This window comes from Flavobacterium sp. GT3P67, from assembly GCF_004349155.1.
In the GTDB taxonomy this organism is placed as follows: Bacteria; Bacteroidota; Bacteroidia; order Flavobacteriales; family Flavobacteriaceae; genus Flavobacterium; species Flavobacterium ranwuense.
This window is the reverse complement of sequence record NZ_SMLF01000001.1, coordinates 634,384-692,054: the sequence shown is the minus strand read 5'-3', so window position 1 is coordinate 692,054 and position 57,671 is coordinate 634,384. Positions and strand designations below refer to the sequence as shown.

56 protein-coding genes (1 of these 56 running past the window's edge) are annotated in these 57,671 nt (G+C 35.1%); 33 read left to right on the top strand and 23 right to left on the bottom strand.

Annotated features, from left to right (window positions below; all coding sequences use genetic code 11):
* Positions 1–21: 21 nt before the first annotated feature.
* The 12 genes from panC to E0H99_RS02985 all read left to right on the top strand — a co-directional run bounded on the left by panC (position 22) and on the right by E0H99_RS02985 (position 11,543).
* Positions 22–870 carry a pantoate--beta-alanine ligase gene (gene panC, locus E0H99_RS03040; RefSeq protein ID WP_131991045.1) on the top strand — a complete coding sequence of 283 codons (849 nt, stop codon included), beginning with the start codon at positions 22–24 and terminating at the stop codon, positions 868–870.
* Between the two features lie 14 nt (positions 871–884).
* Complete coding sequence (panD, locus tag E0H99_RS03035; RefSeq protein ID WP_131991043.1) at positions 885–1,235, top strand: aspartate 1-decarboxylase; 351 nt, start codon at positions 885–887, stop codon at positions 1,233–1,235.
* Between the two features lie 301 nt (positions 1,236–1,536).
* Positions 1,537–2,685, top strand: a complete 1,149-nt coding sequence (locus E0H99_RS03030; RefSeq protein WP_131991041.1) for an alpha/beta hydrolase — start codon at positions 1,537–1,539, stop codon at positions 2,683–2,685.
* Complete coding sequence (radA, locus tag E0H99_RS03025) at positions 2,685–4,046, top strand: DNA repair protein RadA (protein WP_131991039.1); 1,362 nt, start codon at positions 2,685–2,687, stop codon at positions 4,044–4,046. Before E0H99_RS03030 ends, radA begins: the two co-directional genes overlap by 1 nt.
* 503 nt (positions 4,047–4,549) lie before the next feature.
* Positions 4,550–5,407, top strand: coding sequence for an AraC family transcriptional regulator (locus E0H99_RS03020; protein WP_240723431.1), 858 nt, complete (start codon positions 4,550–4,552; stop codon positions 5,405–5,407).
* Positions 5,408–5,497: 90 nt separating this feature from the next.
* Positions 5,498–6,058 (top strand): DapH/DapD/GlmU-related protein, encoded by a 561-nt coding sequence (locus E0H99_RS03015; RefSeq protein ID WP_131991037.1) that lies wholly within the window; start codon positions 5,498–5,500, stop codon positions 6,056–6,058.
* Between the two features lie 10 nt (positions 6,059–6,068).
* On the top strand, positions 6,069–7,157 hold the full coding sequence (locus E0H99_RS03010; protein WP_131991035.1) for an alpha/beta hydrolase: 1,089 nt from the start codon (positions 6,069–6,071) through the stop codon (positions 7,155–7,157).
* A 10-nt stretch (positions 7,158–7,167) separates the two neighbouring features.
* Positions 7,168–7,632, top strand: a complete 465-nt coding sequence (locus E0H99_RS03005; protein WP_131991033.1) for a cyclophilin-like fold protein — start codon at positions 7,168–7,170, stop codon at positions 7,630–7,632.
* 212 nt (positions 7,633–7,844) lie between these two features.
* Entirely contained in the window at positions 7,845–8,369 is a 525-nt protein-coding gene (locus E0H99_RS03000) for a hypothetical protein (RefSeq protein ID WP_131991031.1), read from the top strand.
* Between the two features lie 144 nt (positions 8,370–8,513).
* Positions 8,514–8,897, top strand: a complete 384-nt coding sequence (locus tag E0H99_RS02995) for a hypothetical protein (protein ID WP_131991029.1) — start codon at positions 8,514–8,516, stop codon at positions 8,895–8,897.
* A gap of 44 nt (positions 8,898–8,941) precedes the next feature.
* Positions 8,942–9,352 carry a hypothetical protein gene (locus tag E0H99_RS02990; protein WP_131991027.1) on the top strand — a complete coding sequence of 137 codons (411 nt, stop codon included), beginning with the start codon at positions 8,942–8,944 and terminating at the stop codon, positions 9,350–9,352.
* A 223-nt stretch (positions 9,353–9,575) separates the two neighbouring features.
* On the top strand, positions 9,576–11,543 hold the full coding sequence (locus E0H99_RS02985) for a transglycosylase domain-containing protein (RefSeq protein ID WP_131991025.1): 1,968 nt from the start codon (positions 9,576–9,578) through the stop codon (positions 11,541–11,543).
* A 51-nt stretch (positions 11,544–11,594) separates the two neighbouring features.
* Here the strand turns inward: E0H99_RS02985 and E0H99_RS02980 are convergent, their stop codons facing one another.
* The 3 genes from E0H99_RS02980 to E0H99_RS02970 form a co-directional block, all read right to left on the bottom strand.
* Positions 11,595–12,632 carry an aldo/keto reductase gene (locus E0H99_RS02980; RefSeq protein WP_131991023.1) on the bottom strand — a complete coding sequence of 346 codons (1,038 nt, stop codon included), beginning with the start codon at positions 12,630–12,632 and terminating at the stop codon, positions 11,595–11,597.
* 83 nt (positions 12,633–12,715) lie between these two features.
* On the bottom strand, positions 12,716–13,657 hold the full coding sequence (locus E0H99_RS02975; protein WP_131991021.1) for a flagellar motor protein MotB: 942 nt from the start codon (positions 13,655–13,657) through the stop codon (positions 12,716–12,718).
* A gap of 156 nt (positions 13,658–13,813) precedes the next feature.
* Positions 13,814–14,575 carry an exodeoxyribonuclease III gene (locus E0H99_RS02970; protein WP_131991019.1) on the bottom strand — a complete coding sequence of 254 codons (762 nt, stop codon included), beginning with the start codon at positions 14,573–14,575 and terminating at the stop codon, positions 13,814–13,816.
* Positions 14,576–14,777: 202 nt separating this feature from the next.
* On the opposite strand from E0H99_RS02970, the gene E0H99_RS02965 reads away from it, so the two are divergent.
* The gene (locus E0H99_RS02965; RefSeq protein ID WP_131991017.1) at positions 14,778–16,580 is read left to right on the top strand and encodes a GNAT family N-acyltransferase; all 1,803 of its coding nucleotides are present in this window, start codon (positions 14,778–14,780) and stop codon (positions 16,578–16,580) included.
* Positions 16,581–16,649: 69 nt separating this feature from the next.
* On the opposite strand, the gene E0H99_RS02960 is transcribed toward E0H99_RS02965, so the two are convergent.
* Genes E0H99_RS02960 through E0H99_RS02950 form a run of 3 tightly spaced genes read right to left on the bottom strand, consistent with a single transcriptional unit; the run spans position 16,650 to position 18,868 of the window.
* Positions 16,650–17,114, bottom strand: a complete 465-nt coding sequence (locus E0H99_RS02960) for a DUF2752 domain-containing protein (RefSeq protein WP_131991015.1) — start codon at positions 17,112–17,114, stop codon at positions 16,650–16,652.
* On the bottom strand, positions 17,089–17,472 hold the full coding sequence (locus tag E0H99_RS02955) for a DUF4234 domain-containing protein (protein WP_131991013.1): 384 nt from the start codon (positions 17,470–17,472) through the stop codon (positions 17,089–17,091). Before E0H99_RS02955 ends, E0H99_RS02960 begins: the two co-directional genes overlap by 26 nt.
* Before the next feature lie 46 nt (positions 17,473–17,518).
* Entirely contained in the window at positions 17,519–18,868 is a 1,350-nt protein-coding gene (locus E0H99_RS02950) for an NAD(P)-dependent oxidoreductase (protein WP_394346054.1), read from the bottom strand.
* A 143-nt stretch (positions 18,869–19,011) separates the two neighbouring features.
* Between E0H99_RS02950 and nhaA the strand changes: the two genes are divergently transcribed.
* The gene (gene nhaA, locus E0H99_RS02945; RefSeq protein WP_131991011.1) at positions 19,012–20,166 is read left to right on the top strand and encodes a Na+/H+ antiporter NhaA; all 1,155 of its coding nucleotides are present in this window, start codon (positions 19,012–19,014) and stop codon (positions 20,164–20,166) included.
* A gap of 89 nt (positions 20,167–20,255) precedes the next feature.
* Here nhaA and E0H99_RS02940 read toward each other — a convergent pair whose 3' ends face one another.
* From E0H99_RS02940 to E0H99_RS17355, 15 genes are all read right to left on the bottom strand, one after another.
* Positions 20,256–20,678: a hypothetical protein gene (locus tag E0H99_RS02940; RefSeq protein ID WP_131991009.1), complete on the bottom strand. Its 423-nt coding sequence runs from the start codon at positions 20,676–20,678 to the stop codon at positions 20,256–20,258.
* A 76-nt stretch (positions 20,679–20,754) separates the two neighbouring features.
* A complete protein-coding gene (locus tag E0H99_RS02935) occupies positions 20,755–21,351 on the bottom strand; it encodes a hypothetical protein (protein WP_131991007.1) in 597 nt (198 codons plus the stop codon).
* 42 nt (positions 21,352–21,393) lie between these two features.
* The gene (locus E0H99_RS02930; protein ID WP_131991005.1) at positions 21,394–21,774 is read right to left on the bottom strand and encodes a Dabb family protein; all 381 of its coding nucleotides are present in this window, start codon (positions 21,772–21,774) and stop codon (positions 21,394–21,396) included.
* Positions 21,775–21,921: 147 nt separating this feature from the next.
* Positions 21,922–22,779, bottom strand: coding sequence for an amidohydrolase family protein (locus tag E0H99_RS02925; RefSeq protein ID WP_131991003.1), 858 nt, complete (start codon positions 22,777–22,779; stop codon positions 21,922–21,924).
* Between the two features lie 397 nt (positions 22,780–23,176).
* Positions 23,177–23,953: a pyrroline-5-carboxylate reductase gene (proC, locus tag E0H99_RS02920; RefSeq protein WP_131991001.1), complete on the bottom strand. Its 777-nt coding sequence runs from the start codon at positions 23,951–23,953 to the stop codon at positions 23,177–23,179.
* A 185-nt stretch (positions 23,954–24,138) separates the two neighbouring features.
* The gene (mgtE, locus tag E0H99_RS02915) at positions 24,139–25,491 is read right to left on the bottom strand and encodes a magnesium transporter (protein ID WP_131990999.1); all 1,353 of its coding nucleotides are present in this window, start codon (positions 25,489–25,491) and stop codon (positions 24,139–24,141) included.
* Positions 25,481–26,260, bottom strand: coding sequence for a 16S rRNA (adenine(1518)-N(6)/adenine(1519)-N(6))-dimethyltransferase RsmA (gene rsmA / locus E0H99_RS02910; protein ID WP_131990997.1), 780 nt, complete (start codon positions 26,258–26,260; stop codon positions 25,481–25,483). The genes mgtE and rsmA overlap by 11 nt, the downstream gene beginning before the upstream one ends.
* A gap of 128 nt (positions 26,261–26,388) precedes the next feature.
* Entirely contained in the window at positions 26,389–26,700 is a 312-nt protein-coding gene (locus E0H99_RS02905; RefSeq protein ID WP_131990995.1) for a DUF4286 family protein, read from the bottom strand.
* Positions 26,701–26,764: 64 nt separating this feature from the next.
* Positions 26,765–28,540, bottom strand: coding sequence for a tetratricopeptide repeat protein (locus E0H99_RS02900; RefSeq protein ID WP_131990993.1), 1,776 nt, complete (start codon positions 28,538–28,540; stop codon positions 26,765–26,767).
* Between the two features lie 54 nt (positions 28,541–28,594).
* Positions 28,595–29,176: a TIGR00730 family Rossman fold protein gene (locus E0H99_RS02895; RefSeq protein WP_131990991.1), complete on the bottom strand. Its 582-nt coding sequence runs from the start codon at positions 29,174–29,176 to the stop codon at positions 28,595–28,597.
* Positions 29,177–29,205: 29 nt separating this feature from the next.
* Entirely contained in the window at positions 29,206–30,477 is a 1,272-nt protein-coding gene (gene serS / locus E0H99_RS02890) for a serine--tRNA ligase (RefSeq protein ID WP_131990989.1), read from the bottom strand.
* 229 nt (positions 30,478–30,706) lie between these two features.
* Positions 30,707–31,246, bottom strand: a complete 540-nt coding sequence (locus E0H99_RS02885; RefSeq protein WP_131990987.1) for a DUF4375 domain-containing protein — start codon at positions 31,244–31,246, stop codon at positions 30,707–30,709.
* Positions 31,247–31,314: 68 nt separating this feature from the next.
* Positions 31,315–31,485 carry a hypothetical protein gene (locus E0H99_RS17135; protein WP_165930246.1) on the bottom strand — a complete coding sequence of 57 codons (171 nt, stop codon included), beginning with the start codon at positions 31,483–31,485 and terminating at the stop codon, positions 31,315–31,317.
* A gap of 98 nt (positions 31,486–31,583) precedes the next feature.
* Complete coding sequence (locus E0H99_RS02880; protein WP_240723430.1) at positions 31,584–32,534, bottom strand: DinB family protein; 951 nt, start codon at positions 32,532–32,534, stop codon at positions 31,584–31,586.
* Complete coding sequence (locus E0H99_RS17355; protein ID WP_240723429.1) at positions 32,510–32,713, bottom strand: hypothetical protein; 204 nt, start codon at positions 32,711–32,713, stop codon at positions 32,510–32,512. The genes E0H99_RS02880 and E0H99_RS17355 overlap by 25 nt, the downstream gene beginning before the upstream one ends.
* 305 nt (positions 32,714–33,018) lie before the next feature.
* On the opposite strand from E0H99_RS17355, the gene metG reads away from it, so the two are divergent.
* The 6 genes from metG (at position 33,019) to E0H99_RS02850 (ending at position 40,297) form a co-directional block, all read left to right on the top strand.
* The gene (gene metG, locus E0H99_RS02875; RefSeq protein ID WP_131990985.1) at positions 33,019–35,079 is read left to right on the top strand and encodes a methionine--tRNA ligase; all 2,061 of its coding nucleotides are present in this window, start codon (positions 33,019–33,021) and stop codon (positions 35,077–35,079) included.
* A gap of 81 nt (positions 35,080–35,160) precedes the next feature.
* Positions 35,161–35,847 (top strand): HAD family hydrolase, encoded by a 687-nt coding sequence (locus E0H99_RS02870; protein ID WP_131990983.1) that lies wholly within the window; start codon positions 35,161–35,163, stop codon positions 35,845–35,847.
* A gap of 235 nt (positions 35,848–36,082) precedes the next feature.
* Positions 36,083–37,345, top strand: a complete 1,263-nt coding sequence (locus tag E0H99_RS02865) for an OmpA family protein (RefSeq protein WP_131990981.1) — start codon at positions 36,083–36,085, stop codon at positions 37,343–37,345.
* Between the two features lie 210 nt (positions 37,346–37,555).
* Positions 37,556–38,191 carry a chloramphenicol acetyltransferase gene (locus tag E0H99_RS02860; RefSeq protein ID WP_131990979.1) on the top strand — a complete coding sequence of 212 codons (636 nt, stop codon included), beginning with the start codon at positions 37,556–37,558 and terminating at the stop codon, positions 38,189–38,191.
* Positions 38,192–38,236: 45 nt separating this feature from the next.
* Positions 38,237–39,649, top strand: coding sequence for a hypothetical protein (locus E0H99_RS02855; RefSeq protein ID WP_131990977.1), 1,413 nt, complete (start codon positions 38,237–38,239; stop codon positions 39,647–39,649).
* A 129-nt stretch (positions 39,650–39,778) separates the two neighbouring features.
* Positions 39,779–40,297 carry a ferritin gene (locus tag E0H99_RS02850; RefSeq protein WP_131990975.1) on the top strand — a complete coding sequence of 173 codons (519 nt, stop codon included), beginning with the start codon at positions 39,779–39,781 and terminating at the stop codon, positions 40,295–40,297.
* A 370-nt stretch (positions 40,298–40,667) separates the two neighbouring features.
* On the opposite strand, the gene E0H99_RS02840 is transcribed toward E0H99_RS02850, so the two are convergent.
* On the bottom strand, positions 40,668–41,000 hold the full coding sequence (locus E0H99_RS02840) for a single-stranded DNA-binding protein (protein WP_099713873.1): 333 nt from the start codon (positions 40,998–41,000) through the stop codon (positions 40,668–40,670).
* A 204-nt stretch (positions 41,001–41,204) separates the two neighbouring features.
* Between E0H99_RS02840 and E0H99_RS02835 the strand changes: the two genes are divergently transcribed.
* The 7 genes from E0H99_RS02835 to E0H99_RS02805 all read left to right on the top strand — a co-directional run bounded on the left by E0H99_RS02835 (position 41,205) and on the right by E0H99_RS02805 (position 48,438).
* Positions 41,205–42,734, top strand: coding sequence for a bifunctional GNAT family N-acetyltransferase/carbon-nitrogen hydrolase family protein (locus E0H99_RS02835; RefSeq protein ID WP_131990971.1), 1,530 nt, complete (start codon positions 41,205–41,207; stop codon positions 42,732–42,734).
* On the top strand, positions 42,731–43,081 hold the full coding sequence (locus E0H99_RS02830; protein WP_131990969.1) for a hypothetical protein: 351 nt from the start codon (positions 42,731–42,733) through the stop codon (positions 43,079–43,081). The genes E0H99_RS02835 and E0H99_RS02830 overlap by 4 nt, the downstream gene beginning before the upstream one ends.
* A gap of 97 nt (positions 43,082–43,178) precedes the next feature.
* Complete coding sequence (locus E0H99_RS02825; protein WP_131991626.1) at positions 43,179–45,500, top strand: M28 family peptidase; 2,322 nt, start codon at positions 43,179–43,181, stop codon at positions 45,498–45,500.
* Positions 45,501–45,616: 116 nt separating this feature from the next.
* Positions 45,617–45,853, top strand: a complete 237-nt coding sequence (locus E0H99_RS02820; protein ID WP_205728666.1) for a hypothetical protein — start codon at positions 45,617–45,619, stop codon at positions 45,851–45,853.
* Complete coding sequence (locus E0H99_RS02815) at positions 45,807–46,688, top strand: metallophosphoesterase (RefSeq protein WP_240723428.1); 882 nt, start codon at positions 45,807–45,809, stop codon at positions 46,686–46,688. Before E0H99_RS02820 ends, E0H99_RS02815 begins: the two co-directional genes overlap by 47 nt.
* A 3-nt stretch (positions 46,689–46,691) precedes the next feature.
* Complete coding sequence (locus E0H99_RS02810) at positions 46,692–47,495, top strand: SDR family NAD(P)-dependent oxidoreductase (RefSeq protein ID WP_131990963.1); 804 nt, start codon at positions 46,692–46,694, stop codon at positions 47,493–47,495.
* A gap of 1 nt (position 47,496) precedes the next feature.
* Positions 47,497–48,438 carry a DMT family transporter gene (locus E0H99_RS02805; protein WP_131990961.1) on the top strand — a complete coding sequence of 314 codons (942 nt, stop codon included), beginning with the start codon at positions 47,497–47,499 and terminating at the stop codon, positions 48,436–48,438.
* A 57-nt stretch (positions 48,439–48,495) separates the two neighbouring features.
* Here E0H99_RS02805 and E0H99_RS02800 read toward each other — a convergent pair whose 3' ends face one another.
* On the bottom strand, positions 48,496–50,559 hold the full coding sequence (locus tag E0H99_RS02800; RefSeq protein ID WP_131990959.1) for a M13 family metallopeptidase: 2,064 nt from the start codon (positions 50,557–50,559) through the stop codon (positions 48,496–48,498).
* A gap of 358 nt (positions 50,560–50,917) precedes the next feature.
* On the opposite strand from E0H99_RS02800, the gene E0H99_RS02795 reads away from it, so the two are divergent.
* The 6 genes from E0H99_RS02795 to E0H99_RS02770 all read left to right on the top strand — a co-directional run.
* Complete coding sequence (locus tag E0H99_RS02795) at positions 50,918–51,583, top strand: SCO family protein (protein WP_131990957.1); 666 nt, start codon at positions 50,918–50,920, stop codon at positions 51,581–51,583.
* A gap of 169 nt (positions 51,584–51,752) precedes the next feature.
* Positions 51,753–51,992: a ferrous iron transport protein A gene (locus E0H99_RS02790; protein WP_121343194.1), complete on the top strand. Its 240-nt coding sequence runs from the start codon at positions 51,753–51,755 to the stop codon at positions 51,990–51,992.
* Positions 51,992–54,091 carry a ferrous iron transport protein B gene (gene feoB / locus E0H99_RS02785; protein WP_131990955.1) on the top strand — a complete coding sequence of 700 codons (2,100 nt, stop codon included), beginning with the start codon at positions 51,992–51,994 and terminating at the stop codon, positions 54,089–54,091. The genes E0H99_RS02790 and feoB overlap by 1 nt, the downstream gene beginning before the upstream one ends.
* Positions 54,092–54,097: 6 nt before the next feature.
* Complete coding sequence (locus E0H99_RS02780) at positions 54,098–54,229, top strand: FeoB-associated Cys-rich membrane protein (RefSeq protein ID WP_131990953.1); 132 nt, start codon at positions 54,098–54,100, stop codon at positions 54,227–54,229.
* Between the two features lie 585 nt (positions 54,230–54,814).
* Positions 54,815–57,499 (top strand): TonB-dependent receptor domain-containing protein, encoded by a 2,685-nt coding sequence (locus E0H99_RS02775; protein WP_131990951.1) that lies wholly within the window; start codon positions 54,815–54,817, stop codon positions 57,497–57,499.
* Positions 57,500–57,572: 73 nt separating this feature from the next.
* Positions 57,573–57,671: the 5' portion of a YfiR family protein gene (locus E0H99_RS02770; protein ID WP_131990949.1), read on the top strand. 423 nt of this gene lie beyond the right edge of the window; the window shows 99 of its 522 coding nt (coding positions 1–99); its start codon is at positions 57,573–57,575; the stop codon falls past the right edge of the window.

Below are 57,671 nucleotides of genomic sequence, written 5' to 3'. Positions count from 1 at the left end.
TTTAATTTTAATAATACTGCCATGCATATTTTCTACGGAAAAGCATCTTTAATCGACTATTTGAAATCCATAAAAACAGTCCAGTCCACTATTGGATTTGTTCCCACCATGGGCGCTTTACATCAAGGTCATTTGGCATTAATGCAAAAATCATTACTGGAAAATGAAAATACTGTTGTGAGTATTTTTGTAAACCCAACACAATTTAACAATCCTGAAGATTTAGCAAAATATCCAAGAACATTGGAAGAAGACGTGAAAAAACTTACTGCTTTAAATCCAAATATAATTCTATACGCCCCATCTGTTGAAGATATTTATGACGGAAAACCACTTTCTCAATCTTTCGATTTTGATGGATTAGAAAATCAAATGGAAGGCAAATTCAGACCCGGCCATTTTAATGGCGTTGGTACAATTGTAAAACGTCTTTTTGAAATAGTGGAACCAACAAACGCGTATTTTGGTGAAAAAGACTTTCAACAATTACAAATTGTCAAAAAAATGGTCGTCAAAAACCACTTACAAGTAAATGTAATTGGCTGTCCCATTTATAGAGAATCTAACAATCTTGCCATGAGCTCCAGAAACGAACGTTTATCAACAGAAGAAAGAGACGAAGCGGCTATTATTTATAAAACACTAACCGCGGCAAAAGAAAAATTTGCAGCCAATAGTACTGCAATTATTTCAGAATGGGTTCAAAAATTATTCAATAAGAACACTCGATTTACATTAGAATATTTCGTAATTGCTGATGAGGCAACACTTTTACCTAGTACCAGAAAAAATAAAAATAAAAAATACCGTGCTTTCATTGCGGTACTAGTCAACAATATTCGATTGATTGACACCATATCATTAAATTAATTTACTTTTGTAACATGCAAATTCAAGTCGTAAAATCAAAAATACACAGAGTAAAAGTAACTGGAGCCGATTTAAATTATATCGGAAGCATTACCATAGATGAAGCTTTACTGGAAGCCTCCAATATCATTGAAGGAGAAAGAGTATTCATTGTAAACATCAACAATGGCGAACGCTTTGACACCTACGCCATCAAAGGCGAAAAAAATTCAGGCATTATAACCCTAAATGGTCCAGCAGCCAGAAAAGTACAAAAAGACGATATTATTATCATTATTTCATATGCGATCCTGGAATTTGAAGAAGCCAAAACCTTCAAGCCTTGGATTATCTTCCCTAACGAAAATGACAATTCTTTGACCTAATTCTTTAGAGAAGAAATACGTACTGATATACCTTTTGAAAAAGGTAAATTCCTTATTTTATCACACAAAGTAAAAGTATTTAATTCCATAAAACACTGAATATATGATTTTTAAACTCAAAATCAAATATTCAGTTGTTTTTTTGTTTGCGGCAATTTCAACTCACTAAATCCTATTTATTTCCCTAAAAAGCAAGTGCATTTGTAGCGCTTTAACTTTTTTTGTTTTTTAAATAACAGTAAATAAAGTATTATATTGCTGTCTTATTTAGATGTATTTTAATTTCTAAACGCTTCAAATTATGAAACAACTACTACTATTCTTATTCTTCACTATTACAGCATCTTCACAAAAAACCACAATACCATTCGATTCAAATGCACTGGGCGAAACCCGGGAAATTACAATTGGCTTACCTCCTTCTTTCGAAAAAAATCCAAATAAAAAGTATCCAATACTTATTTTACTCGATGGCGATTACTTATTTGACCCATTTTACGGCGCCTTGAACTACGGTGCCTACTGGGATGATTTGCCGGAAATGATTGTCGTTGGCATAAGCCAAAACAAAAATAACGAACGCATTGACGACAGTACTTATGACGAAGCAAACGGGGTTCCTTCCGGAAAAGGGGCGAAATTCTTTGAGTTTATTGGTGCCGAATTAATTCCATACATCGAAAAAAAATACCCGGTTGCACCATTCCGGATTATTGCAGGACACGATACTACAGCGGGATTTCTAAACTTTTTTCTGTATAAAGACAATCCTATATTCAATGGATATATTTCATTAAGTCCAGAACTGGCTCCTGAAATGGAAAACCGCATTCCAGAAAAACTTTCAAATTTAAAACAACCTATTTTTTATTATCAATCCAATGGTGATGGAGACATAAAAAAAATTCAAGAGTCTATAAAAAAACTAGACGAAAATATAAAACTGGTTATTAATCCTGCATTAAATTACAAGTTCGATAATTTTAAGGACGCATCACATTATTCGCTAGTGCTTTATTCGATTCCAAATGCCTTATACCAATTTTTTGATGCCTACAAACCTATTTCATCTACTGAATACAGTGAAAAAATTGCCGTGCTTCAATCCGGTTATGTAGATTATTTGACCAATAAATATGCTGTTTTGTCTAAAAGTTTAGGTTTAAAAATACCTATTCGCGTAAATGATTTCAAAGCCATTGAAGCGGCAATTCTAAAAAATAAAGCCTATCCAGAATTGGATAAATTAGCAGAAATCGCTAATAAAAATTATCCAAAATCAATGTTGGCCGATTATGAATTGGGTTTAATGTATGAAAAAATGGGCGACCCGAAAAAAGCCGCGAAACGCTATCAAAGTGGGTCCCAATTAGAGGAAATTGGCGACCTTACAAAAAACATGATGATGGAAAAATACGATGACATGATAAGCCAAACACCAAAAAAATAATGTCAAAAGTAAAAACAACTTTTTTTTGCCAGAACTGTGGCGCACAGTATGCAAAATGGCAAGGACAATGCAATTCTTGTAAAGAATGGAATACCATTGCGGAGGAAATTATCCAAAAACAAGAAAAAACAGCTTGGAAAAGCGAAACTACTTCCAGCAGTAAAGCACCAAAACCGTTACGAATAAACGAAATTGATTCTGCTCAGGAAATCCGAATGGACACCACTGACGCCGAACTCAATCGCGTGTTGGGTGGTGGAATAGTTCCCGGTTCCCTGATTCTTTTAGGCGGTGAACCCGGCATCGGAAAAAGTACCCTTTTGCTTCAGATATCCTTAAAGTTACCTTATAAAACTTTATATGTTTCGGGCGAAGAAAGCCAGAAACAAATAAAAATGCGTGCGGAGAGAATCACGCCCAGTGGAGACAATTGTTATATTCTTACCGAAACCAAAACCCAAAATATCTTCAAGCAAATTGAAGCTATCGAACCGGAAATCGTGATTATCGATTCCATTCAAACGCTTCATACAGATTATATTGAATCCACTCCCGGCAGTATTTCTCAAATACGGGAAACCACAGCCGAACTAATCAAGTTTGCCAAAGAAACCAATATTCCCGTGATCCTGATTGGTCACATCACCAAAGACGGAAACATTGCAGGTCCAAAAATCCTGGAACACATGGTCGATACCGTTTTACAGTTTGAAGGCGACCGGAATCACGTATACCGCATTTTGCGTTCGTTAAAAAACCGTTTCGGATCCACAGCTGAAATTGGTATTTATGAAATGCTTGGCAACGGTTTGCGCGAAGTTTCGAATCCGTCGGAGATATTGATTTCACACAAAGACGAGGAATTATCCGGAACCGCGATTGCCTCCACATTAGAAGGCATGCGACCGTTGATGATTGAAATCCAAGCCTTAGTCAGTACCGCCGTTTACGGAACACCGCAACGCAGCACCACGGGCTATAATGCAAAAAGACTCAATATGATTCTGGCCGTTTTAGAGAAAAGAGCCGGTTTTAGGCTTGGCGCCAAAGACGTTTTCTTAAACATAACGGGAGGAATTTCCGTAGATGATCCGGCGATAGATTTGGCTGTTGTTGCTGCCATTTTATCCTCGAATGAAGATATTGCGGTCAATAAAGATTTTTGCTTTGCTGGTGAAGTGGGGCTTTCGGGCGAAATACGTCCGGTAAATCGCGTGGACCAACGTATTCAGGAAGCGGAGAAATTAGGTTTTTCGACCATTTTTGTATCCAAATACAATAAAATTGCGTTGAAAAACACAGGAATCAAAATTCGATTGGTGGCCAAAATTGAAGACGTGGCGAGTGAGTTGTTTGGGTAGAAAATAAATACAAAAATATTAGTTTAAAAATTTATCCATGAGGTATGAGTTGCTTACAGATTTAGGAGGTCTACTTTGGTGGCTACTAGTTAAATTTTGCACAACAAATTTAAAGGAAGAGCAATCAAAAGAAAAATGGAGTAGAAATATTTTTTTCTTAATTGTAATAGGAATTATCATAAGCTTTATAGCGGTTAAATTCTTTTAGAGTTCTATTCATTATATCAGCATAGTTAAGTCTAAATACTAAACCGCACAAATAATCTATAAAACAAACAATACTTTTGATAAATATCATTTATATATTCGTTTAGTATGCGCTACTGAATAGAGGAATCTAACCAATAAAGGGTTTCTAGTTACTACTTTGTAGCTATAATATGCAAGTTATAGGCTATGATAAAACGACACTGCAAACCAACGGTCCGGCAATTTAAATTGAGCCTCACGGAAAGGTGAAATGAACCTTACAACAAAGTAATACTGGAATATAAATTTTACTTTTGTACGTTACTAACGCAACAATAGAAATCATGGACGTGCAACAAGAGGATAAATTAAAGACGATAAGCTATTCCGGAATCTTTCTTTCGTGCTTTGCTGATTACAGCGAAAAGTGTATTCATGCAACGCCTGAACACGTTTTGGTGTACTTGTATTCGGGCGAACAAATTATTGAAGACCGAAATAAAAAGATAAAGTTACAGGCTGGCGATTGTGCTTTTATCCGAAGAGACCACCGCTTGAAAATGTACAAAAACAGCAAAGGCGAAGATTTGTACAAAGGTATTTCATTGACATTCAATCGTAATGTGCTTCGGGATTTTTACAGCAAAATGAACAAATCTGAAATTCCGAAAGGTGTAAAAATTTCTGATAAAACTGTCTTCAAATTAGAGCCAAGTCCTGCGATAGAAAGCCTTTTTCAATCACTCACACCGTATTTTGACAGCAACATAAAACCAACGGAAGGCGTTACGCATTTGAAATTGTTGGAAGGAATTTATGCTTTACTGAACAGTAACGAACTATTCTACCCAATACTTTTTGACTTTGCCGAACCTTGGAAAATTGACCTTTTAGAATTCCTCAACAGTAACTATATGGAAGAATTGTCAATGGAGCAAATCGCTTCGTTTACAGGAAGAAGTTTGGCGACATTCAAAAGAGATTTTAAGAAAATAAGCAACCTCACACCGCAAAAATGGCTGATAAAAAAACGCCTGGAAATGGCATATATAAAACTAAAAGAAGAAGGCAAAAAAATACAAGATGTATATATGGAAGTTGGATTTAAAAACCCTTCTCATTTCTCAACAGCATTTAAAAAGCAATACGGAATTTCACCAACTGAAATCTAAAATTGAGCTTTAGAGAAAAGTAATTTGAGCCTCACAACAAAATAATTGCGAGGCTTTATTTTTAACTTTGCATTGTAAATTAATAAGACTATGCAAACAACAAATATATTCGAGCGACTAAAAAATGGAGAAACCATTTCTGCGAACGACAAGGAAGCGCATAAAATGCGGGAGGCTTCGTTTGCAACTAAAAAATTATTGGTTCAGATGAATAATTCGTCAAACCCCGATGAAATTAGAAATTTTCTAAGCCAAATTACAAACAATGAAATTGACGAAAGCGTAACTGTATTTACACCGTTGCACATCAACTACGGAAAACACACCAAAATTGGTAAAAATGTATTTATCAACTTCGATTGTGTTTTTCTAGATTTGGGAGGAATTACCATAGAAGATAACGTAATGATAGCACCGAAAGTAAGTCTGTTGTCGGAAGGACATCCAACTTCAATCGAAAACCGACATTCTTTAATTCCTAAACCCATTCACATCAAAAAAAATGCGTGGATTGGTGCAAATGCTACCATTTTGCAAGGTGTAACGATTGGCGAAAATGCTGTCGTAGCTGCAGGTGCTGTCGTTTCAAACGATGTTCCTGACAATACCATCGTAGGTGGAATTCCTGCAAAAATTTTAAAAACAATTTAATTTTATAAAGATGAAAAAAGCCTTGGTATTAGCATTGTTGCTCGTCGTAATAGGACAAGCATTTGCACAAAACGGAAAATCAAAATCTAAAAAAATGAATACAACAGAACAGTATACTTTTCAATTAAGCGAGAAAGTAACACGTCAAAAAGTAACCTTCAAAAATCGATACGGAATTACCGTAGCCGCGGATTTATATACCCCAAAGAATATTGAAAATCAAAAACTTTCTGCGTTAGTAGTAAGTGGTCCGTTTGGTGCAGTCAAAGAGCAATCATCTGGGTTTTATGCAAACGAGTTGGCTTCACTTGGTTTTGTTACATTAGCTTTTGACCCATCATTTACAGGAGAAAGTGGCGGGGAAGTCCGTAATGTAGCTTCCCCCGATATTTTTACAGAAGACTTTAGTGCGGCGGTGGACTATATCGGTCTATTGCCGACAGTTGACCGTAATCGCATTGGCGTAGTGGGAGTTTGCGGTTTGGGTGGTATGGCACTTACTGCCGCTTCCAACGACAGCAGGATTAAAGCAGTTGCCACGGCTTCAATGTACGATATGTCCCGCAGCATAAGCCGTAGCTACAAAGACAGCTATACGAGGGAGCAACGTCAAAAAGTTATTGATTACACAAGCCAGCAACGTTGGACAGATGCAAGAAATGGTAGTTATGCGATAGGTTATCACGAAGTACCGTTTGATGAAAATGGCAATCTCTTGAAAGGAGAGCGTATACTTCCTGAAACTTTGCCTGAAAATCCAGACCCTGTTTTAGCTGCATTCTTCGATTATTACAGAACACCTCGTGGCTTCCATCCGAGATCTATCAATTCTACAACAGCGTGGACTGCTACAACACCAATGTCGTTTTTCAGTTTTCCGATGATGACAAATGTTGATATGATTTCCCCTCGTCCGATTATGTTGATTGCGGGAGAAAATGCACATTCACGTTATTATTCCGAAGATGTTTACAAACTGGCTTCCCAGCCAAAAGAATTAGTAATTGTTCCCAATGCTGACCACGTGGATTTATACGATAAAAAAGATAAAATTCCTTTCGATAAACTGGAAATTTTTTTTAAAGAACATTTGAAATAATAACAGGATTATGAAACATTCTTTTTTAATTCTATTGACTTTTATGTCAGTTTTCATCAGCAGTGCATCGTCTTGTAATAAGGAAAACGACAACATCAACACGGAAAACAACAACACTATGTCAAATGGAAAAATGAAAATAACGGTCAATTCACAAACCTTTACAGCTACCCTTTTGGATAATAATTCGGCAAAAGCATTCAAGGAAATGTTGCCTTTGACCATCAATATGACCGAGTTGAACGGAAACGAAAAATATTACGATTTACCAAATAATCTTCCCACAAACTCACCAAATTCGGGAACAATAAAGAATGGAGACTTGATGTTGTTTGGCTCAAAAACCTTCGTGTTATTTTACAAAACTCATTCAACATCTTACAGCTACGCAAAATTAGGAATGGTAGATGATGTAACAGGTTTGGCAACTGCATTAGGTTCAGGAAATGTAATCGTTAGTTTTGAATTGGAATAATAAAAAAACTAAATCCACAAGAACCACAGCCTATAACAGCGGTTACACGCAATTGCTGGTTTACGGTAAGGTGAATGTTTTATTTTCATAACTTTGTTCACGGTTGCAGAAAATATAAATAGTTACAAAGTAAAGTTCAAAGTCCGACTTGCAACCAAAATTGAAGATGTGGCGAGTGAATTGTTTGGATGATTTTAAAAACACAATAAAAAATGAAATCGTTTCGAGAACACTTACAAATCGTCAACACTTTTCATGAACTTGGAGAAACCATTGCTGCTGCCCAATTTTTAATACAAGAATATGGTTTAGAAGATCCCAATTTTAAGGGCTTCGAATTAAGGGAAAAAGCCAAACCGGAGTTTATCCTGATGACAACCGAAGGCGTTTTGGGCGAACCCCAAATCATCCGAATTCCTGAAAACACATTCGAATATCCGCTGGAATTAATGCTCAATCTTCTGGCGCATGAAATGATTCACGTAAGCCAAAAAACGAAAGAAAACTTAATTGAAGACAAAAACGAAAGGGAATGGCAAGCCTATTATGAAATGCTTTTTCATAAAAAATTTCCTCAAATCCCTGAACTTTCTGATTTTCACAAACGCTTCTTTGCAAAGAAAGCGTTGGAATACTATAATAGAATGGTCGAAGGTTCTGAACTTCAATTAAAATATGCAAATCAAAAACAGGAAACAGACAATCTGTTGTCTTTTCTAGATGCAAAAATAAAATAGTACTTTTTCTGTTTCCATGATTCACCTTATTTATTTCTTATTTTAAATAATAAATAAGAAATCAGGAATGAGACTCATTATTTTTCGTAACTTTATGTTTAAGAATGTTTTACGGAAAACATAATGAAACCATCACACCAAACTATGACTCATTTATACGAACACTTAGGCAAAGTGTTCTATTTTATTGCGGCCATAGACAAAACCATTCATAAAGAAGAAATTGAGAAACTAAAACAAATCATACAAACCGAATGGCTTCCGCTTGAAAACAGTTTTAATGAATTTGGTGATGACACTGCTTATGAAATCGAAATTGTTTTTGACTGGCTTGTCGCCAATGAATGGGAATTTGAACAAGTGATCTCTGACTTTAAAATTTTCAAACAAGAACATCAACACTTGTTTACTCCAGAGATTAATGCCTTAATCCTAAAAACTGCGAACACTATAGCTTCTTCATTTTCAGGAAAAAACAAATCAGAACACGTTCTAATTAGTCAACTGAGCGCGATTCTGTTTCAATAAAAATAGAATTCAAATAATCTACTTTAATTTAAAATAGCAAAGACATGAAAAGACAAACCGGCATCTGGATAGACACCTCAAAGGCAATTATTGTCACTCTTGAAGGGAATAAAGACGAAAAAATTTCCGAAATAGACTCTGATGTTGAAAACAGAGTTTACCACGATAAGGAAGGCGACAAAGGAACCTTTTCCGGAGTTCATCATGGTAACAATGAGACAAAATTTGAAAATCGAAAAAAAGAACAAATGGATTTCTTTATAAAAGAAGTATTAGCCTACGTCAAAGGAGCAGATGAACTCTTTGTCTTTGGTCCGGCTGAAGCAAAGATAAGACTGGAGCAAAAAATTCAGGACGAAAAATTATTTGCCAATAAACTAAAAGCAGTTGAAACAGCAGACAAAATGACGGTAAATGAGATTGTGGCTAAGGTTAAGAAATTTTATATTTCATAGTTGAATGTCTAATTACATCATTGAATTAGCTCCATATTGCGATAATTTAACTAAAAGCAAATTTAAAAGACTACAACTTCAAAACTGTTGTAGTTTTTTTATGCTTTTAAAAATGAAAAGACACAAAAAAGTCCTAAATAGCACCAGAAAATTATATCTATACTAGTTTTTCCTTTTCTTTACTGATAATAATCATTGATTTCTATCTGATGACAGACTGTTTATGAAAACCGGAAAACAAAAAATAATGCTCGCCACAAAAATACTTTTTGTATTGTTTGTCACTTTAATTATTGCTTTTTATATATTTCGAGATGCCGTTTTACAACAAACAATAGCAAAAGTTTCCCATGAAATGGAAGTGGATTACAACAGTTCTTTTACGATAAAAAAAGCTTCTTTTGACGGCTTGTCCGGACTGAATCTTACCGAAATAATACTGGTTCCAAAAAACGCAGACACTCTTTTTAAAATACAAAAATTAAAAACCAGCGTTAATTTATGGCATCTCATAACGGGCGATGTTCAACTTGGAACTTTAGAAGTTCAGAACGGTTTTATCCAGTTAGTAAAAAAAGGGAAAGTGAGAAATTTTGATGCTTTTCTAAAAAAAGACAATCAAACAGAAATACGCGACGAAAAAAGAGATTACGCCCAGTTTGCCTATAGAATCATCTCAAAAGCACTGAATTTAGTTCCGACGGATATGATACTGGATAATCTGTCTTTTCGACTCAATGATAACGGAAAAAAAGCAACCATCAATTTCCAAAAACTGCGATTGGTCAACAAACAACTAGAAACTTCCATTAAAGTTCAAACCAATACCATTTCACAACGATGGAAAATCAAAGGATTTGCCGATCCAAGAAATAAAAAAGCGGATATTCGTTTCGTCAATATGGATACAGGCGCAATCAAAATGCCCTATTTAGACGAGCGTTTCAACCTGAAATCAAGTTTTGACTCTATCCGATTGAGTATTCAAAACATCGATAAAAATGGTGATGAACTGCACATTGATGGGTTAATGGCTATTGCCAATTTAAAAATCAACCATCCTAAAATTGCCAGTAAAGATGTTATTCTTAAAAATGCTAAATTTGATTACCGATTCTTATTGGGTTCCGATTTTATTTCTATCGACAGCAGCTCAACGGTTCAGTTGAATAAAATAAAATTTCATCCCTACGTGGCTTACGAAACTGAAAAAGATACGATTTACAAACTCAAAGTAATCCTCCCAAAAATGAAAGCGCAGGACTTTATTACTTCGCTTCCTGACGGTTTATTTACCCACTTTCAGGGAATGGAAGCTACAGGTAATTTTGATTACAAATTGGATTTTGCCTTCAACCAAAACAAACCCAATCAGCTTGTTTTTGACAGTAAATTGAAAAAAGAAAATCTAAAAATCACAAAATACGGCGAAGCCAATCTCAACAAACTCAATGGCGAATTTGTGTATCGGGCACTTATAAAAAATGTATTGCAGCGCCCGGTTTTAATTGGCGCATCCAATCCAAATTATACGCCTTTAGACCAAATTTCACCGTATTTAAGAAAATCGGTTTTGACTACTGAGGACCCATCGTTCTTTTCGCATCGTGGTTTCATCAGCGAAGCATTCAAACAATCCATAGTCAAAAACATAAGAACCAAAAAGTTTTCACGCGGCGCCAGCACCATCAGCATGCAATTAGTAAAAAATGCTTTTCTGAGTCGGGAGAAAACAGTATCCCGTAAACTGGAAGAAATCCTACTGGTCTATATTCTGGAAAACAACCGAATTGTGAGTAAAGAGCGTATGCTTGAAGTGTATTTTAATATTATCGAATGGGGGCCAAATGTATATGGAATTGACGAAGCAAGTCAGTTTTACTTCCAAAAAACACCTTCAGAATTATCGCTGAATGAATGCTTGTATCTCGCCCGAATTATCCCAAGTCCTAAAAAATTTATGTATCAGTTCAACGATCAGGGGATGTTGAAAGATTTTGCTGTAAAACAAGAATCGTTCTTGACCAATATTATGTTTCGAAGAGGACTTTTGACTCCTGAAGACACTATTTACAAGTCCTTACCAATACTGATTTCAGGACCTGCAAAATCTTTTATCAAATTCAAAGTACAAGATTCAACGCAAATAAAAGTGGATTCTTTATCCGTTGATGATGAATTTGATCTTTAATGCTAAAAAATAACCCTGCAAGACTTCTAAACTCTGACAGGGTTTCTTAATTTATGGTGCCGGATCAGGAATCACAGCTTGCACCTCATCAATAGCTTTCAGAATTTCATCCGAAAGTGACACTTGAATCGTATCAATATTTTCTTTTAATTGTTCCAATGTTGTTGCGCCAATAATTGTGCTGGTTACAAACGGCTGTTGGGCTATGAATGCCAAAGACAATTCTGTTAAAGTCAGTCCGTTTTTCTTGGCGATTTCCTGATACAATTGAGTAGCTTCGGTACATTGTGCGCTGTTGTATCTGGAATACTGCGGAAACAACTTGATTCTGGCATTTGGATGATTTTCGCCAGTAAGGAATTTACCGGACAAAACCCCAAAAGCCATCGGCGAATACGCCAATAAACCCACATTTTCTCTCAGGCAAATTTCAGCAGAACCATTTTCAAAAAGTCGGTTTAATAAGGAATACGGATTTTGAACCGTTTTTACTCTTGGCAAATTATTGTATTTACTTTCCTCCAGAAAACGCATAATTCCCCAAGGATTTTCATTGGAAAGTCCGATGTGGTTTATTTTTCCTTCTTTGACAAAACCGTCTAATGTTTCGAGAACATTGTGAATGTTATCTTCCCAAGCATCATCCTGGACTTTGAAACCGCGTTGCCCAAAATAATTGGTTTTACGTTCCGGCCAATGCAATTGGTACACATCAATATAATCCGTTTGTAAGCGTTGTAAACTTTGATCCAATGCAAACTTGATACTGGCTGGTGAGAAATCTAATTTCTCTCTCATGTAACCAAAATTTGGATTGGGTCCTGCAATTTTGGATGCCAAAACTATCTCTTCTCTTTTGCCTGTTTTTTTGAACCAGGTTCCAAGGATTTTCTCCGTACTTCCATAGGTTTCCTGACGCGATGGAATCGAATACATCTCGGCTGTATCAAAGAAATTGATTCCGTTTTCTAAAGCATAATCCATTTGGGCGTGACCATCAGCTTCTGTATTTTGTTGTCCAAAAGTCATCGTTCCAAGGCAAATTTTGCTGACTTTCACATCAGTATTTGGCAAAGTAGTATATTTCATAAAGTCATAAAGTTATAAAGTCAAAAGTCATAAAGTCATAGGTGATTCATTATGACTTTATGACTTTCGACTTTGGACAAAGTTTAATTTATCTCATTCAGCATTTCAGCAATTTCATCTAATCTAGGCGTAAGAATTATTTCGATTCTACGGTTTTTAGCTTTCCCGTCAGCGGTTGAATTGCTTGCTAAAGGTGAAAACTCTCCTCTTCCGGCGGCCGTTAGATTTTGTTTGCTAATTTTTTTGTTCTCGCTCAAAATAGCAACTATTGCTGTCGCTCTTTTGGTCGATAAATCCCAGTTATCCTCAATTGGACCGGAAGCCGTAAAAGCATCATCATCCGTATGACCTTCAATAAGTACGGATATGTCAGGGTTGTCACCCAAAACTTTACCTACTTCAATTACTGCTTTTTTTCCTTCGGAACCTACCGCCCAACTTCCGGAATTGAAAAGTAATTTGTTCTCCATAGAAACATATACTTTTCCGTTTTTTTGTTCGACTGTCAATCCTTTTCCTTCAAAACTGTTCAAGGCTTTAGACAAGGTCTCTTTTAGTTTTTTCATGCTGGCTTCTTTGGCAGCAATCAAATCTTCCAATTCTTGCAAACGTTGTCCACTCTTGTTCAGACGTTCTTGTTCTAATGCCAATGCTTTTCCTTTCTCGTCTAATTGATCCAGCAAATCACGATTTTTTTTCATGTTGCTTTGCAAAGCATCGCTGCTATTTTTTTCTAAAGCAGCGTAGGAATCCTGCAAGACTATGAATTTATTTTGAGCCGCTGCATAATCTGCTTTCAGTTTATCCAGCTCCGCTTTGGATTTACTCAAATCTGATGTTAAACCGTCTCGGTCTAATTCTAATTGATTTTTAGATTTTAGAAAATCGGCATTTTCATCTGCTAAACTTCTGTTTTCTTTTTTTAAATCGGTGAACTTACTTTCTAAGTCGTTGTATATTTTCTTGGATACACAGGAGGTTGAAAGCGCCAATACTACTAATCCGATGGAAACTCTTTTAATCATTTTTGTTTGTATTTATGTTGTTTCTAATGTTGTTTTGAAAGCAAAAATTCAAATTGTATTCGAATGCCCTAGCCCCGATAAAAGCGAAAATCCTTGTTGTTTTTTCTTTAAAAACAACAAGATTGCAACGGATAGCGGGAAATAGCTCTGAAAACGTTATTCGATTTCTACCAAAATTGGGCAATGATCCGAATGCACAGCATCTGATAAAATAACGGCTCTTTTTAATTTATGTTTTAAAGAATCGCTGACTAAATTGTAATCGATACGCCAACCCTTGTTGTTTCCTCTGGCTCCGGCGCGGTAACTCCACCACGAATATTGATGCGGCTCACTGTTGAAATGGCGAAAACTATCCACAAATCCGGACTTCATGAATCCATCGAGCCAAGTTCTTTCTTGCGGCAAAAACCCGGATACATTTTTGTTTCTGATAGGATCATGGATGTCGATTGCCTCGTGGCAAATGTTGTAATCACCACAAATAATTAGGTTTGGCGTTTCTTTTTTAAGTTCGTTGATATAGCTCTGAAAATCATCCATGAACGTGAATTTATGGCCCAATCGATCAATATTTGTACCCGATGGCAAGTACAAACTCATCACTGAAAAACCGTCAAAATCAGCTCGAAGGTTTCTTCCTTCAAAATCCATGTGGTGAATTCCGGTTCCATGAACGACATTATTGGGTTTAATTTTAGAAAGTATAGCCACGCCGCTATAGCCTTTTTTTGTTGCCGAATAATAATACTGGTATGGATAACCCGCTTTTGCGATATCTTCTACCGGGATTTGGTCTTCGGTTGCCTTAATTTCTTGAAGACAAATAATATCAGGATTTGCTTGTTGTAACCAGTCAATAAATCCTTTTGAAATGGCGGCTCTGATTCCGTTGACGTTGTATGAAATAATTCTCATTAAATTTTTTTTTGAATTTCTTCCGAAAAATTATTTTTTTCCTGCGGTTGTCAGGAACCCACTTTTTTATTTTATCGGAAAATTATATTGTTTGTATGTGGGTTTCAAATGTAACAAAAAAGTAGAAGTTTGATTCAGAAAAAGAGAGAAAATGGAGTTTTTTGCTATCTTTGTTTCTTGCTCAAAAAAAACAAAAAAACACATGGGTTTAGTAACCGCAAAAGAAGTTGCAAAAGCAATAAATGCAGATAAGTACGGAGTTCTGGGGACTTTTTCTGGCTGGATGCTGATGAAGGTGCTAAAAATCTCTACCTTAAACAAAGTATACGACAGAAATAAACATTTAAAAGACGTTGCGTTTTTAAATGGAGTATTAGATGATTTACAAATAAAATTCGAAATCCCTGAAGAGGATTTAAAACGTTTACCAAAAGAAGGTGCTTATATCACCATTTCAAATCATCCGTTGGGAGGAATTGACGGTGTTTTATTATTGAAATTAATGCTCGAAAGAGAACCTAATTTCAAAATTATCGCTAATTTTCTTTTGCATAGAATTGCCCCTCTCAAGAAATACATCATGCCCGTGAATCCTTTTGAAAATCACAGGGATGCTAAGTCAAGTGTGGTAGGAATTAAAGAAACTCTGCGTCATTTAAGCGACGGAAAACCCTTAGGAATGTTTCCTGCGGGAGAAGTTTCTACTTATAAAGACGGGAAATTAATGGTGGATAAACCTTGGGAAGAAGGCGCTATTAAAGTAATTAGAAAAGCCCAAGTTCCTGTTGTTCCTATTTATTTTCATGCTAAAAACAGTCGATTATTTTATTTACTTTCTAAGATAAGCGGTACTTTTAGAACAGCAAAACTACCTTCGGAAGTGTTCAGCCAAAAGCATCGTGTGATAAAAGTTCGTATTGGAAAATCTATTTCCGTAAACGAACAAAATGAACACGCAACGATAGAGGAATATTCGGAGTTTTTGAGAAAGAAAACATACATGCTCGCCAATCCTTTCGAAAAAGAAAGCAAATTACTGACGACTCCAAATTTAAAACTTCCTAAAAGCCCGAAAAAAATCGTTACTCCAGCCAATAGTGAGAAAATGATAGCTGAAGTAGATGCTTTAAGAAGTACGGATTGTCGTCTTTTGCAAAGCAAAAACTACGAAGTTTTTTTTACTGAAGCTGCTAAAATTCCAAATATTCTACACGAAATAGGCAGACTTCGAGAAATTACTTTCCGCGAAGTTGGAGAAGGAACCAATGAGTCTATTGATTTAGATAAATTTGACCAGTATTACAATCACATGTTTTTATGGGATGACGAAGCAAAGAAAATTGCAGGCGCATACCGAATGGGATTAGGCTCACAAATTTATCCAAAATACGGAATGGACGGTTTTTACCTCAATGAGTTGTTCCGATTTGAACCAGAATTGCATGATATGATGCACAAATCCATAGAAATGGGTCGCGCTTTTATCATCAAAGAATACCAACAAAAACCAATGCCGCTTTTCTTGCTTTGGAAAGGAATTATTCACACGACGTTACGTTACCCGGAGCATAAATTTTTATTGGGTGGCGTGAGTATCAGCAATCAATTTTCTGATTTTTCAAAATCACTGATGATTGAATTCATGAAGTCGAATTACTATGATCCTTACATTGCACAATACGTTCATCCCAAAAAAGCGTATAAAGTAAAACTGAAAGATGCCGACAAAGATTTCATTTTCAATGAAACCGAATCGGATTTGAATAAGTTTGATAAAATTATTGACGAGTTGGAACCAGGAAGTTTGCGTTTACCAGTCTTGATTAAAAAATACATCAAACAAAACGCAAGAGTAGTCGCTTTTAATGTCGATCCGTTGTTTAACAATGCTGTTGATGGATTAATGTACATCCGGATTGCAGACATTCCGGAAAGCACCATGAAGCCCGTAATGGAAGAGTTCCAGAAAGAACTGGAACGAAAATTAAATGACAAAGAAGATTAATACCAAATTGAAATAAAAAAAGAAATCCCGTTCTTTACTTAGAACGGGATTTCTTTTTTTATTTCTAGTCTATCTCCAGATAGACTCTTTCAAAATGGAATCTAAAGAATTGTTTTTTATAAAGAAAATCAGCCTTATAATGTGATACCCAACAAGGGAAAAACCCAAACCATATGCCAATCTTTTATTGTACACAACCGTATTAAAATACTCCTTTTTAGTGATTAATTCCATGGTCAATATAACAATACTGACAACACTAAATACAATTACAAAAGGGCCCAATATGTGATAGCTTATGCTCTTGTAACAATCTCCTTGATAAAAATAAACCAATGATTTCGTAATCCCACAACCTGGACATGGAAAACCTGTAATCATTTTGAAAGGACACAAAGACTGATCGGTCTCAAGATGATTATCCCCATTGAAAAACATTAAAAAAAACGGAATCATCAGCGTTAGAATAGCGCCTATAATCCCGTAAATTTTACGTTTCTCTTTAGTATTAATTGTATAATTTATTGATGTCATTTTGAACTATCATTGCAGCAATCATTGGAAAGAAAAGCCCTAAAATAAGTAACAAAACCGTATCATCTTTTTGAGCTGAACCAGACCTATGATATACATCCGGAAGTCCGTCTCTACCCGCTAAATAAAAGAAATAAATATTTACAGGATAGCAACAACCGGCAAATATGGCGATTGGTTGTGAGATAACTTCTCGCTCAGAAACTGCATTAAAAACCTCTGCAACTTTAATATTCCAATAGATTAAATACAATCCACAGGTTAAAAACCCAAAAATTAATACTAATACTGGATCTACTTTAAATACGGGAATAGGTTTCCTTGGAGTGTTCCAAGTTTCTTGTACGATTTCTTCCATTTTGGTTTGGTTAAATTTAAGTTAGTAAATATTGAAATATAAAAATTTATTGAAATGCTGTATCGATTGGTTCCCAAAGTTCTATCTTATTTCCTTCGCTATCCAGAACCCAACCAAATTTTCCATACTCATAAGACTCCATATCACCCACAATTGTTACACCTTCATCCGATAATTTTTCTAATAATTTTTCTAAATCATCCACTCTGAAGTTTTGCATGAACTCTTTCTCGCTTGGCGCAAAATAATTGGTGTCATCAGCAAATGGTGACCATTGGGTAGAACAATCGTTTCCTTCTTTGTCTTTCCACCAAAAAGTGGAACCATATTGATCCGTTTTTAAACCCAAATGTTTTCCGTACCAAGCTACCAGTTCTTTAGGATTTTTTGATTTAAAAAAGAAACCGCCAATTCCCGTAACCCGTTTCTCCGGCTCGGTATCTTTGGCTTGACCAAAATACTTTGTTTTTATTTTATCAACTATAACTTGCGCCAACCGTTCATGGCTTTCGAATGTCCAACCTGCAATATGCGGGCTCAAAATCACACTCTTAGCTTGTAATAAATATTGAAAAGCCTCCGGTGTATTTTTATCGTTAAAAAGGGTTTCAAAAGACAATTTTTCATATTCCAAAACATCTAAACCAGCACCGAGAATTTTACCGGATTGCATGGCAGCAACCAAATCGGCAGTGACAATATTATTACCCCGAGAGGTATTTATTATCCAAAAAGGTTTTACAAATCCACTGATAAAATTACTGTCGACCATTTTATCTGTTTCGGGAGTCCAAGGAATATGAAGGCTTACTACATCCACTTTTTGTTTGAATTCTGCTAATGAAACCTGCTTCGCATTGGCGTCACCAACATTTTCCTGAATATCATAACACAACACTTCCACGTCAAAACCACGTAGTTTTTTGGCAAATGATTTTCCCATGTTTCCGTAACCGATAATTCCTACTGTTTTTCCGTCGAGTTCATGACCACGGTTGCTTTCACGGTTCCAATGCCCTGATCGTATCTCATTATCGGCTTGGTTCAATTTATTAAAAAGGGACAAAATCATTCCCAATGCATGTTCGGCCACCGCGTTTTTATTTCCTTCAGGAGCAGCGATAAGCGTAATGTTTTTGGACTCTGCATAATCGCAATCAATGCTTTCTAATCCTGCCCCAACCCGTGCAATGAATTGCAAATTAGTAGCTTTGTCCAAAAATGTTTTGTCAATTTTGAAACGGCTTCGGATAACAATTCCCTGATACTCATGAATTTTAGCTTCAATTTCCTCTTTTGAAGATGTGAAATCACTATGATTTATAAATCCGGACTGTTGCAATTGATCCCAAAGCAAGGGATTATTACTATCGATATGAAGGATTTTGATGTCCATAAAATGTACTTTTTTAATACTTCAAATTAACAAAAAAATTACGGTTTATTGTTTTATCAAAGAAAATTAGCTCATAAAATCGTAAATTAGCCTTCTCAATTTTTATTATAAATCGTATGCTTATAATAAATGAAAACCGAAAAATGAAATTAACGAAAACATTCAACGCTTTTTTCGAAAGCGAAAAAGCCGGTGGACTCTTATTACTTTTTGTAACAATACTCTCTCTTTTATTAGCCAATTCTCCCGTTCAAACCGAATATATTGCATTTTGGGAAACCAATATTGGCAGCCATTCCATAACACATTGGATCAATGACGGTTTAATGGCTATCTTTTTTCTACTCATTGGTTTAGAATTAGAACGTGAAATATACCAAGGAGAACTATCCAGTATAAAAAATGCGGCTTTACCTATTTTTGGAGCCTTGGGCGGAATGGTTGTTCCTGCCGGAATCTTTTTACTGTTTAATTTTGGAACTATCACACAAAATGGAGCCGGAATCCCTATGGCGACAGATATTGCTTTTGCTATTGGAATCCTGTCACTTTTAGGAAATCGTGTTCCTACATCTTTGAAAGTATTCCTGACTGCGCTTGCCGTAATCGATGATTTAGGCGCTATTATGGTAATTGCCATATTTTACACGGACACTATTGCTTATCTAAATTTATTTATCGCTTTTGCTATTATGGGTGGTTTGTTTATCCTGAACCGAAGAAAAGTACACAGTCTTATTCCTTATTTGATTGGTGGAGCAGCGATGTGGTATTTCATGCTAAATTCAGGAGTGCATGCGACAATAACCGGAGTATTATTAGCCTTTGTAATTCCTTTTGGAAATGGAGGCAAAAAAACATCTTCGTACCGATTACAGCATTTTTTACACAAACCAGTGGCGTTTTTTATTCTTCCTTTGTTTGCCATAGCAAATACGTGCATTGCTATAAATTCAGATTGGCATGAGGGATTGAATCATCCCAACACAATTGGAATTATGCTAGGGCTTGTTGTGGGAAAACCATTGGGAATCTGGTTGTTTTCACTACTGGCGGTTAGTTTAGGAATTTGTACGCTGCCAAGAGATCTAAAATGGAGCAGTATTCTAGGCGCAGGAATGCTGGGCGGAATAGGTTTTACAATGTCTATTTTTATTACGCTTCTTGCTTTTAAAAACGACGGAGAAGAAGTAATCACGTATTCCAAAATTGCGATTCTAATTGCTTCATTCATTGCCGGAACCATTGGTTTCTTATGGTTAAAATTTAATTTGAAACCTGCAAGAGCAAAAAAATAACACAATAATATTAATTACAATTAATTTAATCAAAAAAGCCTCGTTTAAGTAATATTAAACAGGCTTTTTTTGATGCGTAGTAACAGCTTTTACTTTGAATAACTTATCGCAAAACTATTTTTGAAATTTCTTTTCTTAATGAATAAATATGGCATAAATGAAATAATCATCACAGAAGAAAATTTTTGAAGTATTGCAAATTGAATAATCAAACCTGTTACTACCATTCCTGTTAGCATCCCAAATCCAAGATTGTACGTAAGACTTGGATTTATGGTCAGTACTTTCGTTTCTCCCTCCTTAAGTAGTATTTCTTCTGTTTGAAAAGAAATTCCATCACCAATTTCAATATTATGTTTTCCGGGTAAAACAATATATTCTTTCCGGTTGTTGTTGTTGTTGTTGTTCATCTCACAATCCATTTCATTGGCTATGCGCAACATATAACGATTAGATTTATTATAAACTCCACTACTTTTAGACATTCTGACTACAATTGTGCTCTGATTCATCTTGAGATTATTTATTGGTTGCCAAACGGTTAAAGTGCCGTTATATGGTTCTGGCAGAAATCTAAACTATTTTTTCCTAAAAGGCATATCCTATTCCTATATGCAAATAAGGAATGTATTGATTTCTATTATACGCTCCATCTACATTCTGCACATTACCATTAACTGAATTCTCTTTCAAATACACCACACGATACCCAAACCCTAAAGCAGTCTCATAAGTGAAATGATTTCCTATTTGGCGTTTTAAACCCCAAGTGGGAACAATAGCTAAATCAGCCGTTTTGGTTACGTTATCCGCTAAATTAATCACAAACCAGTCCGGGTGATAACTTGTCTTGATTGAAACATAATTGCCGCTATTATTGGCTGTTTTTTTACCTTTTACATTCCTTTTTTCCAGATTGTAATAATATCTTGGTTCTACAGTTAGTACCGGTTGCAAAATAAAACCGGCGCCATCGTAATGATCTCCAACCGTAAAATCCTTTTCAAGACCAATTTCACTTCGTAATGCGATGCTACTTGACAATTTGCTTTCATTGTTAAACCAAATTCCGGTGTGTACTCCAAATCCGGTTTGTATTCCAAAAATTGATTTTTCAACTGGTACTTCTTGAGCGTTTGCATTTAGATTGAATGCTAAAATCAGGACTATTATTACTTTTTTCATTTAGTCTGTACTCGTTTTTTAATCTTTTAACTCGATTTCTGTTTACTTATTAGTCCAATAATCAACTACAGTAACTTTCTCTGGCGCTGGATTTAAAACAGCTACAAAAGCTTTATGATCCGGATGAATCAAATACGCATCTCTATCAGCTTCACTGCTAAAAGTCAACACAAAACAATGTGTCAAACCATTATTCAAGTTTTCAGGACTGTTATTAATTCCCCATTCATACGCTTTGATCAATTTGATTTTATGCTCCAAGTTCCCAAAAGCAGTTACCACTTTATCAATTGCTACTGCATCTGTACCGGGTTTCCAACCAAACATAACAACATGTTTAAGAACTTGTTTTTGTTTGCCTTGTTGAGCGTTTACAGTATAACTTGAAATTAAAATAAGAGTTAAAAGAAGTAGTTTTTTCATGGTAGTTTTTTTTCAAATATAGTATTTATTTGAGTGTTTATACAAATATGAAATATCAATATTTGTGGAGCTTTAATTAAAAAAATTGCGCAAAGTCAGAGACATTTGCGCAGCTTATAAAATAAACACTTTTCGAAACTGAGTTTTTTAATTTTTTTTAGGTTTTCCAAAAAATTGTTCTGCATTTTTATAAAATATTTTTTCTTTTTGTTCCGATGATAAAAAATCAAGTTTATTTACAGATTCTATCACTTGTTTGATATCTCCATTATCTGATCCAAACATTAATCTGTTCTCCAAACCAGCATCTATTAATCTTTTCATTGTAGCATAAAAATCTTTGTAAGGAATATTGTCTGGATTTGCAATAACAGAAATATCTGTGTACACATTCCAATAAACGCTCATAATACCAACCGTTTCCTCGATAAAAGGATATCCAGAATGCATTATCCAAATTTTTAATTTTGGAAATTTCAGTATTAAATCTTCCATTAAGATTGGACTGCCTAAACCCACTCTAAAATTTGGGCATCCATGATTTGGACCTGCTAAACCTGTATGAATGCCAACTGGCAGATTGTATTTTTCTGCTAACGCATAGTAAGGATATAGCAATTTATCCGATGGTGAAATCCCATAATACTGGCTTAGTATCTCCCCTATAAAATCAATTTTGCCATCATTAATTTGCTGTTCTACCCATTTAATATCGGGTAATTCCTTTCCGTTTGAAAAGCAAAGCTGATTACTATATGGTACTTTCCCTTTTGGACATGGCAACATTAATCCATGTAATAATTCCATTTTGAATTTATTTCGGTACGTATTTTGCAAATCCCATGAAGAACTGATTGCAGCTTTGTAAACACCCGAAGTTTCTAATTGTTGCATTTGAATATCAGGATTTGTCTCTCCATGGATGTGTGTGTCAAACACTTTTTGCGAGTAAACAGTATAGGATCCAAAAAGAAATATGATGAGAATTATTATTAATTTTTTCATGTGATTTCATTTTATTTTCAGTTTCACAATATTGCATTTTGGTTCGTATGTGTATTGCAGGCAACCGTAAATATACGCATGTTTTAAAAAAATAACAATATCAAAGCATTGATTATAAATTACTTACAAATAAATCGATTTTTAAAAATGATTTTATAAATAAAGCTATGACGAATGATTACAGATTTTTGATTGCTTCGCCTGTTCGCTCTTTCAGGCTCGGGTAACGATTTTTGATTTCAGATGTGAAAATATGTAAACAAGTCAATTCTTTCCGCGTGAGGGATAAAAGCAAGCTACCGAACTAGCGCGGATTGCCCGACGCCATTAAAAAAAGGTCTTATCAACGGTTAGCTGATAAAACCCTTTTTTTAATGGGGGCACGCCCAAATGAGGTTTACCCCTTGATTTGTTTCAACGACGTTTTGATTCCTCGTATCAAGGACGAACTGAATCCGTGCATTTCCATTTCGTTCAATCCGGCTATGGTGCAGCCTTGTGGTGTGGTGACACGGTCAATTAATTGTTCCGGATGTACTTTTTCTTCCAGCAGCATTTCGGCAGCGCCTTTTACGGTTTGCGCAGAGATTGCCAAGGCGGTTTGCCAGTCAAATCCTATTTCGATTCCGGCTTGCATTGAAGCCCGAATGTAACGCAGCGCAAAAGCGGTTCCACTGGCCGCAAGAACGGTTGCTGCATCCATTAATTTTTCGTCAATAATAGGAGCGGTTCCCAAACTCTGAAAAAGAGAAACTACGTCTTGCGCCTTCTCTTTGTCTTTTTCATGGAACGCAATACAGGTTGCTGATGCGCCAAACTGTGCCGCAATATTGGGCATGATTCGGACAGCGCTATTCAAATCGCCTATCTTCTTTTGTAAATTTTCTATGGACAATCCACTCACTGCCGAAGCGATGATTTTATTGGAAATTACAGGAAGAATTTCATCCAAAACAACATCTACTTGGTATGGTTTTATGGTTAAAATAATGACATCGGCTTCCTGAATCTGATGGATGTTATTGGTGGAAACCGTAGCACCTAATTTTTCAAGATACAGAATGCTGGATGTGTTTCTTCGGGTTATGGTGACTTGGTTTTCTGGTGAAAATTTTGATAGTCCTAATGCGATAGAAACGCCTAAGTTTCCTCCGCCAATGATGTGTACTCTCATGCTGGTTGTGGTTTTCCTCTCCCTTACCGAAGCTTCGGGACTCTCCGAAGAAATGGATGATATGGGAAAGTGTTGGTTGTATGGTTATAGTTTTTTACGTTTGTTTCTAAAAAATATAATTTGATGGATTGTCTATTTTTAAAAGTTATTATCTTCTCGCTTTTCACTCCTCACTTTTCACTTTTTCAAAACCCCAAAATCATTTTTGCTATCGAAAAATAAATCAGAATTCCGCAAATATCATTACTGGTTGTGATAAACGGTCCGGTTGCCAGTGCGGGGTCAATCCCAAATTTATCCAGTAATAACGGAATAAAAGTCCCTATTAACGAAGCAATAATAATTACTGAAACCAATGCTATGGTAACAATAATTCCAATGATGATTTCGACATTCAACAGAAAATGACTTCCTAAAAATAATATCGTGGCCAGAATCACTCCGTTTAACAAACTCAGTGACACTTCTTTTATCAGTCTGCTAAACAAGGATCCGCTCAACGTATTGTTAGCCAAACCCTGTACTATAATTGCCGAGGATTGTACGCCTACATTTCCTGCCATTGCGGCAATAAGTGGGGTGAAAAAGAATAAATTCCCATGTTCGAACATCGCTCCTTCAAACAAGCCCAGTACTTTTACGGAGATAAAACCACCCAAAAGTGCCAAAACTAACCAAGGCAACCGTGCTTTTGTATGCTCAAATATACTGTCATCCGCTTCCACATCTTGCGAGATACCTGCTGCCAATTGATAATCCTCATCGGCTTCATCCTTGATTACATCCACAATGTCATCAATGGTAATTCTTCCTACTAATCGTCCCATTTCATCTATTACAGGAATGGCTTCTAAATCGTATTTTTGCATGATTCGGGCCACCTCAACATCTTCGGTATCTACTTTTACCGAGTTTAATTTTCGGATGTAAACATCACTTACTGCTGTTCTGGAAGAAGTAGTCAATAAATCCTTAAGTGACAAACGCCCTTTCAATCGGTCTTCATCATCCACCACGTAAATCGAATGGACTCTGGAGATATTTTCGGCCTGAATGCGCATTTCTTTTACACAAGTAAGCACATTCCAATTTTCATTGACTTTAACCAATTCCTTATGCATGATTCCACCTGCGGTATCTTCGTCATAACGCAATAAGTCAACAATGTCTTTGGCGTGCTCAACATCCTGAAGTTCTGATATTACTTCGGCTTTCAAATCTTTAGAAAGCTCCGCAATAATATCGGCTGCATCATTGGTTTCCAGCTCATCTAATTCTTCCGCAATTTCTTTTGGCGAAAGCCTGCTCAATATATTTTCCCGCAAATCATCTTCGAGTTCAAGAAGAATTTCGGCAGTTTTTTCACTGTCTAATACTTTAAAAATATAGGTCGCTTCATTAAAATCAAGCTCATCCAGAATTTCAGCAATATCAGCATGGTGCATATCATTCAATAACACTCCCAGTTGCTGGTCGTCTTTACTTTGAATGAGTTGCTCTAATTCCTGAATTAATTCTTTGCTGATTTTAAACTCCATCGGCTTCTATTTTTTGGGTGAGTTCTATGAACTGTTCTACATTTAATTGTTCTGGTCGAAGGTTGAAAATTTCATCTTCTCTCAAACTATCCGACAAATTTAAGGTTTTCAAACTGTTTCGTAACGTTTTACGTCGTTGTTGAAAAGCTGTTTTCACTACGGTAAAAAACAATTTTTCGCCGCAAGGTAAACTGTAATCTTTCTTCCTGCGCAAACGTAAAACACCCGATTTTACCTTTGGTGGTGGAATAAAAACATTTTCATCTACCGTAAATAAATATTCCGCATCATAAAAGGCCTGTACTAAAACCGACAAAATTCCATAGGCTTTTGTTCCCTTTTTTTCACAAATACGTTGCGCTACTTCTTTCTGGAACATTCCTGCAAATTCCGGAATCTGATCGCGATATTCCAAGGTTCGAAATACAATTTGTGTCGAAATATTATACGGAAAATTCCCAATTATTGCAAATTGCTTCCCTTCGAAAATTTCGTTGATATTGTATTTCAAGAAATCTTTAGATATGATTCTGTCTTTTAATTTTGGATAATTTTGGTCCAAATACGTTACTGATTCCGTATCGATTTCAATAACATAGGTGTTCACCGGTTTATCCAACAAATATTTTGTCAAAACTCCCATTCCCGGACCTATCTCTAATACATCATCATATCCTTCTAAGTTCAACGTGTCAGCAATGTCTTTTGCAATGCTTTCGTCTTTCAAGAAGTGCTGTCCGAGGTGTTTTTTGGCTGTTACTTTTTCCATGTTTTTTATTTTGCCACGAAGGCACAAAGTATTTTATATTTTTTTTAAAATTGGAGATCACAAATTACGACTTCAAGATTCTCAGATTTCTAATCTGAACACTAAAAAACCGAACTCTGAACACTTTTTTAATAATCTGCAATCAATTCTAATTCTGTTCTAAAAGCAAGCATTTTATCTCCAAATAATTTCAATCCTTCTTCGCGAAAAGCTGGTGCATCTTCCTGGTAGTATTTCTCCAAAGTTTCTTTGCTGTCCGTTGCGTATTGAACCGAATAGGTTACTCCGCCCATTTCTTCTTCAATTAAAACCCGTACCATTCTTGCCGAAGAGAATTTCCCTGTAGCCAGAATTTCAGGAATATGTTTGTGTTGCATCCAAATCATCCATTGATCGTGAACGCTTTCATGTATGTTTGTGGTAACGTTATATAATATCATTATTGTTAATTTGGTTAATCGTTTTTTTGGTTAATCAGTTAAACTTTTAACCTGTCAAACTTTTTTATAAATTAGTATCGCCTCGCAATTGCCTGAATTTCTTCCTTGCTTCCACAAAATAAATACTGTCCTGATGATTGAACAATACCTTTTCATATAGTGGTTTCGCTTTTTCAGGCAACAATTGCTTGTTATAAATTTCTGCCGAAAAATACAACGCTTCATCGATGTAAATTCCGTTGCTATGCTGATCAATAATCGTTTGGTATTGGCTTAGAGCCAAAGCAAAATCACCTTTCTTTTCATATATTTTCCCTAACCGCAACAAGGTCACGGCTTCTATTTCCTGTCCTTTATTATTTTTTAATATCGTCTGAAACTGCGTTACCGCTTCCTGATTTCTGTTTTGATACAACAGATAGTCTCCTTTTGCAAATTGTTTCAAAGCCGTTTGCGTCGAATCGGCTGCGGTATTGTCATTGATTAACAGAAAATATTCCAAAGCGTCATTAGCGATCAACTGTGTATTGGCCGATTTCAATTCCTTAAATTGCTTCAATGCCCAAGCAAAATCGGTTTTGAAATAACTGGTTTTTGCGGCTTTCAAACTGGCTTCATGCGCCATTACATCATTCTTCAAATCCAATTCAATCTGCGAATAATAGATCAAAGCCTGGTTAAATTTTTCTTCATACAGCAAAATATCTGCCAGTTCCATTTTGGCATTAGCCAATTCATAATCATTCAATTGCAATTCCAGCGCTCTCTTGACTATTGCCTTTCCTTCCTCCGGTTTTTTTAAATTAAAAGCTGTAAAATGTGCCTGAATCAGCTGCAAAGATAAGGTAAAAGGACTTATTTCAAATTGTTTCAACAAACCGTCTAATTCTGTGCTGATTGCTGCAAAGTCATTTTCGGATGCTTTTTCAATTTTCATGGTTACCAAATAAGAATTCGCTTGAATAAGCAATTCTAAATCTTGTGTGTTTTCCAATACAAAGCCCAAAATTTCCTTAGCCGTTTCCTGATTCTCTTCTTCAATGGCCAGTTGCCCTAAATTTACAATATTGGCAAGCGATTCCGGATTGCGTTTGTAAATGGCTTTTTCCTGAATAAAAGCTTTTTCGAACTCTTTTTGCTGTACATAAAACCAACTCAAATAATGATTCCAAAAAAGATCTTGATTTTTTTGTGTTCTTAAAATTAATGCTTTACGTAATATTTCATTGAAGTTTGCGTCACCTTCGTCAACCATAAAACGAACCAATTGATTTTGGATTCGAATGGAGTTTTGAGGATTCGCAAACGCTTCATCCAGAAAAGTAGAAATCATCATTTCCATATTAGACAATTGACCGTAAAGCAATCCTATTTGATAATTGAAATTAAAATTCGGTTCCAATTCTGTTGCGGTTTGGTAGGATTTCAGAGCGTATTCGAGCAGCACTTTTCTCTCAAAAGCGTTTGAAATTCCGTAGACTTCATTTGGATTTTTTCTGATTCGATCTAATGCTTGCTCGTAGTAAATTTTGGCTTTGGCATCATTTTTTTGCAACTGAAAATTATACCCTAATTCCACCAGAAGATTCCCTTGATTGTATTTTTCAAGTCGTTCTTGAATGGCTTTTTCGGCACTGTCAAATTGCTGTAATTGCTGCGAACAATCTATTATTCTTAAAAAATACTGTGAGTTTAATGGAATCTCTTGCAGCAACTCTTCATAGCTGATTTTCGCTTTTTCAAAATCGCCTTTGTCATAATAATACTGCGCTAATTGTTCGTTTTGAGCAAACGCAAATAGCGATAAAAACAGATGTATAAAGAGAACGATTTTTTTCATTTTTTATCTGTTTTTTTAATTCAGATTTAGGTTATGGAATAAACATCAGTCTATTTATTCATTTCCCTTTTTAATCCATTTTCCAACTTCCGGTGCCGTGTAATTTTCCATTTTGTTCAACAACTCTTCCACATCATTACTAACCAGAATCATCTTTTGATTTATTTCTTTTAAAAAACCGTTATCGACCATTTTTTGGATAAATTGCAATAATAAATTATAAAATCCATCAACGTTTAAAATTCCAATTGGTTTCTTATGAAGTCCAAGCTGAGCCCAAGTCAGCATTTCGAAAAACTCCTCTAAAGTTCCAAATCCACCAGGCAATGCAATTACGCCATCGCTTAATTCATTCATTTTGGTTTTTCTTTCGTGCATACTTTCTACAATAATTAATTCTGTCAAATTATCGTGAGCAACCTCTTTAGACATCAAAAAACTAGGTAAAACACCAAATACTTTTCCGTTTTCACTCAAAACACCATCTGCAACCGCACCCATTAAACCAACTTTTGCTCCACCGTAAACCAAATCAATGTTCTTCTTGGCCATTACCTGTCCTAGCAATACCGCTTGAAGCTCATGATTTTTATCATTCCCAAAACTGGAGCCACAGAACACCGTAATTCTTTTCATCAACAAAATATTTTTCAGTAGTATTTTAACTAATCAATAATATCAAACCCACAATACGGACGTAAAACTTCTGGAATTACGATTCCTTCCGGTGTTTGGTAGTTTTCTAAAATTCCGGCTAAAACTCTTGGCAAAGCCAATGCACTTCCGTTTAAGGTGTGTGCCAATTGGTTTTTCCCGTCTTTGTCTTTGAAACGCAATTTTAAACGATTCGCTTGAAAAGTCTCAAAATTAGAAACTGAACTGATTTCCAACCAACGATCTTGTGCTGTAGAAAACACTTCGAAATCATACGTCAAAGCTGATGTAAAACCCATATCGCCTCCACAAAGACGCAAAATTCTATAAGGTAATTTCAATTCCTGTAATATGTTTTTAACGTGTTCTACCATTCCATCCAAAGCTTCGTATGATTTATCAGGATGCTCTACACGTACAATTTCTACTTTGTCAAATTGATGCAAACGGTTCAATCCACGAACGTGTGCCCCATAAGAACCTGCTTCACGACGGAAACAAGGCGTGTACGCTGTAGTTAAAACTGGTAATTCATTTTCGTTAAGGATTACATCACGAAACAAATTCGTCACAGGAACTTCCGCCGTTGGAATCAAGTACAAATCATCAGTTTTATCGTGATACATTTGCCCTTCTTTGTCCGGCAATTGTCCCGTTCCATAAGCAGATGCTTCATTTACCATGTGCGGCACCTGAACTTCATTGTAACCTGCTGCCGTGTTTTTATCCAAGAAATAATTGATTAAAGCGCGTTGCAACTTCGCGCCTTTTCCTTTATAAACCGGAAATCCTGCGCCTGTGATTTTTACTCCAAGCTCAAAATCAATGATGTCGTATTTTTTTACCAATTCCCAATGTGGCTGTGCGCCTTCGTGCAAAACTGGAATCTCCCCTTCTTCAAAAACGTTTAGGTTTTCCTCGGGAGTTTTCCCAACAGGAACAATATCAGCAGGAAGATTGGGTAAGGTATATAATTTCTCTAAAAGTTCTGCGGCAAGTACATCAGCAGTTTCTGCTAATTTCTTGCTTTTCTCTTTTAATAAAACTGTTTTTTCTTTTAGAATTGCGGCTTTCGATTTCTCTCCGCCTTTCATCAATTCGCCAATGTCTTTGGATAATTTATTAGATTCGGATAAAATTCCGTCTAACTCCACTTGCGTAGCGCGACGTTTTTCATCCAGTTGTACCACTTCTTCAACAACACTTGTAGCATCGATGTTTCTCTTTGCCAAAGCGGTGATTACTTTTTCTTGATTCTCTCTAATAAATGCGATTTGTAACATAGCTTGATTTTTTTAACGCTAACTTATATAATAATGGAAGCAAATTTAAGGAAATGTTTGATAGAAATGGGACAAAAAATTAGTCAAAAGTCCAAAGTCATAAAGTCACAAAGTCAAGCTCTAGGAAATAACCTTATTTAATCACCCTTTATTTAAATATAATATAAAGACAATGGAGTACAATAGAAAAACACCTTTAAGACTTTTGACTTACGACTTTTGACTTAGTTTATGCTCTTTTAATCTCATGACCCACAAATTCTTCTAAGGTTGCAAACATGTCGTCTACAGAAAGGACTTCAAAATCGGGGTGTGTTTTTAAAAAAGCGGCATTCAAAGTAACCAGGTTTTCTTCTATTTCAAAAAAAGTGTCGTTGTTAAGCAAATCTCGGATAGGATTTACGCCTTCCAATTTCCCTTTCAAGAATTTGTTGAGCTTGACACTGCTCATTAATTTTACTTTTTTGGATTGTTGTTGAAATAATTCCAAATGTTTTTCGGCGCCAATTAGTGCCAAACCTTCTTCTATCAATTCGTTTAGTTCCTTATCCCAACCCGAATTGTGTACAAACTGAGCAAAATTTCCTTCGGTATATTGTGAGGTATAATAATCTAAATAATAACTCATTATAGCATCTTCGTGAATCAAATCATCGTTTATACCTTCCTCACGCATTAAGTTGATTACCGAAATATTAGAGTGAATCACATCTTGAAGGTTCTCACTATTAAAGGCTGTTTCTGAAATAATTATTCTACCGAATTCCATAGGTTTTGTGTTTGAATATGTGCTGCAAATTTCGGGTAAATTATTACAGAAAAGAAATGCAATTCGATTTATATGACATCAGATTCGTCATTACTCTTTTTCTGATTCATTTTGGTAACCAAAGCTTTCAAACGCAAGGCTTTTTCTTTTTTCTCCTCTTGAAGTTTGGCTTTTTTCCGATTTAGCAATTTGGTATGTAAAGCCTTATTTTTAGTGTTTTTTTCGGGTCCTTTTGCCATAATGTAGAAGCTACTTTATTTACGTTTACAAATATAAAAAAAGCCACATTATAAATGCGACTTCCTAATTGATGAGTTATTGATAAATCTTTATTAAGTTAGTATTTAATCTTTTGCTCCAATCTTAGTTCTTTTTGAGGCGGAATTCGTTTCTTTAAAAATAAAACTTGACCTAAATGACTCGATTGGTGCTCCATAACATGAAACCAGCAATAATGATTAGTCCAGTCATAACGTTTTTGTACCTCTGCAAACCAAGCATCATCTCGTTTTTTTAATTCAGCTATGGTTTTTGCTCTTACTTGATTATAAATATCTAAATAATACTGTACCTCATGCCCTTTAAATTCGTCTTGACCACCTTGGTCTAGATTCAAAGCAGTACTCCATTTTTTCTTTTCTTCCGCATTAAAATCTCTGTTTTCAAAGGTAAAAACTTGGTAATAAGCTTCGGCTGCGGCCAAATGCATGATTAACGAACCAATTCTATTCGCTTGCTCATCATGCAAATAATCTAATTCATACTGACTCATGTCTTTAATTGCATCTTCAACTCTCCCTTTAAGATCTTCAAGCATCGAAATCATAGCCCCGATTTGAGGTGAAGCTCCTTCAATATTGCCTATTTTCCCATTTTCTTTAATTTTTATGCCACTTCCTTCAATCAGTAACCCAAAAACTCCTTCTGCACTACTTTTATCAGATGTAATCTTAAATTCTTTCACTTTAACTATTTTATTTTTGGATATACCTAAGTCCCATTTTGGAATTTCACCATTTTTAATAGGAGTTTCAAAACTGGCATTTAAAACCGTAATTGGTTCAAAAACGCCTTTTCCATTTTCAATAAGCAATTCAAATTTATCGAAATAGAATTTTCCGTTATATAAACACAAGCCGCCAAAACTTAATGATTTAGTATTAGCATCGATGATTCCCTCAACAGTATAGGATTGCCAAGCTTTTGCTTTAATTGGCCTATCACTCATGTTATCAAAAAAGCCATCTTCTTCATTTTTAGTATCTACTCTAGCCAAACCCCAGCCCAAGCCATAGGTTCTTCGGACTCCATTTTTACAGAGGCAATTACTTTAAACTTTTTTGGCACAGCAGTTTGAATGCTAATAGTTTGATTAAAAGAAGTCCAATCGCTAGAAACTTCTTTTTGAGTTTGGGAATGAGCAGAAAAAATGCTTAAAAACAGTAACAGTATCGTTATTTTTTTCATCTTATAAATTGTTGAATTTAATTGTAGGCGTTTAGATTTAAAATGTTTTAGTAAAAAAATGTAAATATAATACTATTTTTTAGAGTGCTATAAATTCCTATTCTTAAGTTTTTTAATCTTTCAGTATTGTAAATTAACTAAATATGCTTCTCTTAAAAAGTTGTCGCAATACGATTCCTTAGCCCTGATAGCAGTGAAAATCCTTTTACTTTTTTCTTTAAAAAGTAAAAGATTGCAACGGATAGCGGGAAATAGCTTCAAATAAAAATTCTATTGCTTATTTTTGCACTCAATAAAACTGAATCATGATACAGAATCCAAAAAGATATACGATTACAGCGGCATTGCCGTATACGAACGGACCGATTCACATTGGCCATTTGGCGGGTGTTTACGTACCTTCGGATATATATTCCAGATATTTAAGATTGCAGGGAAGAGACGTTTTGTTTGTTTGCGGAAGTGATGAACATGGTGTGGCGATTTCGATGAAAGCCAAAAAAGAAGGCATTACGCCACAGGAAGTAATTGACAAATATGACGGAATAATCCGTAAATCATTCTCTGATTTTGGAATTTCGTTTGATAATTATTCCAGAACTTCGGCTAAAATTCATCATGATACGGCTTCGGAATTTTTTAAAAAACTGTATGATAAAGGTGATTTTATCGAAGAAGTGACCGAGCAATTGTATGATGCAAAAGCAGATCAATTCTTGGCTGACCGTTTTGTGGTGGGAACTTGCCCAAAATGTGGCAACGAAGAAGCCTATGGCGATCAATGCGAAAAATGTGGTTCAACGTTGAATGCTACAGATTTGATTAATCCAAAATCGACCATTACGGGAGAAACTCCGATTATGAAAGCAACGAAACACTGGTTTTTGCCTTTGGACCGTTATGAAGATTTCTTGAAAGAATGGATTCTCGTAGGACATAAAAATGACTGGAAACCGAATGTTTACGGACAAGTAAAATCATGGATTGACGGCGGATTGGAACCTCGCGCAGTAACCCGTGACCTGGACTGGGGAATTGACGTTCCTGTTGAGGGTGCCGAAGGAAAAAAATTATACGTGTGGTTTGATGCGCCGATTGGCTACATTTCATCCACGAAAGAATGGGCTCAAAGAGAAGGAAAAGATTGGGAGCCTTACTGGAAAGACAAGGATACTAAACTGGTTCACTTTATAGGGAAAGACAATATTGTTTTCCATTGCATCATTTTCCCGGCGATGTTGAAAGCCGAAGGAAGTTATATTTTGCCGGACAATGTTCCTGCTAATGAGTTCTTAAACTTGGAAGGAAATAAATTATCGACTTCAAAAAACTGGGCGGTTTGGTTGCACGAATATTTAGAAGAATTTCCAAACCAACAAGATGTTTTGCGTTATGCGTTGACATCAAATGCACCGGAAACCAAGGACAATGATTTTACTTGGAAAGATTTTCAGGCGAGAAACAATAATGAATTGGTGGCGATTTACGGGAATTTCATTAATCGTGTGGTGGTTTTAACCAATAAATATTACAACGGAATTGTTCCGCAACCGAATGAACTTTCGGAAGTGGATGAAGCTACTTTAACCGAATTAAAAGCATATCCTGCTGTGATTTCTAGTTCTCTGGAACGTTACAGATTCCGCGAAGCCTTGAGTGAATTAATGAATGTGGCCCGTTTAGGAAACAAATATTTGGCAGATGAAGAGCCTTGGAAAGTCATTAAAGACAATCCGGAGCGCGTACAAACGCAAATGTATGTTGCGTTACAAATTGCTGTTGCGTTGAGTTCACTTTGTGAACCTTTCCTACCATTTACTGCTAAAAAATTATCAAGAATTTTAAAAATAGAAAGTCCGTTGAACTGGAATACTATTGCCCAAAATTCTGATTTAATTCCGGCTGGACACCAAATTGGCGAAGCTGAATTATTGTTTGCTAAAATTGAAGACGAGGAAATCCAAAAACAAATTGACAAACTGGAAGCGACTAAAACCGCCAATAAAGCAGAGAATAAAGTTGCAGAACCACAAAAAGAAGCGATTCAATTTGAGGATTTTGCCAAAATGGACATTCGTGTAGGAACGATTCTGGATGCTGAGAAAATGCCGAAAGCGAACAAACTTTTGATTTTGAAGGTAGATACCGGAATTGATGTTCGTACGATAGTTTCAGGAATTGCAGAGAGTTTCAAACCAGAAGACATTGTTGGAAAAAGAGTAACGGTTCTAGTGAATTTGGCTCCAAGAAATCTTCGTGGCGTAGAAAGCCAAGGAATGATTTTGATGACTACGAATGCCGAAGGGAAATTGGTTTTTGTAAATCCAGACACGGATGGTGTTGCGAATGGAGAGACGATAAATTAAGAAAAATCAACCGCGAATTCGCTAATTAATATATACTCTTAAATATATTAATTAGCGAATTCGCGGTAAAATGAAACAAATATGAACCTAAAAGTGATTGCTTTCGACGCCGATGATACCTTATGGATCAACGAAACCTATTTTGATGAAACCGAGAAAAAATTCTGTGGATTGATGGAAGATTATTTGTCACATCAAGGAATTTCACAAGAGCTTTTCAAGGTGGAGATTGATAATCTTAAATTATACGGATACGGAATAAAAGGCTATATTTTATCCATGATTGAAGCAGCAATGAATATTTCGAACAATACCATTCCTATTGAAATTATTGAAAAAATCATCCAATACGGAAAAGAATTACTCGAGAAACCGATTATTTTATTAGATGGTGTAGAAGAAACCCTGGAAGCTTTGCATGGGAAATACAAGTTGGTTGTGGCCACCAAAGGTGATTTATTAGATCAACGCCGAAAACTTCATAATTCTGGTTTAGGACATTATTTTCACCATATCGAAGTGATGTCAGACAAGCAAGAAATTGATTATTCGGACTTGATCAAACGCTTGGAAATACAACCCGAGGAGTTTTTTATGATTGGCAATTCTTTAAAATCAGACGTTTTACCGGTTTTAGCCATTGGCGGACACGCCGTTCATATTCCGTTTCATACGACTTGGGCACACGAAAAAATAGACCATAAAGTAGAACATGTAAACTTCAGTGCTTTCGAAAAAATAACAGAAGTTTTAAAAAGATTAGAATAAAAAACCCTGTTTTAAACCTCTTTGATCATTAATTACAATGTTTTTCAACCAAAAATACTGTGATTTAAAGTTAATATTTTTATATAATCTATAAAAATATTACAAAATATTGCCAAAAGCGCTATTCCTAACTCGATTTACAGAATTAAAACTAATTCTTACATAATTAACTGTTTAAAATTTCTTATCTAACAATATGTTTTACTTTTGCATAAAATTATTAAATAATAAAATTATGAAAAAAATCATACTTACGTTGGTTTTTGCTTCTGCAATGACAACTTTGAGTGCTCAAACAGAAAATGTAGAAAGCGCAAGTACTGGAACTGAATTTAACAAATGGTCTGTTGAATTAGCTGGTGGTTTAAACAAACCGATGAGACCTATGACTGCTGGATATAGAACTGCTGTTACTAGTGCTTATGTAGCTGATTTAGGTGTGCGTTATATGTTCAATAACAAATTTGGTTTAAAAGCTGATTTTGGATATAACAGTTTTAAAGAAGGTGAAAATTCAATAGGATTTGATTCTAAATACTATAGAGCTGATTTACAGGCAGTTGCCAACTTAGGAAGAATCATGAGCTTTGAAACTTGGACAAACACTCTTGGTTTATTAGGTCACGCTGGTTTTGGATTAGGTTTTGGTGAATCTGATAACTTTTCAGGAACTGACAGAATGGGTAATTTTATTGCTGGTGTTACTGGTCAAATTAAATTATCTAATAGAATTGCATTGACTGGAGATTTTACAACAATTCTTAATGCTAAACAAAACCGTACTTTTGATGGTGCAAGTACAATAGGATCTCCTGGTTTCGGCGGTGTACTTTTCAATGGTACAGTAGGTTTAACTGTTTACTTAGGTAAAAACGAAAAACATGCTGACTGGGTTATCGATCACGAAGGTAGATTTGACGCAATTGACGCAAGATTTATGGCTATTGAAAATAAAATGCTAGACTCTGATAAAGATGGTGTAGCTGATTATTTAGATGAAGAGTTAAGTACTCCTGCAGGCGCAATGGTTGATACTAAAGGAAGATCAATTGATAAAAACAACAATAATGTTCCTGACGAAACAGAAGCTTTTATCTTGAAAAATTACGCTGCTAAAACTGGTGATACTGGTATTGTATACGATAATGAATTAATCAAAAGCTTAATTAACGGTGGTTATGTTGCGGTTTATTTTGATTTTGACAAATCTAAACCAACTAACGTATCTACTGAAGGTATTGATTTTATCTTGACATACTTGAGAAACAATCCTTCTTCTTCAGTTGACATTACTGGTCATGCTGACGAAATAGGAAGATCTGCATACAATGATAAATTATCTAATGCAAGAGCTGCTAATGTAAAAAACACCTTAGTGAAAGCTAAAGTTGATGCATCAAGATTGAATGTAATTGCTGCTGGTGAAGATACTTCAGTTGATAAAACTTCAGAAAATGCAAGAAAATTAGTTAGAAGAGTTACTTTCATAGTAAAATAAGCTACTTTTTTATATCATAAAGCCCTAAAGGAAATTTCTTTTAGGGCTTTTTTTATGCCTGTTATTCCCCGTTCTATCAAAAACTTTTTTGAATATCCCGGAATTATAAACTTCAATTTTCTAGTTTGTTTACGACAAAAGTTAAATAAAACAAATTCAAGTATCAAAAGAATAACTGTATTTTTGAACCATAAATAAAATCACAAAATCTTGAAAACACTTTTAGATATAGACAACTGGTCTAGAAAGGAGCATTTCCATTTTTTTAGAAAATTTGAAGAACCCTTTTTTGGCGCCACTGTAGAGATTGATTGTACCAAAGCCTATGCAACCGCAAAATCGCTGAACACTTCCTTTTTTATCTACTATTTACACAAAACGTTGGTTGCCGTCAATGCCACCGAATCATTTCGCTACAGGATTTCGGATGATCATATATATATTTATGACCAAATTAATGCTTCTGCAACTATTGGCAGAGAAGATGGAAGTTTCGGATTTTCTTTAATCGAATACAACTCTGATTTTGGTATTTTTACTGCGACTGCATTGGCGGAGATTGAAAGAATACAAAACACGACCGGTCTTTTCACCCGAACATTTACGGATGATAATGTAATCCATTTTTCGGCAATTCCGTGGTTGGATTTCACTTCGTTATCGCATGCTAGAAGTTATACTTTCCCGGATAGCTGCCCGAAGATTTCTTTTGGAAAAATGAAAATTGCTGAAAACGGCAAGAGAACCATGCCAATGTCAATTCATGTACATCATGGATTAGTAGATGGTTTACATTTAGGACAATTTGTAGATTGTTTTCAGGAATTGATGAATCGTTCATTATAAAATTTTTTGTTAAAATTTCGGAATGATTTTTGTAGGTAAAGCTATATGAAAAATATTTTACTCTTCTTGCTACTGATCTACCAATCAACATTGTTAAGTCAAACAGTATTGACCTCCTATCCTTTAGATTTAAAGAAATCTGAAGAAAATAATCAGATTTTGAATGCTGAAAACACAATAACACATGATGTTTTTGCTTTTATAGCAAACAAGCAGAATATTACTATTTTAAAATACAATAGCGCTTTGTTCTTGACCAATCAATATACTGGTTCGATCTTAAATTTAGAAAACAAATCAATAATTGGATATAGTTTTAGCGAAGATGGAAATCCAACTCTTTATTGGTCTTCAATGGATTTTAATGAAATTATACTGATCAAATATTATTTAGAAAACAAAACTTTTAAGGCTTTAAAATTTAGATTTCCTTCTTCAAATCATTATGTTATAACCTCTTTTCAGAAGAATAATTTATTCTATCTCCTTTCTAAAAATCTATCAGAACAAACTTTAACTCTTTATGCTTTTAAAAATGGAAGAGCTGAAGAAAAAACATTTGATTTTTCAGACTTTCTTTTTCAAAATAAAAATACACAAAGAATACCTTTTAATAAAGTTATAGAAGCCTTTCCTATTGAAAAAATGGAAGTTGACGATTACAATCCGTTATTCAAAAGCACGCAGAAAAGCAAAGTTTATATGCTCGATGAGCGCATTATCATAACATTAGATCATAATCCTAAAAAAACACAAGTCTTTGATCTTAATTTCAAAAACCATATTATAACCGAAAAAAACTTCGCTCAACCCATTCCAAAAAAAGCAGCGCGATCATCAAACTCTTTTTTTTATGAAAACAAAATATTTCAGGTTAATGCCAATGTAGATGGTTTTTTGTTTGATGTAAAAGACTATGATTCTGGTTTGACTATAAAAACCATTACTGTTTCTAAAAATGATACAATTCGTTTCAAAAACTCCCCATTATTAATACAAAGAGAGAATGGAAAGCCAAAAGAATTAAACAAAACGAAAAAATTCCTGCAGTATTTGTCTAATTTAGATATTGGTGTATCGGTTTTTAAAAACAAAAAACACACTTTAATTACATTTGGAGGAACTCCAAAAAATGATTTTGTGGATTATTATTCAAGGAATAATGTCAGTTTTGGGCAATCCGATGATGAATTTGAGCAAATGTTTCCGCAAAATAATTTTTCACCTAATATTCATACAGAAACTGTTTTTTTTGAAAGCAGCTGGGACAAAAATTTTGAGTTTAACAATCAGCAATCACCACCACTTGCTATTGATACTATTTCCTATTTTTTAAGTCAGCATAAAGAAGTGGCTTTAGAAAATATAATAAAATTTAAAGATTATTTTATTTTGGGTTACTACGACAGTGCCACAAAAGAATATGTTATGCGTAAATTTAAAGATGGATATAATTGAATATAAATCAACTTTATTGAAATATTTTCTAGCGAGAATACTTAAATTTATTCCAAATGCATTATGTTTTCTCGGTTTCAAAAAAAAGGAAACGAATTATTTTTGTAACTTTACTTAAAACATACTGCCATGCTATCAAAAAATATAGAACACGCGCTGAACAATCAGATTAGAATTGAAGCTGAATCATCCCAAACCTATCTTTCTATGGCTTCATGGGCCGAAACTCATGGTCTGGAAGGGATTTCGAAATTTATGTATGCACAATCCGATGAGGAACGTACACACATGCTTAAGTTGGTGAAATATATAAACGAGCGTGGAGGTCATGCTCGAGTTTCTGAATTGAAAGCACCAAAAACGAGTTATGAAACCTTCAAAGAAATGTTTGAAGAATTGTACAAGCACGAACTTTTTGTTTCTGATTCGATTAACGAATTGGTTCACATTTCCTTTTCTGAAAAAGATTATGCCACACACAACTTTTTACAATGGTACGTAGCCGAACAAATTGAAGAAGAAGCTCAAGCTAAACTTATTTTGGATAAAATAAATCTAATTGGTGATGATAAAGGTGGTTTGTATTTATTTGACAGAGATATTCAACAGCTGACTTTAAACAGCGAGACATCTAAAGGCTCTAAATAGCGAGACACTCTTTAGAATAAATAGTGTAACTTGATTTTAATGCTGCCGAAATTGAGTAAAAAGGATAAAAAGAAGGAAAAGAAAAAGGATAAAAAAAAACTCCTCAAAAACGGATCTGCTAAAGAAAACCTCAAGTCCGAATGCTGTGAAAAATATAAAAAAGGAGAACATAAACGTTGCAAGAATTGCCCTAAATTTGATTTACGCAAAAAAAATAGTGGTTAGTAATTAGTTTACAGTTCTAATAGCTAATAAAAAACCATCGAGGTATATCGATGGTTTTTTATTAGGTTTTCAGTCATAGTTTGCAACAGTACAATAACTGCAGACATGAGACCGAAAACGGGGACTGAATACTGATCACTAAAAACTATTTCCCCAAAAGAAGCACATCATTTACCACTACTTCGGTAACATAGCGCTTTTCACCATTTTTATCATCATAACTTCTATGGGTCAATTTTCCTTCAATGGCAATTTCCTTTCCTTTAGTAACATATTTTTCTATAATTTCAGCCGTTTTCCCCCAAGCCACAAGTTTGTGCCATTGGGTTTCTTCTACTTTTTCTCCTTTGTCGTTTTTATAGCTTTCGTTTGTTGCTAATGTGAAATTGGCTAGTTTTTTTCCTCCGTCAAAAGTTTTGATTTCTGGATCATTTCCTACATGTCCAATTAACTGTACTTTGTTTCTTAATGTGCTCATGGCGTGTAAAATTTAAATGTTAGTGTATATGTAATTTTTTTATTGTCATTGTAATTGCTATTGAAATTGTTTCAAATCAACATTGCAAAGATGCGATGCCTTCCAAAAAGTATTCGGTTACTAACTGTTTACTTTCGGTTGTAACTATTTGTAAACGTTTGTAAATGGAAAAATTTAGTTATATTTGATAGAAATCAACTTCTTATGTTAGCCAAAATAAAAAAAGTAGAATTACGAAATCTAAAGATTGAAGACTACAAGGAATTAAAAAAATCAATGGTAAAGTCCTATCCTGAACTTGCTGATTCGTATTGGAAAGAAAAAGACATTGAAAGATTACTTGACTTATTTTCTGAAGGGCAATTTGTAATTATTGCAGATAAGAAAGTGGTAGGCGCTGCATTATCATTAATTGTACCCGAGATTTTAGTTGATAAAAACCCGGATTACGCTAAAATAACAGGGAATTACACTTTCTCTACACACAATCCAAAAGGGGAAATATTGTATGGAATTGATGTATTTATTCATCCTGACTATAGGGGTTTACGGCTTGGCAGACGATTGTACGATGCGCGAAAAGAATTGTGTGAGAAACTGAACCTAAAGGCTATTGTTTTTGCTGGAAGAATACCAAATTACAGTAAATACGCCAAAGAGCTGACCCCAAAAAAATATATCGAAAAAGTAAAACTAAAAGAATTGCACGATTCCGTACTTTCCTTTCAGTTGAGTAATGATTTTCACGTGATGAGAATTATGAAAAACTATTTGGCAGGAGACATCGATTCCAAAGAATTTGCGGTTTTATTAGAATGGAATAATATTTATTATGACGAAAGTCCGCAATTAATAAATACCCAAAAAAGTATCATCAGACTTGGATTAATTCAGTGGCAAATGCGTCCGCTAATAAACTTAGAAGCTTTATTTGAACAAGCTGAATTTTTTATTGATGCCGTATCCGGTTATAAAAGTGATTTTGCCCTTTTTCCGGAGTTGTTTATTGCTCCACTTATGGCTGATTACAATCATTTAGCCGAACCTGATGCCATTAGAGAGCTTGCAAAATATGCAGACCCCATTCGCAAAAAATTTCAGGAATTTGCCATCTCATATAACATTAATATCATTTCTGGAAGCATGCCTTATTTAGAAAATGGCACGTTGTACAATGTTGGATTTCTTTGTAAAAGAGACGGAACCTCTGAAATGTATTATAAGATCCATATTACTCCAAATGAAGTCCTGCATTGGGGAATGAAAGGTGGCTCACAAATTAGAACTTTTGATACTGATTGTGGAAAAATAGGCATCATGATTTGTTATGATGTTGAGTTTCCGGAAATGGCGCGATTAATGGCCGATGAAGAAATGAATATTTTATTTGTACCGTTTTTAACCGATACACAAAGTGGTTACATCAGAGTCAAACACTGTGCACAAGCCCGAGCCATAGAAAACGAATGTTATGTAGCCATTGCAGGATGTGTTGGAAATCTTCCAAAAGTGAACAATATGGATATTCAATATGCACAAACCGCTGTTTTCACTCCATCGGATTTTGCATTTCCCAGCACCGGAATAAAAGCGGAAACCACTCCTAATACTGAAATGACTTTGATTGTAGACGTGGATTTGAATTTGCTTAAAGAGCTTCACGAACACGGAAGCGCCAGAATCTTAAAAGATCGCAGAACTGATTTGTACGAAATTAAAAAAATCAATCCATGAATAAAACCTGCTTAGAATGTGGAGAGAAAATTGTAGGTCGCGAAGACAAAAAGTTTTGCAGTGACGGTTGTCGTAATGCCTACAACAATAAAATAAACAAAGATAGTACTAATTTTATGCGCAACATCAACAATAAGTTACGCAAGAATTACCGTGTTTTGTCAGAACTTAATATTGAAGGAAAATCAAAAACCACTCGGGCAAAACTTCTGAGCAAAGGTTTTGATTTTGAGTTTTTTACCAATATTTTACAAACTAAAACTGGGAATACCTACTATTTCCTGTATGACCAAGGCTATATGTTTTTGGACAATGATTATTATATGCTAGTCAAAAAAGACATTTAAATACCCCAAACCTATCTAACCAAAAATGAAAAAAGATAATTCCTCAATTTTCGCCACTTTATTTCTCCTAGGAATTCTTGGGCTGATTTACTTTACCATGATGCCGCATTGGACTTCAGATGAAGAAGGTCCTCTTTCTGAATTTTCGACCAAGAGAGCTTTAAAACAAGTGGAAGCCATTTCAAAACAACCCCATTATGTAGGTTCCAAAGAACATGAAGTGGTTGCTAATTATCTCGTAAAAGAGCTGAACAAGTTAGGACTGGAAACTTCCGTTCAGGAAGGATATACCTTGAGCGATTGGGGAAATTTAGTACAATCAAAAAATATATTAGCTCGAATAAAAGGAACTTCTAACTCTAAAGCTTTGTTATTGCTTACCCATTATGACAGCGCACCACATTCCTACTCCAAAGGGGCAAGTGATGCGGGTTCCGGTGTAGCGACAATCCTGGAGAGTGTTCGCGCTTTTTTATATTCCAAAACCCCTCATAAAAATGACATTATCATTCTGTTTTCAGATGCGGAAGAATTAGGGTTAAATGGCGCAGCATTGTTTGTCACAAAACACCATTGGGCTAAAGAAATAGGTTTGGTACTTAATTTTGAAGCGCGTGGTTCTTCCGGACCCAGCTATATGTTGATGGAAACCAATAAGGGAAATGCCGGATTGGTAAAAGAGTTTGCTGCCGCAAAAACGACTTTTCCAGTTTCAAATTCCTTGATGTACAGCATTTATAAAATGTTACCTAACGACACCGATTTGACCGTTTTCAGAGAACAAGGCAATATTCAAGGGTATAATTTTGCTTTTATCGATGACCATTTTAACTATCACACCGCTCAGGATGACATCAATCATTTAAACAAAAATACTTTAGCACATCAAGGCACTTATTTAATGCCGCTATTGAATTATTTCTCAAATGCCGATTTAAATACGACGCAAGCCAGCGAAGATCACGTCTATTTTACCATTCCATATACTTTTATAAACTATCCTTTTAGCTGGGTTTTACCAATGGTGGTAATCGCATTGGCACTGTTTATTTTCCTGTTATTTTTAGGAAGAGCCAAGCGTATTTTATCATTCCGCGAAATTGGGATAGGATTTATACCATTTTTAAGCTCCCTGATCGGTACTGGATTAATTACTTTTTTTGGTTGGAAAGCATTGCTGATCTTGTACCCGCAATACACGGATTTACTCAACGGATTTACCTATAACGGACACGCCTACATTGCGGCATTTGTGCTTTTGGCATTGGCAATAACTTTAGCATTTTACAACCGTTTTTCTGCCAAAAAAGTGACCATGAATCATTATGTCGCCCCATTATTTATTTGGATTGTGATTAATGGAGCTTTGGCTTTTAGTTTACAAGGAGCCGGATTCTTGATTATTCCTGTTTATTTTGGATTATTTTTATTTGCTGCATTTATCATTACCCAAAAATCCCGTAAAATATTAAGTCTTACTTTTAGCATTCCGGCTTTGATAATCATAGCGCCTTTTATCCAGATGTTTCCTATCGGTTTGGGGTTAAAAGTGCTGTTTGGAAGCGCTGTTCTTACTGTTATGACCTTTGGATTATTGTTGCCTGTTTTTGGGGCTTTCGCCAAAAAGGGAATCTGGTCTTTAGTATTTTTTGTACTTGCTATTGGCTTTTTTGCGAAAGCACATTCTGAATCAGGTTACGAATATGGAAAAGCCAAATCAAACAGTTTATTGTATGTCTACAATGCCGATACAGACAAAGCCAATTGGGCAACGTATGACACCAATCTTGATTCCTGGACCAAAGGCTATTTGGGTAAAAACCCAAAAGAAGCAATGGCTTTGAATGAAACACCATTGTTCAGCAAATACAATTCTGGTTTTACCTATGCAGCCGAAGCTCCTAAAAAAGGGATCCTCAAACCAAATATAGAATTCCTGGAAGACCGAGTGGTTGGTAATCAAAGGTATTTGAAAATAAAAATTTCCCCTAATAGAAACGTCAATCGCTATGATATTTTTGCCAATGAAAAAATGGCTATTCATAATTTCAAAGCAAATGGCGTGACTACTTTAGGTCAGAAAAATTCACTTTACCAACGAAAAGGAAAGAAAATATTGAGTTATTATGTAGTTGGAAACATACCTTTGGAAATGCAGTTCAGCGTAAATGTCGCAACGGTTTTAGATATGGAACTGATGGAAAGTTCTTTCGATTTAATGACTAATCCTTTATTTGGAATAGCAAAAAGAGAAAACTGGATGATGCCAACTCCTTTTGTTTTGAATGATGCTGTGGTAATCAAACAAAAAATAAAACCAAGTCCGTTATCAGTTGTAAATACTTTGGAAAATACGATTGCAAATTCTATTGTAAAAGATAGTATGACAGTTGTTAAAGACAGTTTGAAAAAACCATAATAAAACTATCTCATCACAAATTGTGATGAGATATTCTTTAAGGTCATAAATTGTGACCACATATAAAAAGAAACGTAACAGTAACCCCTTTTGCTTTCACGGAACAAGGCGTAGCGATGTTAAGTGGTATTTTAAATTCGGAAGTGGCGATTCATGTAAATATCGCTATCATGCGTACTTTCGTCATGATTTGGAAATACGCTTTGGAGCACAAAGAATTTAACGAAAAATTGCTTGAAAGAGAAGCTAACTACGACAAGAAATTTAGTGATATTTATGAAGCACTAAATTACCTCATCAAAAAAGATGAAAAAGAAACAACACAGAAAGAACGAAAACAAACTGGTTACTAATTTTGAGACTATGGCAATAACAAGAAGGAAGTTCATTAAGACTGGACTTATTGCAGCAACGGGATTAATTTTGGCAGATGTCTTTTGGATTGAAAAATTTTTCATAGAAACTAATGAATTCTATATTGGTTCTGCAACAAAGGACACAAAAAACATAAAAGTTATTCAAATCTCCGACTTGCACCTACAATCAATAAATTACCAACTGACTCAACTGGCAAACAAAATCAACAAACTTCAACCTGATTTGATTTTAATTACAGGGGACGCAATAGACAAAACCAAAAACATTTCCTTACTGGATGAGTTTTTAAAGCTAATAGAGCGAGATATAAAAAAAGTTGCAATTTTAGGAAATTGGGAATATTGGGGAAATATTGATATCAATAAATTGGATTTAATCTACGCAGACAATAATTGCACTTTACTAATTAATCAAACGAAACGATTTTTATTTAATAATGAAACCATATCTATAACTGGTGTTGACGATTTTTTAGGTGGAAAATCCGATTTTGATATGGCAATCAAAGAATATAAAAAAAGTGATTACCATATAATTTTAAACCATTGCCCACAATACAGCGACGAAATATCAAAACAACTAAAAAAAGACATCAATGTGGATTTTATTCTATCTGGCCATACGCATGGCGGGCAAATAAATTTATTTGGTTTCGCTCCTTTTTTGCCACAAGGAAGTGGAAAATATATCAAAGGTTGGTACAACAACAATAATACAAAACTATATGTTTCAAAAGGGATTGGCACAAGTATAATTCCCGCACGATTAGGAGCTAGGGCAGAAATAGCGCTATTTCATTTAAAAAAATAAAAAATGACAAAAATTAGTATTCTGGGTTGCGGTTGGTTGGGTTTACCTTTGGGGATAGCCTTACTCGCAGCAGAGTTTTCAGTAAACGGCACGACGACTTCGACAGAGAAATTAGCGGTATTAGAAAATGCCGGAATTAAGCCTTTTTTAATTGTACTTTCAGAAAACAAAACCACTGGAAACCTGACTGATTTTCTAGAAAAATCAGAAATTTTAATCATCGATGTTCCGCCAAGACTTCGTGGTTCAGAGACAGAAAATTTTGTATCAAAAATTAGAAATATAATTCCGTTTATAGAAAAATCATTTGTTAAAAACGTACTTTTCATCAGTTCGACATCGGTTTATAATGATGCCGATGCGTTTGTTACTGAAGAAACAATTCCGAAACCGGAAACTGAAAGCGGTAAGCAATTGTTGGAGACCGAACAGCTTTTGCTGAGCAATAACAATTTCAAAACTACAGTATTGCGTTTTGGCGGCTTAATTGGCGAAGACCGTCATCCGATACATTTTCTGGCCGGTCGTGAAAATTTGGATAATCCCGATGCACCGATTAATTTAATTCATCAGGAAGATTGCATCGGTATTATTCTAAAAATCATAGAAAATGATTCTTGGAACCAAACTTTTAATGCAGTAACTCCTTACCATCCTTCGCGAGAAATTTATTATACTCAAAAAGCTATGGCTTTGAATTTGGCTTCTCCAAAGTTTAATAATGAAAATAATTTTGGCGGAAAAATAATTCTGAGTGATACGTTAGAAAACGTTTTAAATTATACTTTTACGAAACCAAATTTATAATGTGAGAACTAAAATTAAGAATGCTTTTTCGTCTAAAGTTAATGCCATTGGATTACCTGTTTTGGCTTTATGCTGGGTCAGTTTTTTTTGGGGAACTACTTGGATTGCGTCAAAAGAAGGCGTAAAACACATGCCGGCTTTGCAACTCGCTGCCATTAGACAATTCATTGGCGGGTTGCTGTATATTTCCTTTTTCTTATTCAAAAAAACACCTTGGCCGAAAGGAAAACAATGGAAAACCATTGTTATTTTAAGCATCCTTAATTTTGTTTTGAGTAACGGATTAAGCACTTGGGGCGTGAAATACATCAGCAGCGGACTGGGAGCAATCATAGGAGCTATTGTGCCTTTATGGATTGTAATCATTACTTTTTTTAGAGGAGAACGATTGGCAAGACTAACGGTTATCGGTTTAATTATCAGTTTTGGTGGCGTCTGCGTTATCTTTTACGATCATTTGAGTGATTTTATGATTCCTGATTTTAGATTTGGGATTATACTGTCATTAATCGCTACATTAACTTGGGCATTTGGCTCGTTATATACAAAGAAAAAAGCTGCCAGTTTTAATCCGTATTTTAGTTTGGGACTGCAAATGTTTATATCTAGTATTTTACTTTTCGCGTACAATGGAGCAACAGGAACTTCGGTTAGTTTGAGTGCTGTTCCAGCAATTTCATGGTGGTCAATTGCCTATTTAGTTGTTTTTGGTTCGGTACTTACTTTCATTGCCTTTATCTATGCGCTTCAAAATCTTCCTGCTGAAATAAGCAGTATTTATGCGTATATCAATCCAATTATAGCCGTGATTTTAGGCGCTGTAATTTTCGGCGAAGTACTCAATGCTGCCATTGCAATTGGCGGCGGAGTTACGTTGTTTGGATTATATATGGTCAATTATTCGTTGAGAAAAACACGTAAAAACAATAGCGAAATCCTGTAAAAACAAAAGTCCCATTCGACAGTGTCAAATGGGACTTTTTTATACTTGTATGTATTTCTACCAGATTCTTACACGCTTTTCAGGTGCAATATACATTCCGTCATTTGCTTTAATATCAAACGCTTTATAGAACGTATCTATGTTTTGCAAAGGAACATAAGCACGGTACATTCCTGGAGAATGCGGGTCTGTTTTTACTTGATTTTTCAAGGCTTCATCACGCATTTTTGAACGCCAGATAGTCGACCAAGAAATGAAGAAACGTTGTTCTGGAGTATATCCGTCGATTAATCCCGGATTTCCGTTTTCTTTCAAATACAATTGTAAACCATCATAAGCGGCATTTACTCCACCTAAATCTCCGATGTTTTCTCCTAACGTAAATTTACCATCTACGAAAGTTCCTGGAATAGGTTGCAAAGCGCTGTATTGTGCCGCAAGTGCTCCTGTCAAAGCAGAGAATTGTTTCAAATCTTCTGCAGTCCACCAGTCTACTAAGTTTCCGTCAGCGTTGTAACGGGAACCTGAATCATCAAAACCATGTGAAATTTCATGACCAATAACACCTCCAATTCCACCATAATTTACTGCTTCATCCGCTTGGTAATTGTAAAAAGGCGGTTGTAAAATCGCTGCTGGGAATACAATCTCGTTATTGGATGGATTGTAATAGGCATTTACCGTTTGTGGAGACATTCCCCATTTATCTTTATCAACTGGTTTGTTCAACTCAGCTATATTCTCATTGAAACGCCATTGCGCCATGCTTTTCGCATTTTCGAAATACGTTCCTCCTTCTTCTGGACTTTTAATCGTCAAGGCTGAATAATCTTTCCATTTGTCAGGATAGCCAATTTTAATTCTTGATTTATGCAGTTTAGCAAGCGCGCTCACCTTTGTTTCTGCAGACATCCAAGACAAATTATTGATTCTGTTTTCGAAAGCTGAAAATATATTTTTGATCATTTTCTCCGCTTTGGCTTTGGCTTCAGCCGGAAATTTTTTCTCTACATATAATTTTCCTAAAGCTTCTCCAACCGTTCCATTGATGGTTTGAAGTGCTCTTTCGTCACGTGGTCTTTGACTTACAGCACCCGTTAACGTTCTTCCGTAAAACTCCCAGTTTGCGTTTTCAATTTCAGTTGATAATTGGCTTGAAGCTCTGTTCAACAAACTCCAACGCATGTATGCTTTCCAGTCTTCTACTTTATTTTCTTTAAATATAGCTTCTAAAGCGGTCATGTATTTTGGTTGCGACACAATAACGGTATCTACTTTTGCCAATCCAATTTTTGTGAAATAATTATTCCAGTTGATTGATGGAGTTAATTTACTCAAATCACTCAATGTCATTGGATTGTATGATTTACGACGATCTCTGCGTTCTACCCTGTCCAATCTTGGTTTAGACATTGCAATTTCAAGAGCCAGGATTTTTTCAGCATTCATTTTTGCAACTGCTGGTTTATCACCAAGGTATTGCAACATTTTAGCAACGTGTAAAAGATATTTCGCACGTTTCTCTTTGGAATCGGCATCTTCAGAAACATAATAATCTCTATCCGGCAAACCTACGCCTCCAGGACCTAAATTAATCACGTTTCTACTGCTGTTCTTTGCATCAGTCCCTACACCGGCACCCATAAATCCAATCCCGCCAATAGGTTCCATTTCGATCAATAATGCCTCTAAATCTTTGGCGTTTTTAACCGCGTCTATTTTTTTTAAGTACGGTTTCAAAGGCGCAATACCTAACTTATTTCTTCCTACGGTATCAAGAATAGATTTGTATAAATTAATCGCTTTGCCTTGATCTGTATTCGATTTGTAGCTCGGATTTGTTGTCGCTTCTTTTAGAATTGCCAATGCATCAGCATCTGTTTTTTGACGCAATTCATCAAAACTACCCCAACGGGTTCTATCAGCTGGAATCTCCGTATTATCCAACCAAGTTCCGTTTACATAACGAAAGAAATCGTTACTTGGCTTTACGCCCTTATCCATGTAATTAACATTGATTCCCGGTTCTTTAGCTGCCGGAGCATTCTGTGCTTGACTCACCGCAAAACCCATAATTGCAGGAATCACAAAAAGCAATTGCTTATTGCTGGTTTTTTTCATTTTTTTTTGTTTTTTAGTTATCTTAACAAAGCTATTAATAAATAATCTGATTTTTAGTTAAAATTTATTATTTACTAATACATCTTTATTGGACTCCAAAATTTCTAAAAGGTTTAATTAAAACGAGAATTAATTTCATGTCCTTTATTTCGAAGGAATCTATCTGAACTAAGTATTGTGTGAGGTCAAACGCATTAAAAATGGAACCACATAGAAACATAGAATTTAATTTTTGTAGGAATAAAGACTATGTTTCTATGTGGTTTAAACTTTAATATTAATGCGTTTGACGTGAGTATTGTGTTAATTTGAATTAAAAACAAATCTCGTTTTCGTATTTTTGCATCAAAATAGCGTTATGTCAGAGTTTTTCAAAAAATACCGACTCTTTTTCGGAGTCTTCCTTGTTCTTTCGGCAATCATTTTATCCTTATTTTATTCGGCTTTAAAGCCAAAAAAAACACTTCCAATTTATAATCCTGTGGATGTAAATCCTGAATTAGTGGACAGCACCGTTCAATACAAAAGCAAGTATCATACGATTGCTGACTTTTCGTTTGTCAACCAAAACGGAAAAACCATCACCCAAAAAGATTATGAAGGAAAAATATATGTGGCTGATTTTTTCTTTACCACTTGCGGCTCCATTTGCCCAAAAATGACCTCCAATTTATCCGATATTCAAAAAGCTTTTGCTAATAATCCAAAGGTGAGATTATTATCACATACCGTTTTCCCGGAGACTGACAGCGTTCCCGTTTTGAAGGCTTACGCCAAAAAACATCATGTTGATGATGCCAAATGGAATTTAGTCACCGGAGATAAAAAAGAAATTTACGCAATGGCCAGAAAATCCTATTTGGCCGTGAAACTGGGAAAACCAAGCGAACTATATGATATGGTTCACACCGAAAATTTTGTTTTGGTCGATACTAAAAAAAGAGTTCGTGGTTTTTATGACGGCACCAACAAAGAAGACATCAAAAGATTAATCGAAGATATTACTTTTTTGAGCAACGAATAAAGCACTTTTAAGGTTATGTAAATCGCTTATAATCTGATTGAAAAACCCAGCAAAACAAACTATTGCCCGATTCTTAAATTTATCCAAAAAAACTACAAAATTGACAATTATCATTTTTTTTAGTTTTATAATATGTACTTTTGCAATCTTAATTCAATCTAAATAAGACTTGCAAACAACGATACATTCTCTAAAAAAAGGTGAAAAGGCCATTATCAAAGATTTTGATATTGACATTGTTCCATTGAAATTACTAGAAATGGGATGTTTGCCGGGAAATATGGTTGAACTGCTTCAAATTGCTCCTTTTGGCGATCCTTTATACCTTAATATTAATGGCTCACACGTTGCTATCCGCGTGGAAACAGCGCGTGAAATTGAAGTTGAAATACTAAAAAACAACTTATAATGACCAATCAAAATATCAATGTTGCTTTAATCGGAAATCCTAACACGGGGAAAACTTCCGTTTTTAATCAGTTGACAGGCCTTAATCAACAAGTGGGAAACTACCCTGGAATTACGGTTGAAAAAAAGATTGGTTTTTGCAAATTACCCAATAATGTTAAAGCTAACATTCTGGATTTACCAGGGACATACAGCCTGAATGCAAGTTCGATTGATGAAAATGTAGTCATTGAATTATTACTGAATAAAAACGATAAATTATATCCGGACGTAGCGCTTGTAGTTACTGATGTTGAAAATCTAAAACGAAATTTACTGCTTTTTACCCAAATAAAAGACCTTGAAATTCCCACAATATTAGTCATAAACATGGCGGATAGAATGAAATTTAAAGGAATCACATTAGACATTCCGTATCTTGAGGAGCACTTAAAAACAAAAATCGCACTGATCAGTTCGAGAAAAAATTTTGGGATTGATGAATTGAAAAAATTGATTGTCAGTTATAAAACTATTTCCAGCGAACCATGCCTGAATGCGTCAAGTATCGACCCTGAATATTTCAATAGTTTGCGCAAAGCATTTTCTAACCAATTGTTATACAAATTGTGGCTGGTAATTACGCAGGACGTCAATTTCCTGAATTTAGAGCGAAATGAAATCCGAAGTTCGTTTACTAAATCCCATTCGGATTTAAAACGTTTGCAACAAAAAGAAACCATAAAACGCTATCAATTCATCAATGATGTTTTGAAAGAAGGATTAAAAATAGACACCACTATTGCTAAAGATTTCCGAAGCAAACTGGATCGCGTTCTGACACATAAAGTATGGGGATATGTAATTTTCTTCCTGATTTTGTTTGTTATTTTCCAATCTATTTTCGAATGGTCTAAAATCCCGATGGATTTCATTGATGGCACTTTTGCTACGTTGAGCACTCTTGCTGCCGAAGAATTACCGGCAGGAGTTTTAACCAATTTAATTTCACAAGGAATCATTCCCGGAATAGGAGGAATTTTGATATTTATTCCACAAATTGCCTTCCTGTTTATGTTTATTTCGATTCTTGAAGAAAGTGGCTACATGAGTCGAGTCGTTTTCCTGATGGATAAAATCATGCGAAAATTTGGTTTATCGGGTAAAAGTGTGGTGCCACTTATCTCTGGAACTGCCTGTGCTATTCCTGCAATTATGGCCACTAGAAATATCGAAAACTGGAAAGAAAGATTGATTACCATTCTGGTAACACCATTTACAACCTGCTCTGCCAGATTGCCTGTTTATGCCATTATTATTGCACTGGTAATTCCGGATAATCGCGTTTTTGGTTTTCTGAACATGCAAGGAATGACCTTGATGCTGTTGTACCTTTTGGGTTTTGGAATGGCTATTTTTTCAGCTTACATTTTGAATAAAATCCTTAAAATAAAAGGAAAAACATACTTCGTAGTAGAAATGCCTAATTATAAATTACCACTTTTCAAGAACGTGGGAATCAATGTAATCGAAAAAACAAAAGCCTTTATTTTTGGAGCTGGAAAAATCATTTTAGCCATTTCTATTGTATTGTGGTTTTTAGCATCATACGGGCCCGGCAAAAAATTCAATAATGCAGAAACAATTGTTACTGAAAACACCAAGCAAAATCCGCTGTCAGAAGCAGAGTTTGAGAATGCTGTGGCTTCACAAAAACTAGAAAACTCTTATATTGGATTAATGGGAAAAACCATTGAACCAGCAATTTCACCTTTAGGTTACGACTGGAAAATAGGGATTGCCATTATCAGTTCCTTTGCTGCCAGAGAAGTATTCGTAGGAACATTGGCTACGATTTACAGCGTAGGCGGCAGTGATAATGAAGTAACAATCAAAAATAAAATGGCTGCCGAAATCAATCCGGTAACCGGAGAAAAGATTTTCAACTTTGCCTCCGGAATATCATTGCTGTTGTTTTATGCTTTTGCCATGCAATGCGCCAGTACACTTGCAGTTACAAAAAAAGAAACCAATTCATGGAAATGGCCCGCTGGACAATTGATCTTCATGTCCGGATTTGCCTATGTAGTGGCTTTAATTGCTTATCAAATTCTAAAATAAACGATTATGGATATTCAAGAAATAATTGCTTTTATCGCTTTGGGAATTGCCCTTGCTTTTTTGATCAAAAAATTCTTTTTCAAAAAGAGAAAATCAGATAAAAATTGCAGTAGTGGTGATGATTGTGGTTGTCATTAAAAATCCTATTTTTCTATTTTAAATAGAGTTACTTTAAAATACAACAGGGTTAAACTTTCCTTAAAAAGATAAAAAAAATCTTTCTATAATTTATAGAAAATCACTTTTTTTTGACTAAATTTACTACAGTAAAAAATAAGTTTTTAGACTCAAAATCAGTCGTTTCCGTTTTTTAGCTTTAAAAAAATGCTTTCAGATTTGAACTTGAATCTAATTTGGCTTTTGAACATAATTTCAGCATTATCCCTAAGTAATTGAAATTATAGAACTATTATGAATTGGTAATTCGCATACGATTAGACTATCATAATTTTTAGTAAAAAATCTGACAAATACGTTATAAATATCTTTAATCCCATTGAAAATATTTCTCGTTTTGGGATAGATCTAATAGGAATATGTAGTGCCATTTTTAGATAGACTTCTTTTAATAACTTAAAGAGAACTGTCTTTTGATTTCATCATTATTCTTTTCACTGACTACTTTTTCTAAAAAAAACATATTAAGTAGTTCAATGAAAACTTCTTATAATTATTACGTTGCAATTGATTTCAAACCAAAAAATGAACCAATATCAACTGATCATGAAAAAGTATGCCTCGATAGTGTTTTTTATGCTAAACATCACGTTTCTTTTTGCACAAAAAGAAATCTCGGGTTTTGTACTAGATAATGCTGGTATTGCGATGTCAGGCGTTAACGTCACCGAAAAAAGAACAAACAACAGCGTTTCCACTGATATCAATGGAGCATACAAGATTAATGTTAAGGAAGGAGCTATTTTGGTCTTTAGTTACTCTGGTTTTTCTAAGCAGGAACACGACACAACCGATTCTATTCTAAATGTTTTTTTATCTGAAGGAGGCGGACAAAATCTTAACGAAGTTGTGGTTACCGGAACAAGAGCTGTACCCAGAAGCAATACCACGACTACACTTCCTATTGATGTAGTATCATTTGAAGAACTGACTTCAACCGGACAGGCAACTTTTGACAAAGCATTACAATACAAAATACCATCTTTCAATACCGTTCAAACTCCTGTAAATGATGCCACTTCATTACTTGATCCATACGAAATTAGAAATATGGGACCCAGCAGGACGTTAATCCTTATCAACGGAAAAAGAAAAAATTTAAGCTCCTTACTTTATGTTCAAGCCTCTCCAGGACGTGGAGAAACTGGTGCCGATATTTCTGCAATACCAATAGATGCCATAGAAAGAGTTGAAATTCTTCGTGATGGCGCATCGGCTCAATATGGTTCAGATGCAATAGCCGGGGTAATCAATATTATCTTAAAAAAAAGAACCGATGATGGTTCCGTAACTGTAAGAACAGGCATTACGGCAGAAGGTGATGGCGAAATGCTAGGCGTGAGTTTGAACAATGGATCTACTGTAGGCGAAAAAGGTTTTGTAAATTACACGCTAGATTTTTCAAAAGTGAACTTGGCCAACAGACCCGGAAAAGTAGATGCTGATGGAGATTTTGCCAGTTTCGGCGGCACTATTTCTGGCATTAACACCTTAGCAGATATTAAATCTTTTCTTGCAAAATATCCAGATGCTCAAAACATCAATGAATCTCCACAAACTGCTGCCGTAAAATTTCTGGTAAACGGCGGGTTTGTTTTATCAGATGAAACACAATTGTATTATAATGCCGCTTATGTCTATAAAAAAGTAAATTCTTTTGCCAATTACAGAACACCCTATTGGGGCTATGGAGAGGGAGTTACTTTAAACGATCTTCCCTACTTATTAGACTTCTTTGGAGACGGAACGGCTGCTTCTTACAAAGGGTATCATCCGACATTTATTGGAGATTTGAACGATTACCATGCTAGCTTTGGTTATAAATCTATAAAGAATGGATGGAATACTGATGCCAGCATAACTGCAGGTGGCAATAAGCAAATCTATACCATAGAAAACTCTCACAATAGATCAGATATTCAAGATCCCAATAAGATTAATATATATCGAGAGAACAGTCCCATATTTTTTAAACCGGGAGGAGCTTCGTTTAACCATATTGTAGGTAATTTAGATGTTTCTAAAGTATTATCTGATAAAATAAGTATTGGTTTTGGTTCTGAGGTTAGAACAGAAACTTTTGAAGTGATTGCAGGAGACAAAGCATCTTGGGATGGATTTGGTGCGGACTCATTTGCTGGTAACAGACCCGAGGATTCAGGTAAATGGAATCGTTATAACTTAGGCGGATACTTCGATTTAGCGTATGATTTTACTAAAAATTTCTTAGTAAACGGTACGGTTCGTTATGAAAATTATAGCGATTTTGGGGGAGCAACGGTTTGGAAATTAAGTTCCAGATATAAATTCTCGAATGATAAAATTACGATAAGAGGATCCGTTTCCTCTGGATTCAGAGCACCAACATTACACCAAATTTACACTCAAAAATCACAATATTCATTTGTACCTGACCAAGGGGTCCGAGTTAGTGGAATTATAAACAATGTTTCACCGCAAGCACGCCAATTAGGCATTCCTCCATTAGACGCTGAAAAATCAACAAACATAACTGTAGGAATAGGAGCCAACCCTTTAAAAAAATTAAACTTTACTATAGATTATTATAACATCAAAGTAAAAGACCGGATTATTTTGGGGGATGAAGCAGTAACTTCATTCGGTACCGTTGTCTGGTTTGAAAATTCATTCGATTCGAGAACTTCAGGCTTAGATGTAGTAATGAATTACAGTTCCCTAGTATTAGGAACTGGAGAATTAGGAATCAATTTATCAGGAAACGTAACTTTTGAGAACAAAAGAATTTCACCGGTTGCAAGTGATAATTTTGGAGCAACACTTAACGCATTAATGTTTACATCAAGACCTGAAACAAAATGGATTTTGGGAGCAAATTACAAAATTAAAAAGTTTGACTTATCGCTTAACAACACGTATTTTGGAAAAACAACATTCAAACAAGACGGTTTACATCCAAATTTAAGAACTGAGTTTACTCCAAAAATAGTCACTGATTTAGGAATTAATTACGCTGCAACAGAAAAATTAACAGTAACTCTTAATGTGAACAATATATTAAATGTATTGCCCGAATGGAAATTTAAATCCGAAAACACGTCTGGACAAACAATTTTGAATGATCCTACTCAAGTAAAATCACAATTTAACTTAATTACATTCAATGGCCGTTATTCACAAATGACCTATCAAGGATATCACTTTAGCCAATTAGGGACCTTGTTTAGTTTATCATTAATCTATAAATTCTAATATCAGAATTATTTAAAAAACACGATAGAATCAATAATTTCAATCAAGACAGAACTTCTTAAAAACAAAATAGATGATACGTAGAGAGCACATGTTTTTTTGGATAGTAATTATTATTTTAATGGGAGGAAATCCAATGTCAGCCCAAGAGGGCACCGGGGAGAAGGAATAT

Excerpts from the sequence above, each read along its gene's own strand:
- panC (WP_131991045.1), top strand. The coding sequence starts at position 22 with ATGCATATTTTCTACGGAAAAGCATCTTTAATCGACTATTTGAAATCC.
- panD (WP_131991043.1), top strand. The coding sequence starts at position 885 with ATGCAAATTCAAGTCGTAAAATCAAAAATACACAGAGTAAAAGTAACT.
- E0H99_RS03030 (WP_131991041.1), top strand. The coding sequence starts at position 1,537 with ATGAAACAACTACTACTATTCTTATTCTTCACTATTACAGCATCTTCA.
- radA (WP_131991039.1), top strand. The coding sequence starts at position 2,685 with ATGTCAAAAGTAAAAACAACTTTTTTTTGCCAGAACTGTGGCGCACAG.
- E0H99_RS03015 (WP_131991037.1), top strand. The coding sequence starts at position 5,498 with ATGCAAACAACAAATATATTCGAGCGACTAAAAAATGGAGAAACCATT.
- E0H99_RS03010 (WP_131991035.1), top strand. The coding sequence starts at position 6,069 with ATGAAAAAAGCCTTGGTATTAGCATTGTTGCTCGTCGTAATAGGACAA.
- E0H99_RS03005 (WP_131991033.1), top strand. The coding sequence starts at position 7,168 with ATGAAACATTCTTTTTTAATTCTATTGACTTTTATGTCAGTTTTCATC.
- E0H99_RS03000 (WP_131991031.1), top strand. The coding sequence starts at position 7,845 with ATGAAATCGTTTCGAGAACACTTACAAATCGTCAACACTTTTCATGAA.
- E0H99_RS02995 (WP_131991029.1), top strand. The coding sequence starts at position 8,514 with ATGACTCATTTATACGAACACTTAGGCAAAGTGTTCTATTTTATTGCG.
- E0H99_RS02990 (WP_131991027.1), top strand. The coding sequence starts at position 8,942 with ATGAAAAGACAAACCGGCATCTGGATAGACACCTCAAAGGCAATTATT.
- E0H99_RS02985 (WP_131991025.1), top strand. The coding sequence starts at position 9,576 with ATGAAAACCGGAAAACAAAAAATAATGCTCGCCACAAAAATACTTTTT.
- E0H99_RS02980 (WP_131991023.1), bottom strand. The coding sequence starts at position 12,632 with ATGAAATATACTACTTTGCCAAATACTGATGTGAAAGTCAGCAAAATT.
- E0H99_RS02975 (WP_131991021.1), bottom strand. The coding sequence starts at position 13,657 with ATGATTAAAAGAGTTTCCATCGGATTAGTAGTATTGGCGCTTTCAACC.
- E0H99_RS02970 (WP_131991019.1), bottom strand. The coding sequence starts at position 14,575 with ATGAGAATTATTTCATACAACGTCAACGGAATCAGAGCCGCCATTTCA.
- E0H99_RS02965 (WP_131991017.1), top strand. The coding sequence starts at position 14,778 with ATGGGTTTAGTAACCGCAAAAGAAGTTGCAAAAGCAATAAATGCAGAT.
- E0H99_RS02960 (WP_131991015.1), bottom strand. The coding sequence starts at position 17,114 with ATGACATCAATAAATTATACAATTAATACTAAAGAGAAACGTAAAATT.
- E0H99_RS02955 (WP_131991013.1), bottom strand. The coding sequence starts at position 17,472 with ATGGAAGAAATCGTACAAGAAACTTGGAACACTCCAAGGAAACCTATT.
- E0H99_RS02950 (WP_394346054.1), bottom strand. The coding sequence starts at position 18,868 with ATGGACATCAAAATCCTTCATATCGATAGTAATAATCCCTTGCTTTGG.
- nhaA (WP_131991011.1), top strand. The coding sequence starts at position 19,012 with ATGAAATTAACGAAAACATTCAACGCTTTTTTCGAAAGCGAAAAAGCC.
- E0H99_RS02940 (WP_131991009.1), bottom strand. The coding sequence starts at position 20,678 with ATGAATCAGAGCACAATTGTAGTCAGAATGTCTAAAAGTAGTGGAGTT.
- E0H99_RS02935 (WP_131991007.1), bottom strand. The coding sequence starts at position 21,351 with ATGAAAAAAGTAATAATAGTCCTGATTTTAGCATTCAATCTAAATGCA.
- E0H99_RS02930 (WP_131991005.1), bottom strand. The coding sequence starts at position 21,774 with ATGAAAAAACTACTTCTTTTAACTCTTATTTTAATTTCAAGTTATACT.
- E0H99_RS02925 (WP_131991003.1), bottom strand. The coding sequence starts at position 22,779 with ATGAAAAAATTAATAATAATTCTCATCATATTTCTTTTTGGATCCTAT.
- proC (WP_131991001.1), bottom strand. The coding sequence starts at position 23,953 with ATGAGAGTACACATCATTGGCGGAGGAAACTTAGGCGTTTCTATCGCA.
- mgtE (WP_131990999.1), bottom strand. The coding sequence starts at position 25,491 with ATGGAGTTTAAAATCAGCAAAGAATTAATTCAGGAATTAGAGCAACTC.
- rsmA (WP_131990997.1), bottom strand. The coding sequence starts at position 26,260 with ATGGAAAAAGTAACAGCCAAAAAACACCTCGGACAGCACTTCTTGAAA.
- E0H99_RS02905 (WP_131990995.1), bottom strand. The coding sequence starts at position 26,700 with ATGATATTATATAACGTTACCACAAACATACATGAAAGCGTTCACGAT.
- E0H99_RS02900 (WP_131990993.1), bottom strand. The coding sequence starts at position 28,540 with ATGAAAAAAATCGTTCTCTTTATACATCTGTTTTTATCGCTATTTGCG.
- E0H99_RS02895 (WP_131990991.1), bottom strand. The coding sequence starts at position 29,176 with ATGAAAAGAATTACGGTGTTCTGTGGCTCCAGTTTTGGGAATGATAAA.
- serS (WP_131990989.1), bottom strand. The coding sequence starts at position 30,477 with ATGTTACAAATCGCATTTATTAGAGAGAATCAAGAAAAAGTAATCACC.
- E0H99_RS02885 (WP_131990987.1), bottom strand. The coding sequence starts at position 31,246 with ATGGAATTCGGTAGAATAATTATTTCAGAAACAGCCTTTAATAGTGAG.
- E0H99_RS17135 (WP_165930246.1), bottom strand. The coding sequence starts at position 31,485 with ATGGCAAAAGGACCCGAAAAAAACACTAAAAATAAGGCTTTACATACC.
- E0H99_RS17355 (WP_240723429.1), bottom strand. The coding sequence starts at position 32,713 with ATGAAAAAAATAACGATACTGTTACTGTTTTTAAGCATTTTTTCTGCT.
- metG (WP_131990985.1), top strand. The coding sequence starts at position 33,019 with ATGATACAGAATCCAAAAAGATATACGATTACAGCGGCATTGCCGTAT.
- E0H99_RS02870 (WP_131990983.1), top strand. The coding sequence starts at position 35,161 with ATGAACCTAAAAGTGATTGCTTTCGACGCCGATGATACCTTATGGATC.
- E0H99_RS02865 (WP_131990981.1), top strand. The coding sequence starts at position 36,083 with ATGAAAAAAATCATACTTACGTTGGTTTTTGCTTCTGCAATGACAACT.
- E0H99_RS02855 (WP_131990977.1), top strand. The coding sequence starts at position 38,237 with ATGAAAAATATTTTACTCTTCTTGCTACTGATCTACCAATCAACATTG.
- E0H99_RS02850 (WP_131990975.1), top strand. The coding sequence starts at position 39,779 with ATGCTATCAAAAAATATAGAACACGCGCTGAACAATCAGATTAGAATT.
- E0H99_RS02840 (WP_099713873.1), bottom strand. The coding sequence starts at position 41,000 with ATGAGCACATTAAGAAACAAAGTACAGTTAATTGGACATGTAGGAAAT.
- E0H99_RS02835 (WP_131990971.1), top strand. The coding sequence starts at position 41,205 with ATGTTAGCCAAAATAAAAAAAGTAGAATTACGAAATCTAAAGATTGAA.
- E0H99_RS02830 (WP_131990969.1), top strand. The coding sequence starts at position 42,731 with ATGAATAAAACCTGCTTAGAATGTGGAGAGAAAATTGTAGGTCGCGAA.
- E0H99_RS02825 (WP_131991626.1), top strand. The coding sequence starts at position 43,179 with ATGATGCCGCATTGGACTTCAGATGAAGAAGGTCCTCTTTCTGAATTT.
- E0H99_RS02820 (WP_205728666.1), top strand. The coding sequence starts at position 45,617 with ATGTTAAGTGGTATTTTAAATTCGGAAGTGGCGATTCATGTAAATATC.
- E0H99_RS02815 (WP_240723428.1), top strand. The coding sequence starts at position 45,807 with ATGAAAAAGAAACAACACAGAAAGAACGAAAACAAACTGGTTACTAAT.
- E0H99_RS02810 (WP_131990963.1), top strand. The coding sequence starts at position 46,692 with ATGACAAAAATTAGTATTCTGGGTTGCGGTTGGTTGGGTTTACCTTTG.
- E0H99_RS02800 (WP_131990959.1), bottom strand. The coding sequence starts at position 50,559 with ATGAAAAAAACCAGCAATAAGCAATTGCTTTTTGTGATTCCTGCAATT.
- E0H99_RS02795 (WP_131990957.1), top strand. The coding sequence starts at position 50,918 with ATGTCAGAGTTTTTCAAAAAATACCGACTCTTTTTCGGAGTCTTCCTT.
- feoB (WP_131990955.1), top strand. The coding sequence starts at position 51,992 with ATGACCAATCAAAATATCAATGTTGCTTTAATCGGAAATCCTAACACG.
- E0H99_RS02780 (WP_131990953.1), top strand. The coding sequence starts at position 54,098 with ATGGATATTCAAGAAATAATTGCTTTTATCGCTTTGGGAATTGCCCTT.
- E0H99_RS02775 (WP_131990951.1), top strand. The coding sequence starts at position 54,815 with ATGAAAAAGTATGCCTCGATAGTGTTTTTTATGCTAAACATCACGTTT.